Origin of the sequence: Azospirillum griseum, assembly GCF_003966125.1 — a bacterium.
Classification (GTDB): domain Bacteria; phylum Pseudomonadota; class Alphaproteobacteria; order Azospirillales; family Azospirillaceae; genus Azospirillum; species Azospirillum griseum.
The window spans coordinates 167,935-225,605 of the sequence record NZ_RXMA01000006.1 but is presented as its reverse complement, the minus strand read 5'-3'; the positions used below and the strand labels follow the sequence as shown (position 1 = coordinate 225,605).

Genomic DNA, 57,671 nt, shown 5'->3' with positions numbered 1-57,671 from the left:
TGTCAACGGCACCACTGGCCAACAGCCTGATGCTGCTGCGTCATGTCCTGTCCACCACCGAACTGGACGCGCCGTGCTTCCTGTTCACCAAGCACGGAGTCTTAGCGTTCGAGGCGTTCGGCCCCTTCTGGAACAGCAGCCGCGACGCCTCCCCTGCCCTGTGCGAACCGCCGCTGTCGGTGTTCGATCTGCCGGAATGGAAAAAGATCGAGGCGCGCATGTCCACCACCGCAGCGCCTGGGCAGGAGTTCATCGGCGGGTTGGTGCGGCAAAACGGCGGGCGGCAATCGGAAATCGACGCGCTGCAAGGATCGCTGTTGCCCGCCAGCCTGTTGGAGGCCCCGCAATCGGACGACGCCAAACAGGCGGTCGAACAGCGCAAATCGGCGGTGGCGGCCTTCCGCGCGTGGCGTGACTTTGATCTGTGGCCGGAGGCCGATCACAAGGCGACCGTCGCCGCGCTGCCCGCCGCCATCGCCGCCACCGCCAAGCTCTACCGGGAGACATTCAAACTGACCCCGGCGGTGGCCGACCAGGCCGCCCACGCGCTGGCCGACCGCTTCATCGCGTCCCACATCTCCGCACTGATGCCGGAGTGAACCCACCACCCTGCCCCGCCCGCGCGTTCTGCGTTGCGGGGCAAGGGGTGCATCATCGGGTCAGTATCAAGCCGCCTGCGCGCGGGTGAGTTGGACATCGCCCTTGCGGGACAACGCCTTGGCCAGCGCATCGACGCGGCGTTGCACCGCCTCGCCCGACGGAACGCTGCCATCCTCCGGCAGGGTTAGGACCAGACGTTCACCGTTGATTTTCAGCGATGTCCGTTTCAGCAAGCCGGTGGCCCCGCCGGACAGGGTGTGGGCCAGCCGCAACGCCAGGCCGAGAACCAGGGCGCGTTGGCCCTGCCCGTCCGTCACCAGCGACCGCGCGCCCAGCGTCACCGGGGCGTCGATGGTTCCAGCGTAGCGGGCGTAGGCCGACAGGGCCAGAAAGGCCCGCTCGTCATGGTCCAGCGCCGGGAACGGGAAGCGCAGGATGCGCAGAAAGGCGTGTTCGGCCCGGTAATCCGGGTGTTCGGCCCATCCGATGTCGCTCAACAGACAGGCGGCGTGGCGCAGGCGGATGGCGTTGTCGTCCTCACCGGCGAACAGACCGGCGGTCCAATCGGTCAACAGCGCCGAATCGCCCATGCGGGTGAAGCGGTGCGCCCAATCGGCGGCCGACGCCAACAGCGGATCCTCGCGTTGCCCCTCCGGCGTCAGCAGCGAGAAGAGATGACCTTCGCGCAGGCCATAGGCGGAAAACACCACCTTGGACGGCTGGGCCACCTTCAGCAACCGCTCGAACACCAGGGCCGCAAAGGGCAGCGTGTCGAGACGGCGGCGCGAGCCGGACATTTTTTCCAGCGACGACCGCCCCTGCCGGGCGACCAGCCCGGTGAACTCCCGCGCTTCGGCGGCGGGCAAGGTGTAGTGGTGGATGATGTGCAGCGGCGCGTTGGTCTGCTCCATGTGCAGCTTGGCAATCGCGCGCCAGCTTCCGCCCACCGGATAGAAGGGCCGTCCCTTGGCCTTCGGCAGCCAGGGCAAGGATTCCAGATGCTGGTCGATCAGGCGGATCAGGCCGGTCTGACGGGTCACGCCGGTTTCCATCAGGCGCAGCGGACCCAGCGGCAGCGTCACCTGCTCCCCGATCACGCCGCGATCCAGCCCGACCAACTCCAGGCTGCCGCCGCCGAGATCGCCGACCAGCCCATCGGCCTCCGGCGTGCCGGACAGAACGCCCATGGCGGACAGGCGGGCTTCCTCCTCCCCGCTGATGACGCGGACCTGCAGGCCGGTGCGCTGCTCGATCGCCGCGACGAAGGCCGCACCGTCCTGCGCGTCGCGCACCGCCGCCGTGGCGATCACGTCCAGCCGCTTGATCTCCATGCCGGCCGTCAGGCTGGCGAAGCGGGCCAGCGCCTCCAACGCCTGGGCGACGCCGTCGGGATTCAGCAGCCCCGATTTCTCGACGCCACGGCCCAGACCGCAGAGCACCTTCTCGTTGAACAGGGCCATCGGCGAGCGCGTCAGCCCATCATAGACCACCAAGCGGATCGAGTTCGATCCGATGTCGATCACCGCGATCCGTTCGGATCCATGGCCCGGCCCATGACCGGACGCGGGGGAAAATGCGATCGCGCCCATCATGGGGGTTTGGTCCGTCACCATTGTCAACTCCGTCACCCTGGCGTCACGACACCGTGCGGAGCATCAAGCGCGGCGGCGTGCGTTTGCTGCTCAAGGCGCTGCCCCGGCCCGACAGGCTGGGGTTGGTCATGAAATAATTGTGGGCGCTGAACGCGTCCTGGCCTGCCTTCAGGCGATGATACACGCCATCGGTGGCCAATTTCCAGGTGCTGGCCTCGTCCTTCAGGTTGGCGACCATGATCTGGTCGAGAACCTGTTCGTGCACGGTCGGGTTTTCGATGGGAACCAGGGTTTCGATGCGGCGATCCAGATTGCGGGTCATCCAGTCGGCGGAGGAGATGAACAGCTTGGCCTGCGCGCTGGGCAGACCATGGCCGTTGCCAAAGGCGATGACGCGGCCATGCTCCAGGAAGCGGCCGACGACGCTGCGCACGCGGATGTTGTCCGACAGACCCTTCACCCCCGGACGCAGACAGCAGATGCCGCGGATGACCATGTCGATCTGCACACCGGCCTGCGACGCCTTGTAAAGCTGGTCGATGATGGTCGGATCGACCAGCGAGTTCAGCTTTACCCAGATCGCCGCCGGACGTCCGGCGTTGGCGTGGGCGATTTCCGCCTCGATCAGGTCGGTCAGGCGTTGGCGCAGCGTGATCGGGGCGATGGCGATCTTTTCCAGCACCTTCGGTGTGGCGTAGCCGGTCATGAAATTGAACATCACCGCCGCGTCGTGGCAGAGCGCCGGGTCGCAGGTGAAAAAGGACAGATCGGTGTAAATCTTGGCGGTGATCGGGTGATAGTTGCCGGTCCCGAAATGGACGTAGCTGCGCAGCGCCTTGTTTTCGCGCCGGACCACCATCGACACCTTGGCGTGCGTCTTCAGATCGACGAAGCCATAGACGACCTGCGCGCCCGCGCGTTCCAGATCGCGCGCCCAGCGGATGTTGGCCTCTTCATCAAAGCGGGCCTTCAACTCGACCAGCGCCGTCACCGACTTGCCCGCCTCCGCCGCCTCGATCAGCGCGGCGACGATGGGGCTGTCCTTGCTGGTGCGGTAGAGCGTCTGCTTGATGGCGACGACCTGCGGGTCGCGCGCCGCCTGCCGGATGAACTGCACCACCACATCGAAGCTCTCATAGGGGTGGTGGACGACGATGTCCTTGTGCCGGATCGCGGCGAAGCAATCCCCGCCAAAATCGCGGATCCGTTCCGGGAAGCGGGCGTTGAAGGGGCGGAAGACCAGATCCGGGCGCTCGTCAACGATCAGTTGCTTGGTGTCGACCAGACCGATCAAGCCATCAAGCTCGAACATATCATCGGGATGCACATTCAGTTCGCTGCGCAGAAAATCGCGCAGATCAACAGCCATGTGGTTGTCGGTCGCCAGACGGATGACGCTGCCCCGGCGGCGGCGTTTCAACGCCGATTCGAAGGTGCTGACCAGATCCTCAGCCTCTTCCTCGATTTCGATTTCGCTGTCGCGCAGCACCCGGAACACACCGTGCGCCTTGACCTGGAACGGCGGGAACAGGCGGTCGATGAACAGCAGCACCGTCTTTTCCAGTTGGATGAACCGGATCTCCGATCCGGGCAGCCGGATGAAGCGATCCAATTGGGACGGCAGCGGAACCAGCGCGTCGATGTGGCGCAGCTTGACCGGATCGTGCAGTTGCAGCGCGATGGAAAAGCCCAGATTGGGCAGGAAGGGGAAGGGGTGGGCCGGGTCGACGGCGATCGGCGTCAGGATCGGGAAGATGTCGTCGAGGAACTTGGCCTCCAGCCAATCCTTTTCGGAGTCGGTCAACTCCTCCGGATCGACGACGGAGATTCCGGCCTCGCGCAATTCGCCCTTCAGCGTGCGCCACATTGCCTGTTGGCTGGCCATCAACTCGACGATGCGGGCCTTGACGGCGGCCAATTGCTGGGCGGGAGAGAGATTTTCCGGGCTGGGGGTCTTCACCCCGGCGGCCACCTGCCCTTTCAGGCCGGCGACGCGCACCATGTAAAACTCATCCAGGTTGCTGGCCGAAATCGAGAGGAAGCGCAGCCGCTCCAGAAGCGGATGGCTGGGGTTTTCCGCCTCGTCCAGGACGCGCTGGTTGAACGCCAGCCACGACAGCTCACGGTTGATGAAGCGGTCGGGAGACGTCGCTTCAATGCACACCGCATCGAGATCCTGGAGATTGGTCACGGCAGCCTCTGATGTTCGTTCGGGTGCGCCCCCTTCGGGCGCGGGCAAAGCTCAGGGGGACAACTCTACCCGATTTGCGTTACGATTTCAGGACTCCCGTTGCTTTCCCTCTTCCCTCCCCGCGCCTTTTCCTGGAATCGCCCGGTCATGAAGACATTGTTCCTGCTGCGACATGCCAAATCCTCCTGGGATGCCCCCGCCACCGGCGACCATGACCGCCCGCTTGCCCCGCGTGGGGAAAAGGCGGCGACTCTGGTTGGCGGCTATCTGCGGCAGCATCACGCGCGGGTCGATCTGGTGCTGTGCTCCACAGCGCTGCGGGCGGTGGAAACACGCAAGCGCGTGATGGCGGCGATGGGGTCGCCCTTTCCCCCGGTGGAGCATGAACGCGGCCTGTATCTCTGCGGCGCGCGGACTCTGCTGGAACGGCTGCGCGACGCGCCCGAGTCCGCCACCGGCCTGATGCTGATCGCCCACAACCCCGACCTGCACGAGTTGGCGCAGGAGTTGACCGGGTCGGGCGACCAGGATCATTGCCGCGATCTGGCCGAAAAATACCCCACCGGGGCCTGCGCGGTGCTGGTGTTCGAAACGCTGCGGTGGCGGGACCTGGATTTGGGAGCCGGGCGGCTGGCTGATTTTGTGCAGCCGCGCAAACTCTCTTAACGCGGCGCGGCATCTTGGGGTATCCACGACACCGGATGCCGACCGGAAGGAACCGCCCGTTTGCCCCAGCCCAACGCCGCCAAACCGATCAGCCAGTCCTCCACCCCGGCCCCGGTCTCCAAGGCGACCGCCGCGCGCGAGGTGGAGTTGAAGCTTCACGTCGCCCCGGCGGATCTGGCGCGGATCGTGGCGTTGCCCGTCGTGACCGGGTTGGCGGATGGCGCGGCCAGGGTGCGACGCCTGCGCACCGTCTATTACGACACGCCGGATCTGTGGTTGTACGCCCATGGCGTCGCGCTGCGGGTGCGGCGGGAAGCCGGACCGGAGGGCGACCGGTTCATCCAAACCCTGAAGACGGTCAACAGCGCCACCGCCAGCGATTCGGCGGGGGTGGCGGTGCGGCGGGAATGGGATTGGCCGGTGGCGGGCGAGGTGCTGGAACTGTCCATCCTGTCGTCCGAGGCCATCGCCGGGCTGGTGCCGAGCGACATTCGCGGCGCGCTGGTCCCGCTGTTCGTCACCGACATGCGCCGCACCACCCTGATCTTGCGCCCCGATCCGCTGACCGCCATCGAACTGGCGGCGGATGACGGGGTGGTCGAGGCGGCAGGCCGCACCCAACCGATCAGCGAGATCGAGTTGGAGCTGAAGGCGGGCCGGGTGGCGCGCCTGTTCGATGTGGGGATGCTCCTGCAACAGGCGGTACCGATGCGGATCGGCACCGAAAGCAAGGCGGAGATCGGCTTGCGCATGGTCACGGGACGCCCGCCCGCACCGGCGGATTCACCACCGCTGTCCCTGTCGCCCCTGACCACGGTGGCCGAAGCCTACCGCCACATCCAGCGCCACGCGCTGCGCCAGTTCCTGGCCAACGAAGCCTGCGCGCTGGCCGGCGGCGATGTCGAGGGGTTGCACCGGATGCGGGTGGCGCTGCGCCGTCTGCGCACGGCCCACCGTCTGTTCACCCCGCTCATCGCGTCCGCCCAGGCTGACCGGCTGGTGGCGGACAGCCGGGCTTTGGCCAAGCGGCTGGGACCGGCGCGCGGCTGGGACGTGACGTTGACCGATGTGATCGCGCCACTGTCGGCCAGCGCCAAGGCCCCGCCGGGCCTGCCCGCCCTGGCCGCCGCCGCCCGCAGCGCCGGGTCCGGCCCGGCCCGCGACGCGGTGGCCGCCATCCTGGCCCCCTCCTGCACCGCCATGGTTCTGGCCTTGGCCGCGTGGTTGGAGGATGGGGCGTGGCTGACCAACCCCGACGGCAGCCGCCGCGCCGCGCTCGACGCCCCGATCACCAGCGTGGCCGCCGGGTGGTTGACCGCCCGTCACGGCAAGATCGGCAAAGCGCCCAAGCTGCCGGAAGACGCGCCAGGGTGGGACAAGCTGCGGCGGCGGCTCCGCGCCCTGCGCTACACGGTGGAGTTTTTTCGCGGCCTCTACCCGGATGGGGCGACCCAGCCCTTTGTCCAGGCGCTGGAGGATCTGCTGCTGGCGTTCGACACCGACCACGACGCGGCGACCAGCCGGAAGATGCTGTCCGCCCTGCCCGGCGTGGACCGCAAGACCCTGGCGGCGACGGTGGCCTGGATCGACCGGCGCGCGGAGAAGCGACGCCGCGCCCTGCCCGATCTGTGGACGCGCTTTCTGGCAACGCCGCCCTTTTGGGGCTGACGGCGCTTTGCGGGTGCCGTCGACGAAACGACAAATGCGTACGGAACGCGGTGGCAATCGCCCGATACGCCCCTATATCGTCGCGTCGGCACCTTGATCGGCTCCGATGGCGCGGGCAGGTTGCCTCTTTGCAACCCAGCCGGTTTCAGGTAAGAACGCAGCATGAACAAATTCATCAGCGTCCGTGGTGCGCGCGAGCACAATCTGAAGAACGTCGATGTGGATCTGCCGCGCGACGAGTTGATTGTCATCACCGGCCTGTCGGGTTCCGGCAAATCGTCGTTGGCCTTCGACACGATCTACGCCGAGGGGCAGCGCCGCTACGTCGAAAGCCTGTCGGCCTACGCGCGCCAGTTCCTGGAGCTGATGCAAAAGCCGGACGTCGATTCGATTGAAGGGCTGTCGCCCGCCATCTCCATCGAACAGAAGACGACCTCGCGCAACCCCCGCTCCACCGTCGGCACGGTGACGGAGATCTACGATTACATGCGCCTGTTGTGGGCGCGGGTCGGCGTTCCCTATTCCCCCGCCACTGGCTTGCCGATTGAAAGCCAGACGGTCAGCCAGATGGTGGACCGGGTGATGGCGATGCCGGAGGGCACGCGCCTGCTGCTGCTCGCCCCCTTCGTCCGGGGCCGCAAGGGAGAGTACAAGAAGGAAATCCAGGACCTGCGCAAGCGCGGCTTCCAGCGCGTGCGCGTCGATGGAACCATGTACGAGATCGACGAGGTTCCCGCCCTCAACAAAAAGCTGAAGCACGACATCGAGGTCGTGGTGGACCGCATCGTGGTGCGCGACGGGCTGGGCAACCGGCTGGCCGATTCGCTGGAAACCGCGTTGGGGCTGGCCGAGGGGATCGTCTGGGTGGAAAACGCCGACAGCGGCGAACAGACGGTGTTCTCGCAGAAATTCGCCTGCCCGGTGTCCGGCTTCACCATCCCGGAAATCGAACCCCGGCTGTTCTCCTTCAACAACCCGTTCGGGGCCTGCCCGGCCTGCGACGGGTTGGGCAGCAAGATCTATTTCGACCCGATGCTGGTGGTCCCGGACGAGCGGTTGCCGCTGTCCAAGGGGGCCATCGCGCCCTGGGCCGGATCGACCTCCAAATATTACGACCAGACGCTGGAGAGCATCGCCCGTCACTTCGACGTGTCGATGACCACACCCTGGCAGGACCTGCCCGATCTGGTCCGCCACACCATCCTGTATGGCTCGGGTGGCGAGCCGATCACCATGACCTACGAAGACGGCCTGCGCAGCTACCAGACCGCCAAGCCCTTCGAAGGGATCATCAACAACATGGAACGCCGGTACCGCGAGACGGACAGCGCGTGGTCGCGCGACGAAATGGCGAAGTTCCAATCCTCCCAACCCTGCGAGGTCTGCAAGGGCGCGCGGTTGAAGCCGGAGGCGCTGGCGGTCAAGGTGCGCGGGCGGCACATCTCCGAAGCGACCGAGCTGTCGATCGCCGAAGCGGCGGCGTGGTTTGGCGAGTTGAACGCCCATCTGCGCCCCAAGGATCAGGAGATCGCGTACCGCATCCTGAAGGAGATCAACGAGCGGTTGGGCTTCCTCAACGCCGTGGGGCTGGAGTATCTGACCCTGGCGCGCGGCTCCGGAACCCTCTCGGGTGGGGAAAGCCAGCGCATCCGTTTGGCCTCGCAAATCGGGTCGGGGCTGACCGGCGTGCTCTATGTGCTGGACGAACCGTCCATCGGCCTGCACCAGCGCGACAACGACCGCCTGCTCGAAACCCTGAAGCGGTTGCGTGACATCGGCAACACGGTGATCGTCGTCGAGCATGACGAGGACGCGATCCGCAGCGCCGATTATCTGGTCGATATGGGGCCGGGGGCCGGGCAGCATGGCGGGACCGTCATCGCCCAGGGCCGACCGGAGGAGGTTTGTCGGCATCCGGACAGCGTCACCGCGCAATTCCTCAACGGAACCCGCTTCGTTCCGGTTCCCGAATCGCGCCGCCCCGGCCATCCCGGCCAGTTTCTGGAGGTGACGGGCGCGCGGGCCAACAATCTGAAAAACGTCTCGGCCAAGATCCCGCTGGGAACCTTCACCTGCGTCACCGGCGTGTCGGGTGGGGGCAAATCCACCCTCATCATCGAAACGCTCTACAAGGCGGTGGCGCGCAAGCTGATGGGTGCCCGCGAGCATCCGGCGGAGCATGACTCGGTTCTGGGGCTGGAGCATCTCGACAAGGTCATCGACATCGACCAGTCGCCCATCGGGCGCACCCCGCGTTCCAACCCGGCGACCTACACCGGGGCCTTCACGCCGATCCGCGACTGGTTCGCCGGTTTGCCGGAGGCCAAGGCGCGCGGCTATGGCCCCGGCCGCTTCTCCTTCAACGTCAAGGGCGGGCGCTGCGAAGCCTGCCAGGGCGACGGCGTCATCAAGATCGAGATGCATTTCCTGCCCGACGTCTACGTGACCTGCGACGTCTGCCACGGCAAACGCTACAACCGCGAGACGCTCGACGTCACCTACCGCGACAAGACCATCGCCGACGTGCTCGACATGACGGTCGAGGAGGGCAAGGAGTTCTTCAAAGCGGTGCCGGGCATCCGCGACAAGCTGGAAACGCTGGAGCGGGTGGGCCTCGGCTACATCCACATCGGGCAGGCGGCCACCACCCTGTCCGGCGGCGAGGCGCAGCGGGTCAAGCTGTCGAAGGAGTTGAGCCGCCGCGCCACCGGGCGCACCCTCTACATCCTCGACGAACCGACCACCGGCCTGCATTTCGCCGATGTGGAAAAGCTGATGGAGGTGCTGCACGCGCTGGTCGATCAGGGGAACACGGTTCTGGTGATCGAACACAATCTGGAGGTCATCAAGACCGCCGACTGGATCATCGACCTTGGTCCCGAAGGCGGAACCGGCGGCGGGGAGGTCGTGGCGCAGGGCACGCCGGAACAGGTGGCCAAGGTCGCCCGCAGCTACACCGGCCGTTACCTGGCCCCCTATCTGGCCAAGGCGAAGACTAGGGCGAAATCGGTGGCAAAAGGCAAGGCGCGGGAAACCGCGTGATGCTACGCTGACCCTATGATGAACGAGGTTCGGCTGCGCGCGCTCGACACCGTCCGGCGGATCGTGATGGACCGGCTGGCGGGGCGCGAGGCGCGCGTGTTTCTCTTCGGCTCCTGCGCGCGCGGCACCCCCCGGCATTGGAGCGACATCGACGTCGCCATCGACCCGGCGGAACCGATCCCCGCCGGGGTGATGGCTGACATCGTCGAGGATCTGGACGAAAGCACCGTCCCGTACTTCGTCGACGTCGTCGATCTGACTCAGGCCCGCTCCGAGTTTCGCGAGGCCGTGATGCGCGAGGGCGTCGAATGGACCCGGTAGAACGCAAGCTGGACAACGCCGGGCAGGCGCTGCTGCGGCTCCAGGAGGTTCTCGACCGTCCCAAAGACGATGTGATCCGGGATTCGGCCATCCTGCGCTTCACCTTGGCGGTTGAAACCGCGTGGAAGGCGGCGCGTGCGGTGATCGCCGATCAAGCCGGCCCCGAACGTTTGACGTCCGCCAGCCCAAAGGCGGTGGCGCGCGAGTGCCAGATCGCGGGTGTGTTGGATGAAACCCAGGCGGAAGCGGTCATCGCCATGATGAACGACCGCAATCTGACCGTTCACACCTATGACGCGGATCGGGCCGATGCGCTGTTCGAACGGCTGCCGGGACACGCGCGTCTCATCGAACACTGGCTTCTGGCGCTCCGCGCGGCTATGACGCGGCGGTGAGCGTGAAACATCCGTATTGTTGGAACCATCCATGACCGACACCCTTCGCCCCGTCCATGTCATCGGCGGCGGTCTCGCCGGGTCCGAGGCCGCGTGGCAGATCGCCGAACGCGGCGTGCCCGTTGTGCTGCACGAAATGCGGCCCGTCCGCAAAACCGACGCGCACGACACCGACAAGCTGGCGGAGCTGGTCTGTTCCAACTCCTTCCGCTCCGACGACGCCGAATACAACGCCGTCGGTCTGCTGCACGAGGAGATGCGGCGTTGCGGCTCGCTGATCCTGCGCTGCGCCGATGCGCACAAGGTTCCGGCGGGCGGCGCGCTGGCCATGGACCGTGACCATTTCGCCGACGCGGTGACGGCGGCCATCACCGGCCATCCGCTCATCACGCTGGAGCGCGGCGAGATCGCCGGTCTGCCGCCGGAGGAGTGGGACAGCGTGGTGATCGCCACCGGCCCCCTCACCTCCCCGGCGCTGGCCGAGGCCATCCGCGCCTTCACCGGCGAAGAGTCGCTGGCCTTCTTCGACGCCATCGCCCCGATCGTCTATCTGGAGAGCGTCGATCTGTCCAAGGCGTGGTTCCAGTCGCGCTACGACAAGCCCGGCCCCGGCGGGACCGGCAAGGATTACATCAACTGCGCCTTTGAAAAGGACGAATACCGCGCCTTCATCGCCGCCCTGATCGAAGGTGAGAAGGTCGATTTCAAGGAGTGGGAAAAGAACACCCCCTATTTCGAAGGCTGCCTGCCCATCGAGGTGATGGCCGAACGCGGTGTGGACACCCTGCGCTATGGCCCGATGAAGCCGGTCGGCCTGACCAACCCGCACAAGCCGGAGCGTCGCCCCTACGCCGTGGTGCAGTTGCGCCAGGACAACGCGCTGGGGACCCTCTACAACCTCGTCGGCTTCCAAACCAAGCTGCGCCACGCCGAACAAATCCGCATCTTCCGCATGATTCCCGGCCTGGAAAAGGCCGAGTTCGCGCGGCTGGGCGGGCTGCACCGCAACACCTTCCTGAACAGCCCGCGTTTGCTCGACGGCGCTTTGCGGCTGAAGGCGCAACCGCGCCTGCGCTTTGCCGGGCAGGTCACGGGCTGTGAGGGCTATGTGGAAAGCGCGGCGGTCGGCCTGCTGGCCGGGCGCTTCGCCGCCGCCGACCGGCTGGGCGGGGATTGCGTCGCCCCGCCGCCGACCACGGCCCTGGGCGCCATCCTCAGCCACATCACCGGCGGGGCGGAGGCGGAGACCTTCCAGCCGATGAACGTCAATTTCGGCCTGTTCCCGCCGGTGGATGAGAAAATCCGGGGACGCGACCGCAAGCTGGCCTACACACGCCGCGCGCTCGCCGATCTGGCGGCCTGGATCTGATCGGTCAGTCGAACAGCACCATGCCCGGCGGCGGGTTGGTCCGGTAGGCCGCCAAACGGCTTTCCAACCCGCCGACGTGCAGATTGGTTCGGTTTGAGGACGCTTTTTCCTCAATAGCGTCCGCGCAGCGCCGCCCATCCCAAACGAAGCTGGCGGAACGGGTGCGGCAGCAACACGCGCGGGCTGAACACGTCGTGGTCGGCCCGGGCGATGACGCCGAGGTGCAGATCGGCCAGCGTGGCGGGCAGCAGAGCCGGAAACGCCGCCTTGGGAAGCGAACGCCGCAGCGCGCGCGCCTGCTCCAAATGCTCCAGCGCCACGCGGGCGATATCGGCGATCACCGGGCGCAACTCGCTCTTGGACCGTCCGGCAAACAGATCCTCCGACCGCGCGCCGTGGGCGTCCATGCGGTCGGCGGGCAGCAATTGGCGGTGCTGGCGGGCCAGAAACGGGACCGCGCGCAGTATCCCTGCGAGCGCAAAGGCGATGCCGACATGCCGCCCGGCGGTCATCGCCGCCTCGTCGCGCACCCCGACACTCTCCAACGCCAACTGCACCAGCGGCGCGCCGGTGACGTCGGCGTAATTGACCAGACAGGTGAGATCGGCGGGCGGGGTGTCGTCCAGATCGGCTTCGCGCGCGTCGATCAGCCGGTCGAACAGCGCGCGGCTCAAGCCCAGCGATCGGATGGCGTCGGCCAACGGGTCCATCACGGCGTGGCGCGGTACGGGTCCGTCCTCATAGACAGCCTCGACACCGTCGCGCCAGAATTGGAGCCGCATTTGACCAAGGATCGGTTCGCTGACAACTTCACGGGTCTTGGCAATCTCCAAGTTGAACGCGTGCAGCGCAAACAGCGCCTCGCGTTTTTCCGGTGGAGCGAACAGCGCCGTCAAGAAATGATCGTTGTCGTGTTTACGGACCTCCCGCCCGCAATAGGACAGATCGGTCGTGGGCGTCGCCATGGGAATCCTGGGTGAAAAAGAAAGGTGGTGCGGTTTGGAACGTAAGACAAAGCCCCAACCGAAGCCCATAGTAAACAGCGATGGCCACACCGCCAGCCCTGTGATGCCTTCGGCACGGATATCCATGAGCGATCTGATCAAACTGGCCCCGGACCGCCCGCGCAAGCCCAACCCGGAGGCGCGCAAGGACGAAAGCGGCGAGAATTTTCCCGTCGCCTCCCGCCTGCTGCCCAAGCATCTCCGCCCGCACGTCATCGCCTTTTACCGGTTTGTCCGCCTGGCCGACGACATCGCCGACGATCCCGATCTGGAACCGGAAACCAAGCTGTCCTATCTGGAGGCGCTGGAACGCACGCTGACGTCGGGTGAGGCCAAACACGCCTATCTGAAACCGGCGCTGGAGTTGCGCGACAGCCTGAAGGCCACCGGAGTGAGCGACCGTCACGCCCGGCAAATCCTCCGCGCCTTCCGCCGCGACGCCGTCGGCACCCGCTGCCACAGTTGGAGCGACCTGCTGGATTATTGCCGGTACTCGGCCAACCCGGTTGGCCGTTTCCTGCTGGAACTGCATGGCGAGGGGGTGGCCGCCGGTTTGGCCTCCGATTCGCTGTGTGCGGCCTTGCAGGTGCTGAACCATCTTCAGGACGCGCGCGAGGATTGGACCCTGCTCGGCCGCTGCTACATCCCGCTGGATTGGATCAAGGAGGCGGGGATCAGCGTGGAAAAGCTGGTGGAGCCGGAAAGCGATCCCAGATTGCGGGCGATCTTCCTCCAAATTCTCGACCGGACCGATGATTTGCTGGCCGACGCCTCGGCCCTGCCCGGATTGATCCAGAATCGTGGCCTGCGGCTGGAGGCGTCCGTCATCATCAGCTTGGCCGAATCCCTGTCGCAGCGGCTGCGCAGCCATGATCCGCTGAAAGCGCGGGTGGCGCTCGGCCCCCATCACAAGCTGTTTGCGGTGGTGCGGGGGCTGGCGCGAAGCATCACCGCCGCCTAAACTCCTGGGCCGCGTTCGCCCGAACGTTCGGCTTTGCCCGTCGGCCCAGGATTTTGCGCATGTCCCTTCCCCTGTCTCATGCGACGGAGGCGTCGACCGCCGACAGCCCGTCGGCGGTGGCCAAGCGGTCGGGCAGCAGTTTCTATTGGCCGATGCGGTTGTTGCCGAAGCCCAGGCGCAACGCGATGTTTGCCATTTACGCCTTTTGCCGCTGCATCGACGACATCGCCGACGAACCGGGCGCTGTGGCGGACAAGCGGGCGGCCCTGGCCGCGTGGCGACGCGACATCAAGGACTTGTACAGCGGCGGGATCGCCACCAGCCCGATCACCCGCGCCTTGCAGGAGGCCATCGAGCGCTACGGCCTGCCGCGCGCCGAGCTGGACGCGCTGATCGACGGCATGGCGATGGATGTTGGCACCGGCCTGCGCGGGCCGGATCTGGACACCCTGCGCCGCTATTGCCGCCGGGTGGCGGGGGCGGTGGGCCTGCTGGCGATCCGGGTGTTCGACCGCGCCGATCCCGACACGGAGGCGTTCGCCGTCGCCTTGGGCGAAGCGCTGCAACTGACCAACATCCTGCGCGACCTGACGGAGGACGCAGCACTCGGTCGGCTCTATCTGCCGCGTGAGGCGCTGGAGTTGGCGGGCATCGACAGCCAAGACCCCGACACGGTGCTGGCCCATCCCAACCTGGCCCGCGCCTGCGAGGCGGTGGCGGATCTGGCCGAGGCCGATTTCGCCGACGCCCGAGACGCCATCGCGGGCAAAATGGGCGGATCGCTGTGGGCGGCGGTGGCGATGATGGTGCTGTACCACCGGGTGCTGCGGCGGCTGCGCGCGCGCGGTTGGCGCGACGTGGCCCAGCGTGTGCGCGTCGGTCGGCGGGAAAGCGCCTGGGTGGCGCTGCGCTGCCTGCTCGGCGCGCCACCCGCGACCTGAGCGGGTCCGCGCGCGTGGGGGTGTGTCACGTTATTGGCGCTGGGTTGGCCGGGCTGTCCGCCGCCCTGCGGCTGGCCGAATCCGGTCGGCCTGTGCGGCTGTACGAGCAAGCTCCGCAGGCGGGCGGGCGGTGCCGCAGCTTTTACGACGCCACGCTCGACCGGACCATCGACAACGGCAGCCATCTGGCGCTGAGCGGAAACCACGCCCTGGTCGATTACGCCCGCCGCATCGGCGCAGGCGCGGCCCTGGTGGAACAGACCCCGGCGGCCTTTCCGTTCCTGGATGTGCGCAATGGCGACGCTTGGACACTCCGGCCCGGCGGGCTGTGGCTGTTCGACCCGCAACGCCGGGTCCCGCACAGCCGCCCTTGGCAATACCTCGCCGCGCTGCGGGCCGTGTTGGCCACGGCGGGGCAGAGCGTGGACGACGCGTTGCCACCCGATGGGGCGCTGCACGAACGGCTGTGGCGGCCGTTGGCGGTGTCGGCGCTGAACGCCCCCACCGCGCGGGCGTCGGCCCGGCTGTTCGGCTCGGTGATGCGCGAGACGCTGTTGCGTGGCGAATCGGCCTGTCGCCCATTGTTGGCCCCGCAGGGGTTGGGGGCCGCCTTTGTCGATCCGGCGCTGCGGCGGTTGGCGGAGTTGGGGGTGGTCTTGCGCTTGGGCGCGCGGGTGGACACCCTGCGGTTCGAGGGGACGCGGGCAATGGGCCTGAGCGTCGATGGGGCGATGATCGATGTTGCAGCGGGGGACTCGGTCATTTTGGCGGCCCCGGCCTGGGTGGCGGAGCGGCTGATCCCGGGCCTCACCGTGCCACCGCCGGGACCGGCCATCGTCAACGCCCATTTCCGTTTGGACCAGCTGGTCCGCCTGCCCGGCGGCCTGCCCTTCCTCGGGCTGGTTGGCGGGACGGCGGAATGGCTGTTCGCGCGCGGGGATGTCGTTGCCGTGACCGTCAGCGCCGCCGACGCCCTGGCGCAGGAGACCGCCGAGAGCATCGCCGCCTCGCTGTGGCGCGACGTGGCCGCCGCCCTGCGCCTGGACGGCCCGAGTCGGCCCTGCCGGGTGGTGAAGGAACGACGGGCCACGCCCGACCAAGCGCCCGACTCGGTTTTGCGCCGCCCACCCGCGCGAACCCGTTGGGACAACCTCTGTCTGGCCGGGGATTGGACCGACACCGGCCTTCCGGCCAGCCTGGAAGCGGCCGTGCGCTCCGGCGACCGGGCGGCCCGCTGCGTCCTTTCGGCCTGTTGATTGCGCTTTCCGACACTCTAGAGCGTTTCCAGACTTCACATTGCCGCGCGGTCGGCCTATTTGGTCGGGTGGAGGTGCCGCGCTCCAACGCACGGCCCGGAAGGATAATGTTCACAGAGAGGGTTTCGACATGGCGTTTGAACTTCCGCCGCTTCCCTACGCGTATGACGCTCTGGCTCCGTACATCTCGGAACAGACCCTGCGCCTGCACCACGGCAAGCATCACCAGACCTACGTCACCAACCTGAACAATCTGACCAAGGACAGCCCCTTGGCCGATGCCAGCCTGGAAGACGTCATCAAGCAGACGGTCGGCGACGCCAGCAAGGTCGGCATTTTCAACAACGCCGCCCAGATCTGGAACCACACCTTCTTCTGGCAGAGCCTGAAGAAGGATGGTGGCGTCATCCCCGCCGCCCTGGAAGCCCGCATCGTCGCCGATTTCGGCAGCGTCGAGAAGTTCAAGGAAGAGCTGACCCAGGCCGCCCTGACCCAGTTCGGTTCGGGCTGGGCGTGGCTGTACGAGGACAACGGCACGCTGAAGATCGGCAAGACCAGCAACGCCGACACGCCGCTGGCCCACGGCAAGAAGCCGCTGTTCACCATCGACGTGTGGGAACACGCCTATTACGTCGATTTCCAGAACCGCCGCGCCGATTTCGTGAAGGCGGTCATCGACCACCTCGCGAACTGGGATTTCGCCGCCGAACAGCTCGGCGTCTGATCTCCTCGGTCGGACCGTTTCGGTCGGACCACTGAATGCGGCAAAGGCGTCCCGGTTGGGACGCCTTTGTCGTTTCTGGGCGATGCGGTCGGGGAAAGACGCGTCAGATCGGCAGCATGGCCACGCCGACGCGGCGCTCCTCCGCCAGCAGAACGTTGTAGGTGCGACACACCGCCCGGCTGTCCATGAACTCCACCACCACGCCCGCCGCCCGCAGCTCCTGCCGCAGGGCCTTGGGCACGAACAGCATGGTCGGGCCGGTTCCCAGCAACAGAAGCTCCACCTTCGGTTCCGCCGCCAGGATGTCGGCGAAATCGGCAATGGTCAGGGCGTTGACGTCCGTCCCCACGTTCCAGGGCAGGGTGCGGTCGGGCAGCACGATCAACGGCCCGGCGCGCCACTGCCCGGAGACGCAGAATTGCCCCTCGCCAAAGCCGTCGATGACCTGACGGTCGGACGGGATCATCGGGGTGATGTCGGCCATGGTCTGGTCCTTGGGGGCGATTCAGGCGGCGGTTGCGGGTGGGAACAACGGATCAGGGCGTGGCGGCCGGGGTGGCCGCCGTGTCCGGCGCGCCACGGCGCAGGCGGTTTTCGCCCAGGAACAGCAGGATCGGCGCGGCGATGAAGATCGACGAGGTGGTGGCGATGAACACGCCCAGCAGCAGCACGATGCCGAAATCCTGCAAGGCTTCGCCGCCGAACAGCGCCAGCGGGATGACCGACAGGAAGGTGCACATCGAGGTGCCGACGGTGCGGTTCAGCGTTTCGTTGATCGACAAATCGATCAGATCGCGCAAGGGCATCTTCTTGTAGACGCGCAGATTCTCGCGCATCCGGTCATAGACGACGACCTTGTCGTTGATCGAGTAGCCCATGATGGTCAGGATCGCCGCCACCGCCACCAGATTGAACTGCAAGCCGGTGATGGCGTAGAAGCCGACGATCTTGGTGATGTCGAGCAGCAGCGTGACGACCGCACCAAGCCCGAACTGCCATTCAAAGCGGAACCAGATGTAGAACAGCATCGCCACCATGGCGAGGCCGAGCGCCAACATGCCGTTGGTGAACAGCTCGCCGCTGACCGACGCGCCGACCGCTTCCACCCGGCGGACCTGGGTGCCGGGGATGGCGGCGGCCAGGGTGGCGCGCACCTTGTCGGCGGCGGCCTGCTGGGCGGCGTCGTCGCCGGGCTGGCGTTCCAGGCGGATCAGCACATCCTGGTTGGAGCCGAACTCCTGCAACGCCACCTGCCCCATGCCCAAGCCGGTGAGCGTGTGGCGGAGCGAGGCGAAATCGGTGGCCTGCGGGGTGCGCGCCTCGATGACGATGCCGCCCCGGAAGTCGATGCCGTAATTCAGCCCCGGGTGGAAGAACAGGATGATCGAGGCGATGGACAGGAACGCCGACATGATGAGGCCGGCGAAGCGGCCGTTCATGAACGGGATCTTGGTGTTGTCAGGAACCAGACGAAGCCGGAACATGGAATGACCTCCTCAAACCGGCAGCGCGGCGGGCCGCGTCTGGCGCAGCCACGTCACCATCATCAACCGAACCAGGACGGTGGCGGTGAACATGGAAATCAGAATGCCGAGCGTGATGGTGACGGCGAACCCCTTGATGGTCCCGGTGCCGAAGATGAACAGCAACGCCATCTTGATCGCCGTCGTCAGGTTGGAGTCGACGATGGTGCTGTAGGCGCGGCTGAACCCGGCCTCCATCGAGGCGTAGACGCCCCGGCCCTTCTTCGTCTCCTCGCGGATGCGCTCGTTGATCAGGATGTTGGCGTCCACCGCCAGACCCAGCGTCAGCAGCACACCGGCGATGCCCGGCAGGGTCAGGGTGGCTTGCAGCATCGACAGGGTGGCCAGCGTCAGCACGATGTTGATGAGCAGCGCGAAGCAGGCGAAGGCCCCGAACAGCCCATAGGACGCGATCATGTAGACGCAGACCAGGGCGAAGCCGACGGCGACCGCCGTCAGACCGGCGCGGATCGAGTCAGCACCCAGATCGGGGCCGACCGTCCGCTCCTCGATCACCTTCAACGGAGCGGGCAAGGCGCCAGCGCGCAGCAGCACCGCCAGATCGTTGGCGGTGGCGGCGGAGAAATTGCCGCTGATCTGGCCACGCCCGCCGGTGATCGGCTCGCGGATGACCGGCGCGCTGATGACCTTGTTGTCCAGCACGATGGCGAAGGGACGGCCGACATTCACCTTGGTGATTTCGGCGAAGCGGTTCGCCCCGGCGCTGTTGAATTCGAAATTCACCACCCACTCGCCGGATTGGGAGTTGGTGGAGGCCGTCGCGTTCTTCAGCGTGGCCCCATCGACCTCGACCTTCTTGCGGATGACGTAGGCGGTCTGCCCACGGCCCCCCTCGGTGGAGGGCAGGATTTCCGATCCAGGAGGGGCGCGGCCGGTGGACGGATCGGCGTTGGTGTCAACCAGGCGGAAGGTCATTTTGGCGGTGGTGCCGAGCAGACGCTTGACCCGGTCGGGGTCCTCCACGCCGGGCAGCTGGACCAGGATGCGGTCGGCCCCCTGGCGCGCGATCGTCGGCTCGTTCACGCCGGTCTCGTCGATGCGGCGGCGGACGATTTCGATGGATTGTTCGATGGCCTGGGTGGCGCGGTCGCGCAGGGCGACTTCGCTGAGCGTCACGGTCAGGGTGTTGCCGTTGGCCGACACGGTGATGTCGGACTGACCGCCGCCCATCGCCACGCCGCCCACCGGGTTGGCCAGACCGCGCAGCGCCTTCACGGCGTCGTCGGTCTGGGCGGTGTCGCGCAACTGGACGGTCAGGCCGCGATCACCGGCGGTGATGGCGGTGTAACCGACGTTGGCGGTGCGCAACTGCTGCCGCGCCCCGTCCACCAGCCCTTCGACCCGGTCACGGATGACCGTGGCCATATCGACTTCGAGCAACAGATGCGATCCGCCGCGCAGGTCGAGACCCAGGGCTACCCGGCTGTTGGCGTACCAGCCGGGCAAACTGGCCAGCGTCTCGCGGCCCAGGAAGTTCGGCAGCATCACAATGAACCCGGCGACGCAGGTCGCCACGATCATATAAATCTTCCAGCGCGAAAAATAGAGCATGCGTCACTCGAATCCGATTTGACGTCCGGCGAGGCCGGATTACTTGCGACCCAGCAGCTTGCCAAGAACACCGCCAGCGGCGGGCGCATCCTCGGTCTTGGCCTCTTCAGGGGCGGCGGTGTCGCCGGGCTTGCCGTTGGCCGGTTCGGTCTTGGCAAGCACGAGGTTGATGGTGGAGCGCAGGCAACGCACGCGGACGTTTTCGGCGATTTCGACGGAGACTTCGTCGTCCGCACCGACCTTCGTCACAACGCCGATGATGCCGCCGCCGGTCACGACGCGGTCGCCGCGACGGATGGCCGACAGCATGGCCTTGTGCTCCTTCATCTTCTTTTGCTGCGGACGGATCAGCAGGAAGTAGAAGACGACGAAGATCAGAATCAGCGGCAGAAACTGCACAATCATGTCACCACCGGCTGCGGGCGCGGCGGTCTGTGCGTAAGCCGTCGAAACGAACATCTGGGAGCTCCTTTTGGGTTGGTCTCGCGCGGGATCGGCGTTCCGCCGGGACGCCCGCGACTATAGCCGCCCATGCTTGGGATGCAACGGTGATGCGCCGTCATCCGGGGTTTGGCGGCGGCTTGTGCGCCCGCACCGCTGTGATACCGTGCGGGCGCGTCGCAAAGATGGCGACGCCGCCGCCCGGTTTCCATGAAAAATTCGCGCAAAGGTGCCTGGAAAACGATGTCCGCCGACGATTTGATCCCGCTTCTGACCCGTATCGCCGACGCGCTCGACCGTCTGGCCCCGCCGCCGCCCGCCCGGCTCGACATCAGCGCCGCCGACGCCTTCGTCTGGCACGCCGATCCCGACCGTCTCGATCCGGTTCCGGCGGTCAACCGGGTGGACATCGCCCTGTTGCAGGGGGTGGAGCGGCAGCGCGACATCCTGCTCGACAACACCCGGCGGTTTGCCGATGGACTGCCCGCCAACAACGCCCTGCTGTGGGGCGCGCGCGGTGCCGGCAAAAGCTCGCTCGTCAAATCGGTGCACGCGGCGGTGTGCCAGGAACGTCCGGGCGGGTTGGCCCTGGTGGAAATCCATCGGGAGGACATCCCCACCCTGCCCCGCCTGCTGGCCCGTCTGAAGGGCGAGGACCGCCGCTTCATCCTGTTCTGCGACGACCTGTCCTTCGATCACGACGACGCGCATTACAAATCGCTGAAGGCGGTGCTTGATGGCGGGATCGAAGGGCGGCCGGACAATGTGGTGTTCTACGCCACCTCCAACCGCCGCCATCTGATGCCGCGCGACATGATCGAGAACGAACGCTCCACCGCCATCAACCCGGCGGAAGCGGTCGAGGAAAAGGTGTCGCTGTCCGACCGTTTCGGTCTGTGGCTGGGCTTCCACAACTGCGACCAGAGCACCTATTTCGCCATGATCGAGGGCTACGCCCGGCATTTCGGCCTGGAGGTGCCCGACGAGCAACTGCACGCCGAGGCGGTCGAATGGTCGGTCACGCGCGGCAGCCGGTCGGGCCGCGTCGCGTGGCAGTTCATCCAGGACCTGGCGGGCCGTCTCGGAAAGCCCCTTCGCTGACCGGCGGCTTGCGGTCCATCTGGCCGCTGGGGTCCACCGCCTGGCTGCCCTTGCGCAGTTCGAAATGGAGCTGCGGGCTGGTCACGGAGCCGGTCTGACCGACCCGCCCGATGGTCTGCCCGCGCTTCACCGTCGCCCCGCGCTCCACCTCGATCCGGTCGAGGTGGGCGTAGGCGGTGATCCAGCCGTCGGCGTGCTTGACGAGCAGCAGATTGCCGAAACCGCGCAGCTCGTTGCCCGCATAGGCGACGATCCCGTTGTCGGCGGCGACCACCGGGGTGCCCTTGGCCGCCGCGATGTTCAGGCCGTCGTTGTGCAGCCCGTCCGGCTTGGGGCCGTAGTTGGAGATCAAGCGCCCCTTGACCGGCCAGAGGAAGCGGGTGCCGCCGCGCGGCGGGGGGGCGGCGTCGGGATTCGCCTCCGCCGTTTTCGTCTCGGATCCCTTGCCGCTGTCCGTTGGTTTCACCGACGGGGTGGGAGCGGCGTTGGTCGGTGGAGCCGTTGCCGGGGTCGGCCCGGCGGGTGTGGGCGCAACCGGGGCCTTGCCAAAATCCGGTTTTGCCCCTGGGATCGGGACACTGGCCACGTCCGCGCTCGCGCTGTCGGCGACGCTGCTGCGACCACTCGGCAGGCTTGGCGGCGTGGGCGCAGCGGGCACGGACGGTGTTGGTACCGCTGCAGCGGCGTCGGCGGACGCGTCCGGCTTGTGAGCGGTCGGACGCAACGTCACCGGGCTTTGTCCCGGCTGAAAGACGGGTTCAGCGTCGACGGCGGGGGTGGAGGCCGGGGTGGTTCCGGGCTTGGTCAAGGGGATTGGCGCGCTTGAAACGGTGACGGTGCTCGCGCCGCCGCTCACCGGTGCCGACGGTTCCGTGGGTGCGGCTGGAGCAGCAAGCGGCGGTGCGGTGGTGGACGATGGGCTTCCTCCCGGCGGGGCCAGTTCCGCCGCCTGGATGGAGGAACGCGCTCCCCGTCCGGCGTTGGCAGCCGGGGCAGCGGCGCTGGTTGGTGCCTCCGACAGGGTGGTCACGGTGGGGGGGGCGGATTCCGGTGCGCTGGCCACAATGGTCGAGGTTGCAGCGCCTGGCCCCGGACCCGGCAGGCGCAGCGTCTGGCCCGGCTGCACCGCGTAGGGAGGTGTCAGATTGTTCAGGCGGGTCAACTCGCTGACATCCACATTGTGCATGCGCGAAATGCCATAGAGCGTATCGCCGCGCTGAACCACGTAACTGCGGGCGGACGGCAGCACCAGCTTTTGCCCGGCTTCCAACTTGTAGGGAGGCGAGAGGCGATTCGCATCAATCAGGTCGCGCAGCGGCACGTTGTACCGGCGGGCGACGATGTAGGCGCTGTCGCCCTTCTGGACAAGGATGGTGTCGGTGACGGCGGCATCCGCCGGAGACAGTCCGCTCTTGTTGATGACCGGGGCAAGGTCCCCCACACGCTCGCACGCCGCCAGACTCAAGACCAGCAGCGATGCAGCGACGAAAGGACGGGTGCGGGCGGGCATCAGGTGGAACGAACCTGTTGCGGCGGGTCCGACAGTGGCGGAGCGATGCAAACGGGTCACAGAACCTCCTGAAGAAAACCGCGTTCAACGCACCGGAGCGAGCAGCGCGGGAGAGCTTTCCCCTCCCCTGCCCGTCGTCTCCGGTGGATCACCCGTGACACCACCAACGGCGGGTTGATCCGTCAAGTCTTTTGCGCTGCGTGCCCACGCCGCCGCGCGCGGTCACACAAAGGCCTGCTTCAGGGTGTGCAATGTTGGCGTGTGGGTCAGATCGAGATCAATCGGCGTGATCGAAATGCCGCCGTGGAACACCGTATGGATGTCGGTGTCTTCGGTCACATCCGCCTCGCCGCGCAAGGTGCCGATCCAGATGTAGGGCTTGCCGCGCGGATCGACCCGTTCGACCAGTTCGTCGCCGATCTTGCGCTTGCCGTGACGGACCACCTTGACGCCCGTCACCGCGTCCGCTGGGCAGGCCGGGAAATTGACGTTCAGCAAAACATTTTTCGGCCACGCAATCGTCAGCGCCTTGCGCACCACGTCCGCGCCATGGGCGATCGCCGCCGACCAATCGATGGGGTGGCCGGGTTCGTAATGCTGGCTCAAGGCGATGGAGGGGACGCCGAGCAGCGTTCCTTCCATCGCGGCGGCGATGGTCCCGGAATAGGTCACATCCTCGCCGATGTTGGACCCCTGGTTGACACCGGACAGGACCAGCGTCGGACGGGCGTCCTTCATCACATGGTTGATCGCCAGCAGCACGCAATCGGTCGGCGTGCCGTCCACGGTGAAGCGCCGCTCGTCCAGCTTGCGCAGGCGCAGGGGGCGGTTGATGGTCAGCGAATGGCTGGCCGCCGACTGCTCCATCTCCGGGGCGACCACCCACACATCCTCGGTCAGGGACCGGGCGATGCCTTCCAGCACCTTCAGCCCCTGGGCGTGGATTCCGTCGTCGTTGGTGACGAGGATGCGGGCGTTCGTCAGGTCGAGCGGTGCGTCGAACATCAGGCGGTGATCCTCTCAAGCCCGCGCATGTACGGGCGCAGGGCCTCCGGCACCAGGATGGAGCCGTCGGGCTGCTGGTAATTTTCCAGAACCGCGATCAGGCAGCGGCCCACGGCCACGCCCGACCCGTTCAGGGTGTGCAGGAATTGCGTTTGCTTCTCGCCCTTGGCGCGGCATCGGGCCTTCATGCGGCGGGCCTGGAAATCGCCGCAGTTCGACACGCTGGAGATCTCGCGATAGGCGTTCTGCCCCGGCAACCACACTTCGATGTCGTAGGTCTTGCGCGAGGAAAAGCCCATGTCGCCGGTGCATAGCACGATGGTGCGGTAGGGCAGCCCCAACCGCTCCAGCACCGTTTCGGCGCAGCGGACCATCCGCTGATGCTCCTCCTCCGACTGGTCGGGGGTGGCGATGCCGACCATCTCGACCTTCCAGAACTGGTGCTGGCGGATCATGCCGCGCGTGTCACGCCCGGCCGACCCGGCTTCGGCGCGGAAGCAGGGGGTCAGCGCGGTGTAGCGCAGCGGCAGCTCTTCGCTGGCGACAATCTGGTCGTTGACCAGATTGGTCAGCGGCACTTCGGAGGTCGGGATCAGGTAGTGATCCGACCCGGTGGTCTTGAACAGATCCTCTTCGAACTTCGGCAACTGGCCGGTGCCGAACAGGGCGTTGTCGCGCACCATCAAGGGCGGGGCGATTTCGGTGTAGCCGTTCTCGCTGGTGTGGATGTCCAGCATGAAATCGGCCAGCGCGCGTTCCAGACGGGCCAAGCCGCCCTTCAGCACGGTGAAGCGCGCGCCCGACATGCGGGCCGCCGCCTCGAAATCCATCAGGCCGAGCGCCTCGCCCAATTCATAATGCTGCTTGGGGTTGGCGATCTCCGGCGGGGTCCCCCAGCGGCGGATCTCGACGTTGGCGCTTTCGTCCGGCCCCTCGGGCACATCGTCGGCGGGAATGTTGGGCAGGCTGGCCAGCAGGGCGTCCAGCTCCGCGCCAAGGCGGCGTTCCTCCTCCTCCACCTGTGGCAGGCGCTCCTTCAGCGCGGCCATTTCGTCCAGAATGGGTTGGGCGTCGCGGCCTTCGCGCTTGGCCACACCGATCTCCTTGGCCGCTTCGTTCCGGCGGGCCTGCATGTCCTGCATCTGGGTCTGCGCGGCGCGGCGGCGGCTGTCCAGCTCGATCACGGACGACGACAGCGCCGCCAATCCCCGGCGGCCAAGGCCACGGTCGAAGGCTTCGGGATTTTCTCGGATGGCGCGAAGGTCGTGCATGGCTCGAACATCGAAAAAGACAGTGGGTGGATGGTTATACGGCGCGCATCGGGGAAGATCCAGCGCCAGGGGCAACAGATCGTCGGGTTGCTTTGGCTCTGCGTGGAGGGCATGGCCGTCCCGCCCATGCGGCTTTGGACAGCGGCGGATCGTCGCGCCACTGTGTCGCTCGTGATGCGGTGCGGCAGCGCCCGGGACACAACCCACGACACCATCACAGCCAGGGGGATGACGGGCGTGCCAGAGGACGACGCTTCAGCCTATTTGCAGGCGGGAACCGCCGCCTATCGGTCGGCCAGCCGCATCCTGTTTGTGGCCGGGTTTTCCACCTTCGCCTCGCTGTACTGCGTGCAACCGCTGATGCCGGACTTCGCGCGGGATTTCGGTGTCACCCCGGCGGAATCCAGCCTGGCCCTGTCGCTCAGCACCGGGTGTCTGGCGGTGGCCCTGCTGGTGGCCGGGGCCTTGTCGGATGGAATCGGGCGCAAGCCGGTGATGGTGGCGGCCCTGCTGGTGTCCGGGCTTTTGGGAATCGTCGGCGCGGTGATGCCCGATTGGCAGGGTCTGCTTGCCCTGCGGGCGCTGGAAGGCATCGCGCTCAGCGGCCTGCCCGCCGTGGCGATGGCCTATGTCTCCGAAGAGGTCGATCCGAAAACCGCCGGTGTTGCGATGGGGCTGTACATCGGCGGGACGGCGATGGGGGGGATGTCGGGCCGCGTCCTGACCGCGCTGATCGCCGATCTGGGCAATTGGCGGATCGCGGTCGGTCTGGTCGGTGTGCTGGGCGTCGCGGCGGCGTTGACGGTGTGGAAGGGGCTGCCGCCGTCGCGCCACTTCGTCCGTCGTCCGTCGGGGTTGTCGGCGCTTGCGGCGTCCTGGCGCGGGCTGTTGGCCGACCGGGCAATCCTGGCGCTGTTCAGCTTGGGGTTCCTGCTGATGGGCGGCTTTGTCACCGCCTTCAACTACATCGCCTTCCGCTTGACCGACCCGCCGTTCGATCTGCGCCCGGCGTTGGTGGGGGCGGTGTCCGTCGTCTATTGCTTCGGCATGGTCAGTTCACCGCTGTTCGGTTGGCTGGCCGGACGATTCGGCAACAGCCGGACCCTGATGGCGGCGATTCTTCTGATGATCGCCGGACTGGGCGCGATGGAGCCGGAATCCCTATGGTTCATCATGGGCGGAATCGGCCTGTTCACCTTCTCCTTTTTCGGCGCTCATTCCATCGTGTCGGCCTGGATCGGCCAGCGGGCGCAGCGCAGCCGGGGGCAGGCCTCCTCCATCTATCTGTTTTGCTATTACATGGGATCGACGGTGGCCGGGACCTCGGGCGGGCTGTTCTGGCACGTGTTTGGTTGGACCGGGGTGGCGCTGTTCATCGCTGGCTTGCTGTCTCTGGCCGCGCTGGCGGGAGCGTTTCTGCTGCGTCTGCGCTGACACGCCCGTCCATTCCCAGCGCCTCGCCTGCGACACCGCTCCCTGTGACGCTGTGACGCGGTGGGCGTTGGATCTTTCTTAAACGATGCCGCGCCAGGATGGCGTCCGGCGCGGTTCCTGCCACAGGGGGGCAGCATGACCCATCTGACCGTGTATCACGAGGATGACCCCGGTCTGCCGGAACTGGCGACCGGCGATCCCGTCGTGCTGGTCGGCCATCTCGCGATGACCGGCATCCTGTTCGAACGCTGGTCGGCCACCCACCCGGTTTCGCAGGACGCGGACAGCGCCGCGATCCTCAGCGCCTATGCACCGGATGTGGAGCGGTTGTGCGCCAACCGTGGCTATCGGTCGGTGGATGTCGCGCGTGTGGTCTCGGGCAGCGACAACATCGGCACCCTGCGGGCCATGTTCCTGGATGAACACACCCACGGGGAGGACGAAGCCCGCTTTTTCGTTGAGGGAAGCGGAGCCTTTTACCTGCATCTCGATCAACGCGTGTTCCGCATCGTCTGTGAAGCCGGCGATCTTCTGAGCATCCCCGGCGGAACCCGTCACTGGTTTGACATGGGGCCGACCCCCCATTTCACCGCGATCCGCTTCTTCACCCACCCGGACGGATGGCGGGCGGTTCCGACCGGCAGCGGCATCGCCGCCCGCTTTCCCGGTTATGACGGGTCCATCGACCGGACGCGTTGACAGGTTGGTGGCGCTGTTCAGACACGATTTGCACAAAAAATTCACTTGAATTGCGGTGCAAAACCGGTATTCCAAGCGTTGAACGACGCACCCGCACGTGCCTGTGGCCCTTTGTGGTTACGCTACGACGCACCGCGTCCTTTTTGGAAGAACCGGCCAAACCCGTGGGCCGGTCCCGAGAGGGAGGTTAGAATGCGCCATGCCCACGTTGGGGCCTTGAAACGGTAACGCATCAGCCGGACCTTGACGCGCCTGAGCCTGGAGCTGCTTTGCCCAGGGCCGCGCGTCGTCCGGCTGTTCCCGTTGTTCCCCGTCCCGCCCGCAAAACCGCTGCTCCATCGCCTTGAGTCCCGTTCCATACGGAACCGGGGCATCCTGGGTTGGGCGTGCGCGGTGCTCTCAAAGCGCTACGCGCAAGCGAAGCGTGGGAAACGGTGGAAAAAATCGAAGAAATTCCGTAACATTCATCGGATTGACAACCGATCCTTCGATTGTGATCGAAGAGGGAGGCGGTGTCGGTCTGTGTCGTTGGTTAAACTACCTCGGGGGAGACAAGCAATCATGGCCCTGGACACGAAGCTCTGCACGTTCACAGGCCGGATGGTCATCGTTGGTTTTGGATCGATTGGCCAAGGTGTTCTGCCGCTGCTTCTGCGTCACCTTGATGGTTTGACGTCGGACCGAATCACCATCGTGACCGCCGAAGAGCGTGGGCGCGAGGAGGCGGAGGACTACGGGGTCGCGTTCCACAACAACCCGTTGAACAACGACAATTTTTTCCAGATTCTGAAACCCCTGCTCGACAAAGGGGATTTTCTGGTCAACCTGTCGGTCGATGTCTCGTCGATCGCGCTGGTGGAGTTCTGCCAGCGCGTCGGTGCGCACTACATCGACACCTGCATCGAACCCTGGGCCGGTGGCTACACCGACCCCGATCTGACGCCCTCGCTGCGTTCCAACTACGCGCTGCGCGAAGCCGCCTTGTCCCGGCGCGCGGAGTTCGCCGGTGGCCCGACGGCGCTGCTGACCCACGGGGCGAATCCCGGTCTGGTGTCGCACTTCGTCAAACAGGCCCTGCTGAACATCGCCGCCGACACCGGGTTGACGGTGGAGGTGCCGACCACCCGCGACGGCTGGGGGGCGCTGGCCGCCACGCTGGGGGTCAAGACGATCCACATCGCCGAACGCGACACACAGGTGTCGAACCAGCCCAAGCAGGTCGGGGAGTTCGTCAACACCTGGTCGATTGATGGTTTTGTCGGCGAAGGCTGCCAGCCCGCCGAACTGGGATGGGGCACGCACGAAAAGCATTTCCCCGCCGATGGCCGCCGCCATGAATTCGGCTGCGACGCCGCCATCTACCTGATGCGTCCCGGCGCGTCGACCAAGGTGCGGACCTGGACGCCGCTGGAAGGCCCCTTCCACGGCTTCCTCATCACCCACAGCGAAGCGATCTCCATCGCCGATTACTTCACCGTCCGCGACGGCGACGCCGTGCGGTACCGTCCGACCGTCCATTACGCCTATCACCCCTGCGACGACGCCGTGACCTCCGTTCACGAGCTGGCGGGCAAGAATTGGGCGAGTCAGGCGACCCAACGCCTGATGATGCATGAAATCGTCGGCGGCATGGACGAGCTGGGCGTGCTGCTGATGGGGCACGAAAAGGGAGCCTATTGGTACGGCTCGCGCCTGACCATTGAAGAGGCGCGTGCGTTGGCCCCCTACAACAACGCCACCTCGCTGCAGGTGACGTCCACCGTGCTGGGCGGCATCATCTGGGCGCTGGAAAACCCGAATCGGGGCATCGTCGAACCCGACGAGGTCGATTTCCGCCGCGTGCTGGAGATCGCCGCCCCCTATCTGGGCGAGGTGGTCGGGGCCTATGGCGACTGGACGCCGCTTCAGGATCGCGGCCTGCTGTTCCCGGAGGACATCGACGAGAGCGATCCCTGGCAGTTCAAGAACTTCCGGGTCGTTTGACCCGGTTCCATGACCGGATTGAGGGGCGGTGCGGATCATCCCCGCACCGCCCCTTTTCGTTTGGCGTGTGATGGCGAACACGGTCTGTGTTTTCCCCGCATCATGCCGTTGCGAAACCGTTGACTTGGCCGGGCGCTTCCCCCAATCGTTCCTACCATGGTCACGCATGTCCCCCGGCGCGCCCGCGCCACCCCTCCCCGACGCCCCAGCGTCACCGGCAAAGCCGCTTTGTCGCCGATCCTTCGCTCCGGCATCCTCGGGCTGATGGTGGCGTGCGGCGTGGTGTCGGCCGATCTGGCGGGAGCGCAATCGCCCGCGCGGGAGCCGCAGCAACCGACCCTGTTGACCGCCGATCAGGTGACGTTCGACGAGACCAACAACACGGTCACGGCGACTGGCAACGTCGAATTGGCGCAGGGCAAGCGGACGGTTCGGGCCGACAAGATCACCTACAATCAAAAGACCAAGGTGGTCACGGCAACCGGGGCGATCCGGCTTGTGGAACCGACGGGCGAAATCACCTTCGCCGACTACGCTGAGCTGACGGACGATCTGAAGGATGTGTTTGTCGAGAACGTTCGCGTTCTGATGACCGACAACGGTCGCATGGCCGGAAACGAAGGGCAACGGCGCGACGGGCGGATCACCAAGGTCAGCCGTGGCGTCTACAGCCCTTGCGACCTGTGCAAGACCGATCCGAACAAGGCACCCTTGTGGCAGATCCGTGCCGTCCGCGTCGTTCATGACAACGAGGAGCATGAGGTCCGTTACCAGGACGCGACCATGGAGCTTTTCGGCGTTCCATTCTTCTACACCCCCTATCTGTCGCACGCGGATCCGTCGGTGGATCGCAAGAGCGGTTTTCTCACGCCGTCCTTTGGCAACAGCTCGGACCTTGGGGCCATTCTCAAGACGCGCTACTACTGGGACATCGGGAACAACCAGGACGCCACGATCGAGGTCAGCGGCTTCTCCAAACAGGGGTTGCTGTTGGGCGGCAATTACCGCAAGCGCTTCGAAAAAGGGCGTTTGGAACTGGACGGCGCGATCACCCAGGGCGAGATCCCCAACGGATCGGCCACCGGGGCACCCAAGGACAAGCGCATCCGTGGCTACGCCGCCGCCAAGGGGCTTTTCGAGATCGATGAGGTGTGGCGCGTCGGCTTCGATGTGAAGAAGGCCAGTGACCAGACCTTTTTGCGCCGTTACTACGACGTGCGCGATGATTACCTCACCAGCAAGGTGTTCCTGGAAGGTTTCCGTGGGCGCAACTACGCGTCCATCGCGGCTTACGGCTTCCAGGATCTGCGGTACGGCAACACCACACCGGAACCCATCGCGCTTCCGACCGCCCGTTACAACGCGTTGGGCGAGCCGGGAAGCTTGTTTGGCGGGCGTTGGTCGTTGGACACCAGCTTGCTGGCGGTCACGCGCCCGAACAACGCAGGCCCGAATTCGCGCAGGGTGATGGTTCAACCGGGCTGGCAACGCGACATCGTTTCGAACGTCGGCTTCATCACCACCTTGTCAGGCAGCGTGCTGGCCGCCGGCTATTCCGCGGATCGCTTCAACACGACCGATCCGACGACGCGCGGCACAAACGACATCAACCGCTTCCGCTTCTTCCCGCAAGGCCAGCTGACGGTCCGTTATCCGTTTGTGCGTTACGGCCAATCGTCCCAGCAGGTGGTGGAACCCATCGTCCAGGCGACGGTTGCGCCCAAGCTGCCCAACGGAAAAATCTTTCCGAACGAAGACAGCCTGGATGTCGAGTTCGACGAGGTCAACCTGCTGACGCCGAATCGGTTCACCGGGATCGACCGGTTGGACGACGGCATGCGGATCACCTACGGCCTGCGCACCGCGTATTATGGCTACCAGCAAGGATCGGCCAGTCTGTTCCTGGGGCAAAGCCGCCGTCTGAACAACAGCACCGGCTTCAGCGTCGGATCCGGTCTGGAAGATCGCGTCTCCGATTATGTCGGCCGTTTGGATCTTCAACCCGCTGATTGGCTGGACGTGAATTATGGTTTCCGCATCGATCACGACACCTTGAAGCCTCGCCGTCATTCGCTGAACGCGTCTGCCGGTGTTCCGCTGTTGCGGGTGGCGACCGCCTACACCTTTGTTGACCAAACACAGTCGCGGACCGCGACGACGCGGAATCGGGTGGAACAAGCCACTTTCAGCCTGACCTCGAACTTCGATCCGAATTGGAGTGTCTCGCTGTCGCATTCGCAAGCGATGGAACCGCAGCCCGGCCCGCGCGCGTCGCTTGGCACGCTGACCTACGCCGACGAATGCCTGATTTTCCAAACCATCCTGCGCCGCGATTACACCGTGAGCACCGGCGGGGTGAAGGACGGCAACACCCTGTTCTTCCGCTTCGTCTTCAAGAATGTCGGGGAGTTCAAGACGCCGGGCATCAGCCTTGGCGGAACTTCGTCAACGACCAGCCAATGAACGCACGGGCATGATCCAAGCCAAACGGCCAACCGCATGGTTGGCCGTTTTTTGTTTCAGGAAGCAGGCCGGTGGAAGCGCGTCCTATTCCGAGCAATGAAAAACATTGCCCCTGCCCTTCGCTCAAGGGGTTGCATCGCACGCCCGTTGCCGTTAGCCATAGGCGCTTTCCAATTTCGACACCTGCGACCCGCATCATGACCCTGGGACGTTACGATTACGAACGCCGTTACCGCCGCCGTGTCTGGACGGGGGTGGCCAAATTCGGGGCACTGGCTGGTGTGGTGTTGGGCGTCGGCCTGTTCGCCTACCAGATGGGCATCGAACAGCTGAAGGGCCGCGATGTCACCTTGCGGGAGGAGATCGCCACGCTGTCCCGGCAGAAGGCGGAGTTCGAATTGCTGGCCTCCCAGATGCAGCAGGCCGCCCGCACGGCCGAAAGCCGCACCGCCGAGTTGGAAGGCCGCATCCAGCGCGAGGTCCCCACCGGCGACCTCGCCCGCCTCAGCCAACTGGTGGCTGAACGGCTGAAAAGCGGGCTGACCGCCGAACGCCTGTCCTTCATCATCGGTCAGGCCCAGATGCAGCGGAACTGCCAGCCTGCTGAGAACAAGCGCTTTGTCCTGGCGACACCGTTGCTCAAGAGTGGTGCACGCGGAACGACGTTCGCGAATGGAGCGGTCACGGTGTCCGGAGACGGGCAATCGGCTCACAACACCCAGGGCGATCCCGAAAGCTGGTACGATCCAGGCCAACCTGTGACCATCAAGATCACCGCCATCGGCGGCAAGACGGTGACGGCCAGCGGAACCCTGCCCCTGCATCAGTCCCTGGTGGTCGACAGCACCGAATACCGCTTCACCTTCGCCCCCGGCCAGCGCTCCTTCGTCGACGTCGCCGCCGACCGTTGCGCTTATCCCTGATCCGGCCCCGCCTCCGCCCACATCCGGGCGTAGGCGGCTTCCAGCGCGCAGGCAAAGCGGTCGGTGTCGAACAGGGGGGCTTGTGACAAGGCGTCGGCCAACCGGGTTTTCAGCGCAACCAGCGCCTCAGGCTTGCGGGTGAGGCTCAGGATCCTGTCCTCGTAAGCGTCCCAATCCGGCATCACCAGATCGGGCAGGCCCACAGCGCGCAACAGACTGGCCCCCACCCGACCGGCAAAGGCATTTCCCATCACCGTGACCATCGGCAGACCGGCCCACAGGGCATCGCTGGCCGTGGTGTGCGCACCCACCGGGCCGGTGTCAAGAAACAGGTCGGCCAGCCGATAACGGGCCAGATACTCCGGCCCCGGCAACCGGGGGGAAAAGACCAGACGGTCCGCCGACACCCCGCGCGCCACCGCCTCCCGCCGCAGGTTCGGTGCAACCTCCGGGTGGCTGTCGAGCAGCCAGAGCACAGTGTTGGGTCGGGCCGCCAGCACGCGGCACCAGCGATCAAACAGGTCCGGCGTGATTTTGTAGGCGGCGTTGAAACAGCACAGAACCACGCCGTTGTCGGGCAGGCCGCAAGCCGCACGGCTGGGCGTGTCGCCGATGCGCCGGGTCCGGTCGTTGGGCTGGTAGCTGTCGGGCAGACGGATCACCCGCTCGGAAAATTCATCCTCCCGCCCGGGTGGGGCAACGGTTGCATCGGCAATCACCCAATCGATGAAGGGCGCGCCCATGGTTCCGGGATAGCCCAACCATTGGGCCTGAACCGAGGCCGGGCGGTGGGCGGCGATGCCCGGGCGGGCGGCGCTGGTGTGCCCCTTCAGATCGACCAGAATGTCGATGCCCGCATCGCGCAACCGCCGGGCGGCGTCGGTGTCGGACAGGCCGGACAGTTCCAGCCAGTGATCGAACCCCTGGCGCAGCCGCGCCCGCAGCGGCCCGCCATCGTCGGGACCATAGGACGCGCCGACGATGACGAAGCGCGTGCGGTCGTGGCGCTCGATCAGTTCGGCGATCAACACCGCCGTGGCGTGTTCGTGGAAATCGGCGGACAGATAGGCAACGCGCAAGCGGCCGTCCGTGCGGTGTCTGACTTGCGGAGCGCCCGGTGGCTCCAGCGGTGTGATCCCGATCCCCCGCGTGCGCCACGCGCTGTACCGCTCGGCACAGCGGCGCTCCAGACGCGGCCCGGCCCCTTCGCCCAGGAAAATCCACGGGTGGATCTGCTGGCTGGTCCCGTCACGCACCATCGCCACCAGACGGGCGGACAGCGTGTCCAGCCCATCCCACCGGCACAGGTGACGGCGCTGCTGGATCAATTGGGCGAGCGCCCCGCCCGCGTCGGCCAGCCCCAGACGCAAGGCACGCTCGAAGCCCGTCACGCTGTCGGCCTGCCGCCCCGACTCCTTCAGCACCAAGGCGAGGTTGGCGTGTGCCTCGGCCAGATCCGGGCGCAGGATCAGAACGGCGCGGAACCCCTGCGCGGCGCGCTCCGACTGCCCGCTGTCGCGCCAAACCGCCGCAAGGTTGAGCCATCCGGCGGCAAGCCCGGCGTCCAGCGCCAGCGCCCGCCGCAACTCCGCCTCGGCCTCATCCCAGCGCCCCAACTCGCGGAGCATGGCCCCGTGGTTGCAGGCGGCCCCGGCAAAGGTCGGCATCAGCCGGGCGGCGTCGCCATAGGCTTCCGCCGCCTCCGCGATCCGGCCCAGGGCCTGCAAGGTCACGCCCAAATTGAAGTGATTGCCACCAAAGCCGGGCAACCACGCCACAGCACGGCGGTGATGGGCCTCCGCCTCCACCGCTCGCCCCTGTCGACGCAGATGCTCGGCAAAGTTGGAGCGGGCGACCGCCTCCTCCGGTGTGCCGGGTTGGTTCAACCGGTCGAGCGTGGCGAACAGATCGGTCAGGGCAGCGACGTTGCCGGGTTGGGCCGCGACGCGGCGGCGCTGGTCGGCCAAGGCGGTGTGCAGAGAGGCGGTCACGTCACTTCCGTTGCCACGCGCCCGACGGGGTCATGATGAATTGCCCGGTGGGGGTGCGGGCGATCAGTTGCTCCCCCGCCACCGCCTGGACCTTGTCCAGCGCCGTGCCGTTGCCGCGCGCGATCTCCAGATAGCGGGCCAGGCGCTGGGCGTTGATCTCAGCCGCCAAGGTGGTGACGGCACCAGGTGCACCGGGAACCACCCCGACAAGACCGTCGGGGCGCTCGCCCATCTGCCCCGCCGCCTTGGCGGCGCTCAGGGCGTCCTGCGCCAGGGACGGCCCGCTTGCCAGCAGCACCAGCGCCGCGCAAACGACCCGGCAGGGCGTAAGCCATCGCGTGAACCAGCGGCAGATCATGGAATTTGTCCTTTCACCGGGGCGGGAGGCAGGCCGAACAGGGCCGGATCCTTGCGGATGACACTGTCCACGTCGCGCTCCACCTTGACCCGCACCTCCTGCTCAATGCGGATGTTCAGGTTGATTTCAATAGGCTTGTCGGGGGCCTCGATGCGCACGGTGGGCGCGCAGGCGCTGGCGAGGACAAGCAGCGCCAGAACCGCACAAGGCACGACCAGCGGAGCAGGGATGGGGCGGTTTGGCGTCACGGTGGTCATGGGTCCTTCGGCTGGTCAAATCCGATCATGCGGTCGCGAACCACATAGGGAATGCGGTAAGCGTCCAGGCTCTGCCGCAGGATCCGGTCGAGCGCACCCGACAGAGTAAGGGTCAACGCCACCGGATGACCATCATAGAATGCCGGGTTGGTCCCGCGCACCGACAATCCCGCGCGCAGTTCCCCACCGGCTTCGCCGTCCAGGGTCAGGCGCAGGCTGTCGTAACGGAAATCGCTCAAAGCCCCCAACAGCAGTTGGGTCGGGCTTCCCTCCGGCCCCGACAGGCCGGGGGGTGGTTCGGCGGGGGCGTAGCGCAGGGTTCCCGGTTGGGTCCCATCAAAGACCGCCCCCTCCAACCGCACCCCTCCCTCCCCGATCCGCACCGGCAGGCTGCCGGACAAGCGCCCGCTGGCCGACACGCCATCGACGCGGATCAGACCGAGCAACTCGCCAAGGTCAACGCCGTCGGCGTGCAGGGTGACAAGTCCCTTGGGAGCCGTGGGCGACAGCTCGAACGGGTCGGCCTTCAGCGTGCCGCCGCCCCATCGCCACCGCGCTTCATCCACATCAACGCGGCGGTCACGACCGTAGCCGAACCGGATCACCCCATCGGTCAAGGGGACCCCCACATCCAGCAACGCCACCGCCAGACGCTGCCCATCGGGGACCACCGGCGGCCACAGGCTGGACAAGGCCACCACCCCATTCACCCCCGCCACCCGCACCGGCCCCAGAGTTGCCCCGCCGGCTTCGATCCGAAGCGCGCCGGTCGAGCGCACCACCCCCGCCTGCCAAGCCAGACCGGCGCGCCCGGTGAGACGACCGGAGACGGCGCGCAGCACCGTGTCCAGGCGCGGGGACAGCGCCGCCACCGCAACACCCGCCTCGCCGATGCGCAGCGGATCGCTGCGGAGGTCCAGCCGACCGACGCCGCTGCGCGGGTCATGGGTTCCATTCGCGCGAATCACCAAACCACCGCCAGCCCCGCTCACCGTGGCGGACAGGCTCCACGGAACCGCTCCCCCTTCACGCATGGCGCGCGCCGCCAGCGACAGCGGGGCCAGCCCAGGGCTGGGAACCGTGTGCCGCACCGCCATCGCCGTCGCGTCGATGGTCAGGGACTGGGCCGCGTCGCCCTGAAGCGACACGGTGACGGCATCGGCCCGGAGCGCCATGGCTGGGGCTGCCACCATGGGAAGCGCCAAGCGGGCGGCAAACTCCAGGCCGTTTGCGGTCCAACGCATCAACGGGTGCCCATCGAACGCGCACAGCGTTCCACCCGGATCGACGGTCAGCGGGCTGCGGTTCAGCGCCAACGTCTCCGCCCGCAGCGTCAGGCAACCGGGCGGGGACAGGGTCACGCCGTCCCAACCGAGGCGCAGCGCCAACACGCCCGACAGCGCAATCCGTCCGCTCACCCCGTCATCGGCAGTACGGGCGAGAGTCAGGGTTCCGCTGACCTCCGGCGGCAACAGCGACAGGCGCACCTCGTCCAACCGGGCCACGGTTCCAGCGCCCAGCGCCGACTCCAGCGCCGTTGCGGTCAAACGGTCGAGCGTTGCCCGCAGGCCAACCGCCGCAGCCGCGCTGGTGGCCAGCGCCACCAGCCCAACCGCCGCCGCCCATCGCCCGCGCGCGCCCATCCGCCCCCTCCTGTGGTGACAACCGCAGAAACACCCGCGCACGACCCTATCGTCCGTGACATCGGAAGGATAGAGTTCCGCGCGTCGGGCGGCTTTGCACGGGGCGTGTTTTCCCCTATGGTCCCCGGCGCGGAATTCGGCTCATCGGAGTGTTTCCCATGTTGCGGTGGACCCGCGTTTTGTTGGCGGCCCTGTTCGCCACGTTTCTTTTCTCTCAGGGGGAGGCCAAGGCCTTGGATCCGGAAAACACCCTTTATCTTGACCTGAAGGACGGTCGCGTCGTGATCGAGATGCGCCCGGACCTGGCGCCGAACCACGTCGCCCGCATCAAGGAACTGACCCGCCAAGGCTTCTACAACGGCGTCGTCTTCCACCGCGTGATCGACGGCTTCATGGCCCAGACCGGCGACCCGACCGGCACCGGTTCGGGCGGTTCGGGCAAGAAGCTGAAGGCCGAGTTCTCCAGCGCCCCGCACATCCGTGGCACCCTGTCGATGGCCCGCACGCCCGATCCCGACAGCGCCGACAGCCAGTTCTTCATCTGCTTCGCCCCGTCGTCCTTCCTGGATCGTCAATACACGGTCTGGGGCCGGGTGGTCGAAGGCATGGAATTCGTGGACAAGATCAAGAAGGGCAGCCAGTCCCGCAACGGTCAAGTCTCCGACCCGGACAAGATCGTCAAGATGCAGGTTGCGGCGGACGTCAAGTAATCCGTCCACGCCAAACACAAAAAGGGACTGGCAAGCCAGTCCCTTTTTTGTTGCCTGAAGGGCAAGAGATCATCCGCCCAGCGCGTTGTTCATCAGTCGCAGCAGATCGCGCATGCTTTGGGGCCGTTCCTGCCAGCGCATGGACAAACCGGCCATCAGCACCTTTTCAAAGCCGACGGGCAAGCCAACGCCCATTTCAGCGGGTTTGGGGACCTTGTCGTTCATGAAACGCGCGGTGGCGTCGGGGGGTGTCCTGCCGGTCAGCGCGAGGTAGATGGTGGCGCAGATGGCGTACACGTCCGACCAGGGGCCTTGCTTGCCCTCGTTCGAATATTGCTCCGGCGGAGCGAATCCAGGCTTGAGAATGACGGTCAAGCCGCCGCCCTGCCCGCCGCCCGCCTGACGCGCGGCACCGAAATCCAACAGCTTGCGTTCGCCGCTGTTGGTCAGAAAGATGTTGTCGGGGCTGATGTCGCGGTGGATCAGGCCCTGTTCATGGATCGTCTGCAACGCCTTCATGATCGGCCCGAGCACCGACAGGGTGCGCCGCACGTCCAGCCGCCCGCCGCTGTCGGAGAGGTATTTCTTCATGGTGCGGCCCTCCAGCAGCTCCATGACGAGGTAGGCGGTGGCGTTTTCCTCAAAGAAATCCTGAACGCCGACGATTTCCTTGATGTCGCGCAGGCGGGCCAGCATCCGGGCCTCATCCAGGAACTTTGTCAGTCCTGACGAGAAGCTCTCGGCGTGTTCATCGGAAAAGGGAATGACGTTGCTGGAACCCTGAGCGCGGGAAATCAGGCTGGAGGGGTAGTATTCCTTGATCGCCACCTTCACCTGCAGCCGATCATCCCAGCCCAGATAGGTGGCACCGAAGCCGCCCTGCCCCAGAATGCGGCCCGTCTTGTAACGGCTCAGCAGCAGGGTTCCCGGTTGCAGATGCACACCCGGCCGGTTGTCGGACTTGGTCGGATAACCGCACTCCCGGCACGCCTCCGGTCCGATCTTTTGCGCAAAGCAGCTTGGACACAACCCCACCTGCCCCACCGCCGGAGCCACTGCGGCAACCCCGCGCGGGGCCATCACCGTCACCGCCGCATCCGCCGCCCCGCCCGCCGAGGCGCGTCGTGGTGGCGCCGCCACGATGGTTTCCACCGCCCGTCCCGCAGCCACCGGAACCGCCACGGTGGCCGCCATCGGGCTGAGCGCCACCGGCACAGCCGGGTTCGAGGCCACCACCTGGGCTGGTGCGGGGGAAGCGGAGAATTGCCGCAACCGCTCCAACAGCTCAAACAGGCGACGGACCTCGGCCTGGGCGATGTCGTTGTTTTGCTGCGAGGCCAGATCGGCCTGGAACTGCGGTTGCCGGATGATGTCCAGAATGTGCTGACGCATCTGCGGACGCGCACCGTCATCCCGCAGAAGGCTGGAACAGGCGATCTCCGCCAACCGGATGGTCCGCCGACGCAACACCGGCTCGATCTGGCGAAGCCGTGCGGCAAGCCGCCCGGACTGCACGAATTCGTCCACAGCCCGTTCCGCCCGCGTCGTGATGCGCGCGCGGGCGTCGTCCGGCAGGGAAGAGTTGCGAATCGCGGCGATCGCGGCGGCGAATCCTTGCTCCAGCAGCGTGGTGTCCGGCGTCTGCACCAGCATGTTTTCGATCAGGACCTCGTTGCCGACCGCCGCTTCCAGCGACGCCACAACCTCGTCCATGTGCCGTTCCGCCGCTGGGGTGCCGGCAACCGCCGCCAGATAATGAATCCGGCAGATCAGGTCCGCTTGACCTTCGCTGACCCCGACGATGGATTTGCGGTAGGCGCTGGCCCCCCCCTGCTCCAAGCGACGGGAATAGCGGACGGTCAACCCATCGGCCATCGCCGAGCCACCGACCAGGCCGTTACGCGTCAACAGATGACCGGACAGCGTCTTCAGAAGCTCGCTTTCCTGGTCCAGCGCACCACGCCCCAAAGGCTGAGGCGCTTTCAATTGGCGCCGAATCCGGTCCAACACCGCCGCGCGGGCTTGCGGAAGTTTTCCCTGACGGAACAGTGCGTTGAGTGTACCCAGGCGACCGGGGCCCGCCGCATCGACGGTCATGCGTCCGAAGAGAAGCTCGCACAGCGTGACCAGCAACGTGCCGGGCAGCAACGTGTTGCCGAACAGCTCGAACCCGGCGGCGACGGATGCGAGAATGTCACCGATCACGCCGTCGATCGCTTCGTTCAGCCGGTCATCCTTGTCCCATTGGAACAGGTCGAGCAAACGATCCAGCTTCGTCGACCAACCGCGCAGCTCCGACAGCTCAAGGCTCAACGCCACCCGCAGGTCATACCCGATGTCGCCGGTCGGTGATTTTCCCGGTGCCGCCGCCAGAACCGAATCGATCCAGCGCCCTTTGGGAAAGCCGCCGAAGGACACTTGGGCGATGCGCGCACGACCCCAGGTTTCATCGATGGCGGTCTGAATCGCCATGCGCCGTGCCCGTTGCTCCTGCCCCGGCGCGCGCGCCTGGACGGTCGCGATCTTCGCAGCGGCGGCCTCGACCAGTTGCCCCGTTTCCAGCAACGCCTTCAACGCCTTGGCGTTGTGGATGATTTCAGTCGGGGTCAGCACGAGCGGATCAAGATAGGAGCGCAGAGCGACACCAATCACGATGCGCGATTGCCACGCGTGGAAATCGCTCAAAGTCGCGCACAGCTCCGCCTCTTCGACGGACCCGATGGTGGTGGTGGACGGGGGCGCAACCGGGCGGTTTGGCAGCGGGCTGGACACTCGAACCTTTCAGGGAGGGCAATCGGTCGGCGACGCAAGGCTGAAGCAGTGTGCCGGTGCGATGGTAAAGGACGCGTATACGATAACGACATTTTTCGACAAAAGCATAGGGTTTCTCCCCGGCTTTGGGAAGCGTTTGCAACGCAACAGCACCGGTTTCCTTCCATCTTCGCATGTGCGATAAAATCAGGAGCAGCCGATGCGGAGAGTCTTATGATCCCTATGGATAATGTTGTTGCGTTGCAGCACAACGATCAGACCTGCCGCCTCGCTCCTGGCTGCGGCGGTTCCCTGTTGTCCTGGTCGCGAATCGGTGCGCAAGGCCCGGTTGACCTGCTCCGCCCGGCCGATCCGACGCGCGCCGTGTCACCCACCGACTGCGGTTGCTTTCCGCTGGTTCCCTTTTCCAACCGCATCGCCGCCGGTCGTTTCACCTTCCAAGGGCGTGCGGTGACGCTTCCACATGATCCGGGTTTTTTACACGCCATACACGGCCATGGCTGGACCCGTGGCTGGACGGTGGAAGACCGCAGCACCCGGGCCTTGCGGTTGGCTCTGCATCACAGCGCCGATGCGTGGCCATGGCGGTACAGCGCCCACCAGACCATCGCGCTGGAGGATGACGGCTTGTCGATCCGGCTGGAACTGCTCAATGAGTCCGATGAGACCATGCCCGCCGGCTTCGGTCTGCACCCCTATTTCCCCAAACCACCCGGAACCCGGATCACGATGAGGGTGGGCGGTGTGTGGGACAACGACAGCGCAATGCTCCCTCACGCCCATCACCCTCTGCCACCGTCCCTCTCTTTTCCCGATGGTCTGATCCTGGAGGATTCGGTGGTTCTGGATCATGGGTTCACCGGCTGGGATGGACACGCCGCGATCCAGTGGACCAGCGGACCGACAGCGGGGACCACCGTCACTCTGCTGGCCGATGGCCCCTTCGGGCATGTGATCGTCTACGCTCCGGCGGGCGAGAACTATCTGTGTCTGGAACCGGTCAGTCACATGACCAACGCGCTCAACCGCCCCGATGTGGACGATGCCGGGGTGATCGCGCTTGCTCCCGGCGAGCGGGTGAGCGGCACCTTGCGGTTCCGCCTGTCGTCCTTCTGACCGGACGGGTGCCGATCACCGGCACCGGACAAAGGTCGCGGCAAAACTGGACGGCGGGTCGAGGCGAATCGTCAAACGATCCAGGCGCGGTGTCTCCGCCGCGTCCAAGCGCAGAAAGGCCTTGGTCTGACCGTTGGAACCCACCATTTGCACGCCTTGGCTGAACTCCGTGGTTGCCGCCAAACGACCTTCGATGGGAAGGCCCGGAACGCGCGGGTCAATAAGAGCGACCGCCTGTTCCCGCGTGACTTCGAAATAGGAGTTGCGGCAATCATCGATGGGCGTGCGGTTGATCGGATCGGCCTTGGCCCAGCGCCCGACCAGAACATTCACCGACACCGGGCGGGTCAAGGCGACGGGGCGTTGGGACGCAGCCACAATGCGCGGGGCGGTCGCGTCGGTGATGGTCAGCGGGGTGCCCGTCACCGGTCTCGCGCGCGCCGCCCGTTGCGCCTCGATCTCGGCGGCGCGCTCGACAAGGCTGTGCAGCACGCATTCCGCCTTGGCCTTCGCCGCCACAGGGTCGTCGAGATCAGCCGCCGACACCGGACAGATGTCGTTGCGGCGGGATTGCCAAAGCGTCTGCTGCGCCTCGATGGCCAGGCGACCGTGGGCGTCGGTGGTTTCACCCAGCGCGGCCAGCGCGCCATCCACCGCCGCCGCCGCCTGGGACAGCGCGTCGTCCCGGCAGATCAACTGCGACGCTGGGCTGTCCGCAGACGCGCAGGTCGTGGACGCAGCGGCAGACCCGGACACCCAACCAATCCCCAGAACCACCCCAACCGCGCCAAACCAAATGGGCCGCATCGGCAAGTCCCCCTTACGACGCCGGAAACGCTTCCAGCACCGCTTTGACCTGGCGCTGAAAATCCTGATCGCTGCGATAGCGCGCCACGACCGACTTGTCACGTTCAACGAAGAACATCATGGTTTCCCGATTGGGCATTGAACGCGGGCTGGGTTTGTCCAGAAGTTCACCGTTCCAGTCGATGCGCGCCATGAAATAGACCGCTCGGGCAAACAGCATGAACAACTTGCTGTCCGGATCCAATTTCTCACGGCGTATCAGCGCGAACAGATAATAATTCCGTCCATGAAAATAACTGGTGTAGATGGCTTGGAGTGCTGCAAATTTTTCGTCCGGCGTGTTGAGCTTCTTGATGGCCTTTTCCATTTTGAAGCCTGCAAAAAAATACTCTCGCGCCTCATGTTCAAAGGAAAAGGGGCTGCCTTTGACCAAACCCATTTGTTCGGCGTAGCGCTTCAGCGCCTTGTTCATCAACAGTTCCAGATAACGCTGTTCAATCTTCAGCGTGTCGGGAATTTGCGGCAGCATGTCAAACACATGGCGCAGGTGATAAGGGTGACGGACAACGATGATCGGAATCGACAGGTTTTTGCGCTTGGCGGGCGCACGCTTGTCCGCCGCAATTGTCGCTGAAGGCGACAGAGAGGCCATCGTCGCCTGGATCATGTCGTAGAGCTTCCAGCGCAACCGGGTGTCCGCCGATTGGCTGCCAAGGCTGAAGCGGGCCAGAAACCGCTTCATCCGGCTGCCGAACGTCTCCTTGGGCAGTTTGTTGGTGGGCAGATCGGGAACCACCAAGGGGTTTCCCAGAATGTCGTTGGTCGGTGGCAAGGGTTTGAAATTGAAATATTTCCCTGTGACGACGCCACGACCCGGCCCGCCCATCCCGCCAGCGGATGGGGACCCGCCATCGAAGGAGGAGGCCGCCAACGACACCATCGCCCAAGTCACCCCGTCATCAACAGTTTGCCCGCTCACCCTTCTATATACTGATGATCGCGAACGGATGAAAGGCGCAGCCCTGTGGTCGCGCAAGATCGTGACTTTTTCGCAACTGCGGTAAGGTCCGTCCGCGCGCCCCCTGTTGGCGTGGAAAGTTCAATGATACCGTGATGAACGAAGCGCTGGATGAACCAACGCACAAGACATTTGAACAGGCATGAGGTGGGGTACACATGGCGATCCACGTCGCGTTGAACCACAAGACCATTTACCGTTACGACCGGCTGGTCTCTCTCGGTCCACAGATCGTTCGCCTCCGCCCCGCGCCGCATTGTCGGACGCCCATTCTCAGCTACTCGTTGCGGGTCACGCCCAAACAGCATTTCCTGAACTGGCAGCAGGATCCGCAATCCAACTATCAGGCCCGCTTCGTCTTCCCGGAAAAGACCCGCGAATTCATCGTCGAGGTTGATCTGGTCGCGGAAATCGCCTCGATCAACCCGTTCGATTTCTTTTTGGAGGAAAAGGCGACCTTCTTCCCCTTCGAATACGAAGATTGGTTGAAGAAGGAGTTGCGCCCCTATCTGGAAACCGAACCGGTCGAACCGGCGCTGGCGGCCTACATCGCCAGCATCCCGCGCGAAAAGGCCGCGACGATTGATTTCATCATCGCGGTCAACCAACGGCTTCAGCAGGACATCGGTTACGTCATCCGGATGGAACCGGGGATTCAGACCTGCGAGGAAACGCTGACCAAGCGCACCGGCTCCTGTCGCGATTCGGCGTGGCTGCTGGTCCAGATTCTCCGCCATATGGGCTTGGCCGCGCGGTTTGTCTCCGGCTACCTCATCCAGCTCACCGCCGACCAGAAGGCGTTGGACGGGCCATCGGGAACCGAAACCGACTTCACCGACCTGCACGCCTGGACCGAAGTCTTCCTGCCCGGTGCCGGTTGGGTCGGGCTGGATCCCACCTCCGGCCTGCTGGCGGGCGAAGGCCACATCCCGCTTGCCTGCACGCCCGACGCGTCATCCGCCGCCCCCATCTCCGGCCTTGTCGATGAGGCGGAGGTGGAATTCGATCACGAAATGTCGGTGACGCGGATTTACGAAGCGCCGCGCGTCACCAAACCCTACACCCCGCAACAATGGTCAACCATCGAAGCCCTCGGCCACCGTGTGGACGAGGATTTGAAGGCGGGCGACGTCCGCCTGACCATGGGCGGCGAACCGACCTTCGTGTCGATCGACGACATGGAGGGGGCGGAGTGGAACACCGCAGCCGTCGGCCCGAACAAGCGCCGTCTGGCCGCCGATCTGGTCCACCGCATGATGAACCGCTTTGCCCCCGGCGGCCTGCTGCATTTCGGCCAGGGCAAATGGTATCCGGGCGAATCGCTGCCGCGCTGGGCGATGACCGTCTATTGGCGGCGCGACGGCGAAGCGCTGTGGGCCAACACCGACCTGCTGGCGCGCGAGAACGTCGATTACGGTCACACCGCGCAGGACGCGGGCGTGTTCCTGGTGACGCTGGCCAAGCGGTTGGGCGTCGATCCCACGGTCGTGCTCGCCGCCTATGAGGATTCCTGGTACTACCTGAGCAAGGAAGCCAAGCTGCCGGTCAACGTCGATCCGCTGGAAAGCAAGCTGGACGACAAGGAGGAGCGGGCGCGTCTGGCCCGTGTCTTCACCAAGGGCCTGAACGAGCCGGTCGGCTTCGCCATGCCGATCAACCGTCGCATGACCCAGAAAGGGCCGGTGTGGCTGTCCAGCACCTGGCCGCTGCGTCAGGAAAAGCTGGTGCTGATCCCCGGCGACAGCCCGGTCGGCTACCGTCTGCCGCTGGGGTCCCTGCCCTGGGTGTCGAAGAGCGATTATCCCTATGCCTGGGAAACCGACCCGTTCGAGGCGCGGGATCCCCTGCCCCCGCACCCGCTCCAGCGCAGCCAGGACAGCCGCCGCGCCCCGCGCGACTCCAACCGGGGTGTGCACGGCGAAGCCCGCGAGGCGCAGCGCCAGCGCGTGATGGCCGAGGTCCGCGCCGACATTCCGGAAGAAGGGAAATCGGCTTGGTGGGTTGTCCGCACCGCGCTGACTTGCGAGGCGCGCAACGGCCGCCTGCACCTGTTCATGCCGCCGATGAGCACGCTGGAAGACTACATCGCCATGCTGGCGGAGATCGAGGCGACCGCCGTCGAACTCGATATGCCGGTGGTGATCGAAGGCTACCAGCCGCCGAAGGATCCGCGTCTCAACTCGCTGGCCGTCACCCCCGATCCGGGCGTGATCGAGGTGAACATCCACCCGGCCCACAGCTGGGATGAGCTGGTCCGCAACACCATCGATCTGTACGAAGACGCTCGGCAATCGCGCCTGTGTGCCGAAAAATTCATGATCGACGGCCGCCATTCCGGGACCGGCGGCGGCAACCATGTGGTGATGGGCGGGGCAACGGCGGCGGACAGCCCCTTCCTGCGCCGCCCGGATCTGCTGCGCAGCCTCATCACCTATTGGCAGAACCACCCGGCGCTGTCCTATGTCTTCTCGGGCATGTTCATCGGCCCGACCAGCCAAGCCCCGCGCGTGGACGAGGCGCGCGACGACCAGCTTTACGAGCTGGAGATCGCCTTCAACCAGATCGACCAGCAGCTTGGCACCTACGGCCAATGCCCGCCCTGGATGATCGACCGCATCCTGCGCAACCTGTTGGTGGACGTGCAGGGCAACACCCACCGCGCCGAATTCTGCATCGACAAGCTCTATTCGCCCGACAGCTCCACCGGGCGTCTGGGCCTGGTGGAGTTCCGCGCCTTTGAAATGCCGCCGCACGCGGAAATGAGCCTGACGCAACAGCTTCTGATGCGGGCGCTGGTCGCGCGTTTCTGGAAGACGCCCTACAAGGGGCGGCTGGTGCGCTGGGGCAATGAACTGCACGACCGTTTCATGCTGCCCCATTTCGTGCAGCAGGATTTGGCCGACGTGTTGCAGGATTTGCGCGACCATGGCTATCCGTTCCAGGATTCCTGGTTCGCCCCGCATCTCAACTTCCGCTTCCCGGTCTATGGGCAGGTCAACCAGCGCGGGATCAGCCTGGAACTGCGCATGGCGCTGGAACCCTGGCACGTCCTGGGCGAGGAGCCGGGCGGCGGCGGGACCGTCCGCTATGTCGACAGTTCGGTGGAGCGGGTGCAGGTGCGCGTCAGCGGCCTGATCGACGCCCGTTACGCCATCACCTGCAACGGCCGCCGCGTGCCCCTGATCCCGACCGGGACCGAGGGCGAGTTCGTCGGCGGTGTCCGTTACCGGGCCTGGCAACCGCCGTCCTGCCTGCACCCGACCATTCCGGTTCACACCCCGCTTGTCTTTGACATCGTCGACAGTTGGGCGGGCCGGTCGATCGGCGGCTGCACCTATCACGTCATGCATCCGGGCGGGCGCAATTACGAAACCTTCCCGGTCAACGCCAACGAGGCGGAAGGGCGGCGTCTGGCCCGCTTCTTCCCCTTTGGCCACACGCCGGGACCGATGGACACGCCGCAGGAGGAGCGCAACCCGCAATTCCCGATGACCCTGGATCTGCGCCGGGGCTGAGGAACGTCACGGGGGTGAGTCGCGCGTGGGTGGCCTTGCTGGCCCCTACGCGTGCCAACAACCATCCACCGAGGCGGGAGAAAGCAAGCCGGAAGGTCATGCCTATCCCCTGCCCTTGTATGAAAACGCGTCTTTTTGCGATCAAATCCACATTAGAACTACGCGCATCGCGATTATCAATCCTACCCTCAAGCCTGGAAGGCGACACGCCATCAACCTGCTTGGGGGAAACAACAGGGATGAAAGCCAAACTTCTCGCCGCCGCCGCGCTGGGCAGCCTGCTGGTCAGCGCCTGCGCGGAGCAGCCGCAACCGCCGCGCCCGGTCCCGGTGAAGCCGCCGACGCAAATCGATGGCGTCTGGTATCTGGACCAGAATTGGACGCAGGACGCGCGCCAGTGGTATTACAACACCACGCAAGGCTCGCAGATCATGCGCTATGACTGGTTCATGGCCTTGCAGGATCCGCAGACCAAGGAACCCTTCGTCAAAAGCGTTCCGCGTTACGGCTACACGGCGGGCAGCCCCAGCAAGTGGAACCCGGACCTGCTGCCGCTCGGCTTCGTCAAGGACACCGATCCGGACAAGACCGAATGGATCGGCATGACCTGCGCGGCCTGCCACACCGGCGATGTGCGGGTGAACGGCAAGACCCTGCGGGTGGATGGTGCCGTCACCACCGGCGACCTCTATGGCTTCATCAGCGGTCTGAGCGTGGCGGTGCACACCACCGTCACCGACAACGCCGCGTTCGAGGCGTTCGCCGCCAAGGTGCTTGGCCCCACCGCCATCGACACCAAGAAGATCGCCCTCTACAACCAGTTGAAGGCGTTCGACAAATCCTTTGCGACCTTTGTGGCGCAAAGCACGCCCGACACCCCGTGGGGGCCGATGCGCACCGACGCGTTCGGCATGATCTTCAACCGCGTGTCGGTGATCGACCTCAACATCCCCAAGAACAACCGCGCGCCCAACGCCCCGGTCAGCTACCCCTATCTGTGGGACGCGCCGCACCAACCCAAGGTTCAGTGGAACGGCCTGCTCGACAACAAGAATTCGTTCGAAGCGCTGGGCCGCAACGCGGGCGAGGTGCTGGGCGTGTTCGGCAAGATCGCGCTGAAGCCGCCCAAGGACAGCGGCCATTACTATTACGATTCGACGGTGCGCGGTCAGAATCTGGTGGCGATGGAAAACCAGCTTCGCAAGCTGCGCTCGCCGGTGTGGCCGGACAGCATCGCGGGCAACATCGACATCGTGAAGGCGGCGGCCGGCCAGGATCTCTACAAGCAGAATTGCGAGAGCTGCCACGCGGTGCTGCCGCGCGACATGACCTACACCACCGCGCCGATCACCATGGTCCCGCTGTTCAATTGGGCCAAGCCGGATGACCCCAGCGCGGTCCTCGCCGCCTTTGGCATGATCTGCGCCAAGGGCGTGGACGCGGCGGTCGCGGCCAAGATGATCACGGTGAATTACGCCGCCGATCCCAAGATGGCGGTGGACGCGCTGTGCCGCCAATCCGACACCGGGGCCATCGCCGGAGTCGCAATGCCGCCGAAGCTGCTGGGCGGGACCCCGCTGAAGAACCCCGATCTGGCCGCGACCCTGCTGTCGAACGCGGTCATCGGTGCCGTACTCGGCGACATCGCCAAGAACCCCGAACTGATCGGCGACCTGCTGCTGGGCGACGACGCTCCGGCCCCCTGGGCGTCGAACACATGGTCGGACAAGAAGGCCGCCAGCGGCAGCAAGAAGACACTGAGCACCAAGCCGCTGGTCACGGCCGGTGCCCCGGCCACCGAGGATCACAAGAAGCTCGCCACCATCCTGAGCGGGGCCGCCAAGACGGTGGCCACCGCCAAGGAGGCCGACACCACCTCGACCAGCAAGGCCGAGGCGACGGCGAAGGCGGCGGAGAGCCTCGCCACCACCATCAAGACGCTGCTGGCCTACAAGGCCCGTCCGCTCGATGGCGTGTGGGCGACCGCGCCCTACATGCACAACGGTTCGGTGCCGAATCTCTATGAACTGATGCTGCCGGTGGCCGAACGGTCGCCGACCTTCAAGATGGGGACCATCGGCATCGATCCGGTCAAGGTGGGCGTGGACACCCGCGCGGCGGACAACAACTTTGTGTTCGACACCAGCAAGCCGGGCAACCGCAACACCGGTCACGAGTATGGGGCCACGCTGACCGACAGCCAGCGTTGGCAGCTTCTGGAATATCTGAAGACCTTGTAACCGGTCTTTTTCCGTGGGGTGAAACAGGGGGTGCGCCGATGCCGGGCGCACCCCCTGTTTGTTTGCGGCACGATCATTTTTGGTCGGAGATCACGTGCGCATTCGCAGCTTTTGGTGTCGCCAACCTTGCATCGCGGGGCGGGGACGTTCACAGTGTTGCTCTGTTCCTAGGCAACACACCTCATAAGACCTTGTCCCAGCCCGATCAGCCCCCCGCCGCATCGACCCAGTCCCCCTTGATGGGGACGCAACCGGTGCCGTTCGCTCAGGGATCCCTGTTCGGTGAGGCCGACGCCATCGGCTATGGCTCCGGTCATGTCTATGACGAGATGGTGACGGGCCAGGGCCGCTTGCGCCCGCACTGGCAAAATTTCATGAGCACGCTGGGCCCGCTGGACGCCGAACAGATGGCGGTGCGGTGGGAAGAGGCGCGGCGGCTGCTGCACCAGAACGGCGTCACCTACAACATTTACGGCGACCCGAACGGGATGGAGCGGCCCTGGCCGCTCGACATGATGCCCCTGCTGCTGCCCGCCCACGAATGGAAGGCCATCGAATCCGGGCTGATACAGCGCGCGTCCCTGCTCAACGCCATTCTGACCGACCTCTACGGGCCGCAAACGCTGACCCGCTACGGCCGTTTGCCGCCCGCCGTGATCCACGCCGATCCGGGATTCCGGCGCGCCGTCCACGGCATCCGCGTGCCGAACGACGTGCATCTGCATTACTACGCCGCCGATCTGGCCCGCGCGCCCGATGGCCGGTGGTGGGTGCTGTCGGACCGGACGCAGGCCCCCAGCGGCAGCGGCTACGCGCTGGAAAACCGCGCGGTGATGGCGAAAGTGCTGCCAGACAGCTTCCGTCATTGCCAGGTGGAGCGGCTGGCCCCCTTCTTTGACACCTTCAAGGAAACCCTGCTGTCGCTCAGCCCGCGTCAGGAACGCCCGCGCGTGGTGCTGCTGACGCCCGGCCCCTACAACGAAACCTATTTCGAACATGTCTACATCGCCCGCTACCTTGGCATCACGCTGGTGGAGGGGGCGGATCTGACGGTGCGCGACCGTCAGGTGTTCCTGAAGACCCTGTCGGGGTTGGAGCGGGTCGATGTGATCCTGCGGCGGCTCGACGCCGATTTCGCCGATCCGCTGGAGTTGCGCTCCGACAGCTCGCTCGGTGTGGCCGGTTTGATCGAGGCGGTGCGCGCGGGCAATGTGGTGATGGCCAACGCGATGGGTTCCGGCCTGATGGAATCCATGGCGATGAAATCGTCGCTCCCCACCTTGTGCCGCCATCTGCTGGGCGAGGAGCTGCGCCTGCCCAGCGTGGCAAGCTGGTGGTGCGGCAACGACGCCGAGCGGGCCTATGTCATCGACCATCTGCCCGGTCTGGTCATCAAGCCCGCCTTCCCGGCCTTGGGGTTCGAGCCGATTTTCGGCGCGTCGCTGTCCTCGGCGGAACGCACGACGCTGGTCGAAAAGATCAAGCGCCGCCCCTGGTATTATGTGGCGCAGGAACAGATGGCGCTGTCCACCGCCCCGGTCTGGCAGGATGGCAAGCTGCAACCGCGCCCCCTGGTGCTGCGCGTTTTCCTGTGCGCCACGCCCAGCGGCGGTTACACCGTGCTGCCCGGCGGCCTGACCCGCGTGTCCAGCGAACCGGGCCGTCTGGTGGTGTCGATGCAGCGCGGCGGCGGCAGCAAGGACACCTGGGTGTTGTCGGCCCGCCGGTCGGAGGTCGCCCCCTCCCAACCGCGCGCGGCGTTGGCGACCGAACCGACACCGGTGGTGGCCCGCCCGGCCGCCAACGATCTGCCAAGCCGGGTGGCCGACGGGCTGTTCTGGCTGGGCCGCTACGCCGAACGCTCGGAAGGAGCGGTGCGGTTGCTGCGTGCCACCCAGAGCCGACTGACCGACGGCAACACGCCGGGGGCCTCGGCACAGTTGCGCTGCCTGCTCCATTTGCTGGCCGCTGCGGGGATGATCCCGCAGGACATGGCGCGGGTCGACGCGAACGGTGGGCGCGGTCTGCGGGACGCTCTCTATTCCGCCGTGGTCGATCCCGACCATCCCAACAGCCTGCGGTCCCAGGTGGTCCGTCTGCACCGCAGCGCCTATTCGGTGCGCGACCGCCTGTCGATGGACATGTGGCGTGTGGTGTCCACCATCGACCGCCAGAGCCTGCCGCCCAAGCAACGGCTGGACGCCGCCGCCCTGCTGCTGCGCATGGATGATCTGATGACCAGCCTTGCGGCCATTGCCGGGTTGGAACAGGAAAGCATGACGCGCGGGCCGGGCTGGCGCTTCCTGGACGTCGGCCGCCGGATCGAACGGGCGCTGCACATCGTCTGGATCATGCGCGGTGTCCGCATCGCCGAACTGGACCGGCAGGACGAGTCGGTTCAATCCGCCACGCTGTCGGTTCTGCTGGAGCTGGGGGAGAGCGTCATGACCTACCGGTCGCGTTATCTCACCAGCGTCCAGCGCACCCCGGTGTTGGAACTGCTGTTGGCGGACGAGACCAACCCGCGCGCGCTGGCCTTCCAATTGGCCGCGCTGGAGCGCCACATCTCCGCCCTGCCCAATCTGGGTGCCGGCAGCACCAGCGACCCGACCGGCGGCGCGCTCGCCATTGTTGCCGCCGGGCGCAGCGTTCTGCGCAAGAGCGCGTCCCTGCGCACCAGCGAGGCGCTGCACACCACGCTCGACACCCTGGCGATGACCCTGCCCGACGTGTCCAATTTCCTCGCACACGCGTATTTCAGCCATGCCTTTGCCCGATCAGCCTGACACCAACGCCGACTCGCCGACTCCGTTGGCCTCCGCCACGCCGGAGTCGCTGCGCTACCGCGTGCGCCACGCCACGGCCTATGATTACGGCGAGGATGTGCCGGTGTCCCACCACCTGCTGCATCTGACCGCGCGCCCGCACCCGCGCCAGCATGTCCGCCGCAGCCAATTGACGGTGGAGCCGGTGCCCGCCGTGCGCAGCGACCGCGTGGATTATTTCGGCAACACCGTCACCTATGTGGCGGTGCAGGAGCCGCATCGCAGCTTCACCGTCATTGCCGAAAGCGAGGTGGAGGTGTTCGACAGACCGCCTCTGGATCCGACGGCCACCGCGCCGTGGGAACTGGTGCGCGACGGCCTGCGCGCTCTGTCCGGGCCGGATGATGGGGCGGAGATCACGCAATATTGCTTCGACAGCGCACTGATCGCATCCAGCCCAACGCTGTTGGACTATGCCCGCGTCTCCTTCACGCCGGGCCGTCCGGTGGCTGTTGCCGCCATCGACCTGATGACCCGGATCAACCGCGAATTCGCCTTTGATCCCACCGCCACCACGGTCGCCACCCCGATTGCCGAGGTGATGCGCAACCGGCGCGGCGTGTGCCAGGACTTTGCCCACGTCATCATCGGCTGTTTCCGCGCCGTTGGCCTGCCCGCCCGCTACGTCTCCGGCTATCTGCGCACCCTCCCCCCGCCGGGGCGTGAGCGGCTGGTCGGAGCGGATGTCAGCCACGCCTGGGCCTCGGTCTGGTGCGGGGCGGCGGGGTGGTTGGATGTGTGCCCGACCAACGCCTGCGTGGCCAACCGCGATTTCATCACCATAGCCTGGGGTCGCGATTACGACGACGTCAGCCCGGCGCGTGGCATCCTGGTCGGCGGGGCCGGTCACGGCCTGAGCGTCAGCGTGGATGTGGAGCCTGTTGAAGACTGATCGAATGTTGCCCTGGAGCCATGGTAAGCCGCTTGCTCTCGGACTGATCCAGGGCAACCCGACGGTGTTGAACCCCGCAAATGGATCGCTCGCATCCTGTAACGCATAAAGACAACCCCCAGCGGATTCGCTGGAGGTTCTAATTGTGCGAAAGATGATTTATCAGAATGCATATTTATATAGGACACAGCGCCACAAAGCCTGTGTATTCCTATGAACGCTCAGAGCGTGTTTCTGTTTGAAACGACGGCTATTGCTGAGCAACGTGGCGGAGGGGATGGGATTCGAACCCACGATACGGTTTAACCCGTATGACGGTTTAGCAAACCGTTGCCTTCAGCCACTCGGCCACCCCTCCGTCCAAACCGGCATCTTGCGGTGCCGCTGGCGTGGGCGTGTTTCTAACGATCCGCGCCCCCCTTGTCAACGCTTTGAACGCAGAAACTTGCACGATCGCACCAAATAAGAAAGCGTGATAAATTTGCATAAAATTTTAATTACCTTTTAACGGAATGGCTGTAGGATCACCTCATGAGCAGCAAACCATCCGGGTGAAGCCCTCACCCCCTGCGGAGGACGCCATCATGACCCTGTCTCGCCGTTGCGCCGAAACGCTGATCGATCTGGTGGAAATCAAACTCAGTTGCCTGGAAATCACCGATCGCGAGGATCTGCGCGAAAAAGAGCTGCTGATGCGCTGCGTTCAGGAGTTGACGGCGGAATTGCGTGGCGAGAACGGCAGCATGACCGCCTTCGCCGCCCCCAAACGTCGGGGCCGTCGCCCCAAGCACCTGCAACTGCACGAGTTGCACGCGGCTTGATCATTGGCTCGACGGACGCCTTTCGCAGAACCGCTCATCCCATCGCCGCGTCGGACACGAGAGCCGAAGCGGCGACGGGCGCTTCGCGCGGCAGGCGAATGACAAAGCAGGTGCCCTGCCCTGGTTGGGACTGAACCGATACCGTTCCGCCCAACAACCCCGTGACTGTGTTGAACACGATGTGCAGCCCAAGCCCGGAACCGCCTTGCCCGCGCTTGGTCGTGAAAAACGGCTCGAACACCTTGGGCAGATGCTCTGGCGCGATGCCGACACCGTCGTCCGCGAAATCCAAGCGCACCCGATCCGCAGGCTCCAGACAAGCCGTGATGCGAATGGTCCCGGTTCCTCCATCGCCATACGCGTGGATGATGGCGTTGATGACCAGATTGGTCAGGACCTGACTGAGCGCGCCGGGATAGCTGTCCAGCATGATCCCCTCGGCGCAGTCGATCTCGACCGTCAGGTGGGTGCGCTTCAGCCGGGGGCGCAGAGAAAACAGCACTTCCGACACATAGCCGCCCAACTCGAACACACGCCGCTCACCCGACGATTGATCGACCGCAACCTGCTTGAAGCTCTGCACCAACGCCGCCGCGCGGTCGATGTTGCTCACCAACAGCCGTGCGCTCTCTGACAATTCACCCAGAAACTCGACAAACTCCGATTTGCGCAACTGTCCCTGCCCGAACAGATCGCGCAAACGGTCGGCCTGCTCGCCGATGTGACTGGCGGCGGTCAGGCCGATGCCGATGGGGGTGTTGATCTCGTGGGCGACCCCGGCGACCAACTGCCCCAGGGACGCCATGGTTTCCGCCTGGATCAAGCTTTCCTGCGCTTCGCGCAGATCGGCGAGCGCCTGTTCAGCCTCCTCGCGGGCGCGGATCAACGCCGATTCGGCGGCCTTGCGGTCGGTGATGTCGTACAGCCAGGTCAGCAGCGCCAGCACACCATCAAATTCAATGACGCTCCAGGAGGACAAGGCCCAGACGACGGTTCCATCGGGTTTGCGGAACCGGATCTCGGCGTCGCGGAACGGCCCCTCCTGCGCAAGACGCTCCAGCAAGGCCAACCGATCGGCGGGATCGGCGTAGAGGTCGGGCACATGGGTGTTCATCAACTCCCCACGCGGACGCCCCATCAGCCGACTCGACTGCGCGTTGCAGAACAACCACCGGCCATCGCGGGTGGTGACGTTCAGGGCGATGGGTGCCGTTTCCATGATCTTCAGAAGGCGTTCTTCACTGGCGCGAAGACGCTCCTCCTGTCGGCGCGCTTCGGTGATGTCGGTCATGATTCCGGCGTAGCGCACCGGACGTCCGGTCGAATCGCAGGTGGCCCGTCCCCGCGCCGCGATCCACACCCAGCCACCATGCTCGTGGCGCAGCCGGTATTCATAGACGTAGCTGGTGCTTTCACCGGCCAGATGCGACGCGATCTGCGCCAGAACGCGGTCTCGATCCTCAGGGTGAAGGCGGGTTTCCCAAAAATCGGGGGGCATCGCCGGAATGTCCTGAAATCCCAACATGCGTGGGAAGGTGTCGGACCACCAGCAACTGTTGTTCACAAGATCAGCGTCCCAGGCAGCGGCCCCGGTGGCGTCCAGCGCCATTTCCAACCGCTCACCCACATCATGGTGATCGGTGGCCATGGTGGCATCCGTTTTCCCGGCTTCGATCGCGCGACGCCAGCCCAACCGCAAACCGACCAGCAACCCAGTGGCAGCGGCCAGCCCGACCAGCAACGCAACGATGACGGTTTCGCTCACCATGGACCCTCCATGGTTTTGATAGTGGCCGCACCCACACCGAGATTCCAAGTCCGGTGTCACCGCAGGTGGGCACACACGGCACAAAAAAAGCCTCCCTCTTGGCGAGGGAGGCTTCCTGGTTCATCAACCTCTGATGATCGCCCTATGGCGCATCAGCCTTTGAGCTTGGCGGTCAGAATGTCGTTGACCATGGCCGGGTTGGCCTTGCCCTGCGTCGCCTTCATCACCTGCCCAACGAAGAATCCGAACAGCTTGTCCTTGCCGCCCCGGAACTCCGCCACCTTGTCGGCGTTGGCGGTCATCACCGCGTCGATCGCCGATTCGATGGCGCTGGTGTCGGTGACTTGGCGCAGCCCCTTCTTTTCCACAATGGCGGCGGCCTTTTCGCCGGTTTCGAACATCGTGTCGAACACCTCCTTGGCGATTCGGCCGGAGATGGTGTTGTCGGCGATCAGGTCGATCAGGCCACCGAGATTCTCGGCGCTGACCGGGCTGTCCTCAATCTCCTTGCCCGCCTTGTTCAGATAGCCAAACAGCTCGCCCGTGACCCAGTTGGAGGCCAGCTTGGGATCGCGGCCCTTGGCCACCGTCTCGAAATAATCGGCCTTGGCCCGCTCGGACACCAGCACACCGGCGTCATAGACCGACAGCTTGTAATCCTCGATGAAGCGGGCCTTCTTGTCGTCGGGCAGTTCCGGCAGGGTCTGCTTGATCGCCTCGACCCAATCGGCGTCCAGTTCCAGCGGCAGCAGATCGGGATCGGGGAAATAGCGGTAGTCGTGCGCCTCTTCCTTGGAGCGCATGGAGCGGGTGACGAACTTCGTCGTGTCCCACAGGCGGGTTTCCTGCTTGATCGTCCCGCCTTCCTCGATCACCTCGATCTGACGGCGCGCCTCATACTCGATGGCGGCCATGACGAAGCGGATGGAGTTGACGTTCTTGATCTCGCAGCGTGTGCCAAAGGCATCGCCCGGCTTGCGCACCGACACGTTGACGTCGCAGCGCATGGAGCCTTCCTCCATGTTGCCGTCGCAGGTGCCGAGATAGCGCAGGATGGAGCGCAGCTTGCGCAAGTAAGCCCCGGCCTCTTCCGAGGTCCGCATGTCGGGTTCCGACACGATTTCCATCAACGCCACGCCGGAGCGGTTGAGGTCGATGTAGGTCTTGGCCGGGTGCTGGTCGTGCAGCGACTTGCCCGCGTCCTGTTCCAGATGCAGGCGGGTGATGCCGACGGTGCGGCTGGTCCCGTCCGGCAGATCCAGAACGATCTCGCCCTTGCCGACGATAGGCTGGAGGAATTGGCTGATCTGGTAGCCCTGCGGCAGGTCGGCGTAGAAATAATTCTTCCGGTCAAACACCGAATGCAGGTTGATCTGCGCCTTCAGCCCCAGGCCGGTGCGCACCGCCTGTTCGATGCAGCGTTCGTTGATGACCGGCAGCATGCCGGGAAACGCGGCGTCGACGAAGCTGACCTGGCTGTTCGGGGCCGCACCGAAATCGGTGGCCGAACCGGAAAACAGCTTCGCGTTGGAAATCACCTGGGCATGAACCTCAAGCCCGATCACGATTTCCCATTCGCCCGTTTCACCCTGGATGTACGACATCGTTCCGCTCTTCGACGTTCACGCTGTGGATCGGCCGGACGGTCCGGCAGGTCCTTGGAATCCCGGTTTCTTCTAACGCCCTTTGCGCGGCGGCGCACGCTTTATCGCGTCAGCGCTTCCACTCGCGGCTCGACTTGATGAAGTCGGTCAGGGTGACGCCGATCTTATCGTCGATGATCGCCACCTCGCCACGGGCCACCAGCACCCCTTCCACATAAATGTCGGTCGGGTCCTTCAACTCGCGGTCCAACTCCACCACGGCACCACGGCCCAGCTTCAGCAAATCGCGCACGCGCAGCATGGCGGTGCCGATCACCACCTTGATCTCCACCGGCGCGTCGCCAATGGCGTAGGTGGAGGGATCACCGTCGCTGGGATCGGGTGCGCCCAGAAGATCGTCGATGTTCGCCATGCCGGTTGCTCCTTTGCCGCGTGGGTCGCGTGGTGGGTCGCGCGCGACGTTCGCCGTTGATTCTACACCCGATGCCGCGCGCGGGGCAACGCGCCATCGGTCTTGCGGCGGCGGGGCGCTTCCCACACACTGATGGGGTGATCGTGAGAAAACGGACTCTCAACGCCCGTCCCCGCTCCGTCACATCGGAATTCCAGTTTCGTTTCGATCAAGCAACAAATCTTTTCCAGCCACAGGACAATCAGGTTCACCGCGATGACCGACCCT

General features: G+C 65.6%; 45 protein-coding genes and 1 tRNA gene (2 of these 46 only partly in view). 25 read left to right on the top strand and 21 right to left on the bottom strand.

Annotation, left to right across the window (positions count from 1 at the left end; all coding sequences use genetic code 11):
* Positions 1-599, top strand: the end of a protein-coding gene (locus tag EJ903_RS26955) for a lysozyme inhibitor LprI family protein (RefSeq protein WP_158627908.1). It extends 634 nt beyond the left edge of the window; the window shows 599 of its 1,233 coding nt (coding positions 635-1,233); its start codon lies beyond the left edge, outside the window; it ends in the stop codon at positions 597-599.
* A gap of 66 nt (positions 600-665) precedes the next feature.
* Here EJ903_RS26955 and EJ903_RS09215 read toward each other — a convergent pair whose 3' ends face one another.
* A complete protein-coding gene (locus EJ903_RS09215; RefSeq protein ID WP_126614362.1) occupies positions 666-2,192 on the bottom strand; it encodes a Ppx/GppA family phosphatase in 1,527 nt (508 codons plus the stop codon).
* Between the two features lie 43 nt (positions 2,193-2,235).
* A complete protein-coding gene (locus EJ903_RS09210) occupies positions 2,236-4,383 on the bottom strand; it encodes an RNA degradosome polyphosphate kinase (protein ID WP_126614360.1) in 2,148 nt (715 codons plus the stop codon).
* Between the two features lie 147 nt (positions 4,384-4,530).
* Between EJ903_RS09210 and EJ903_RS09205 the strand changes: the two genes are divergently transcribed.
* From EJ903_RS09205 to trmFO, 6 genes are all read left to right on the top strand, one after another.
* Positions 4,531-5,049, top strand: coding sequence for a SixA phosphatase family protein (locus EJ903_RS09205; protein ID WP_126614358.1), 519 nt, complete (start codon positions 4,531-4,533; stop codon positions 5,047-5,049).
* A 60-nt stretch (positions 5,050-5,109) separates the two neighbouring features.
* Complete coding sequence (locus EJ903_RS09200; RefSeq protein WP_246015379.1) at positions 5,110-6,717, top strand: CYTH and CHAD domain-containing protein; 1,608 nt, start codon at positions 5,110-5,112, stop codon at positions 6,715-6,717.
* A gap of 162 nt (positions 6,718-6,879) precedes the next feature.
* Complete coding sequence (uvrA, locus tag EJ903_RS09195) at positions 6,880-9,759, top strand: excinuclease ABC subunit UvrA (RefSeq protein ID WP_126614356.1); 2,880 nt, start codon at positions 6,880-6,882, stop codon at positions 9,757-9,759.
* 15 nt (positions 9,760-9,774) lie between these two features.
* Positions 9,775-10,080: a nucleotidyltransferase family protein gene (locus tag EJ903_RS09190; protein WP_126614354.1), complete on the top strand. Its 306-nt coding sequence runs from the start codon at positions 9,775-9,777 to the stop codon at positions 10,078-10,080.
* Positions 10,068-10,475: a nucleotidyltransferase substrate binding protein gene (locus tag EJ903_RS09185; protein ID WP_126614352.1), complete on the top strand. Its 408-nt coding sequence runs from the start codon at positions 10,068-10,070 to the stop codon at positions 10,473-10,475. The genes EJ903_RS09190 and EJ903_RS09185 overlap by 13 nt, the downstream gene beginning before the upstream one ends.
* A gap of 31 nt (positions 10,476-10,506) precedes the next feature.
* Positions 10,507-11,844, top strand: coding sequence for a methylenetetrahydrofolate--tRNA-(uracil(54)-C(5))-methyltransferase (FADH(2)-oxidizing) TrmFO (trmFO, locus tag EJ903_RS09180; protein ID WP_126614350.1), 1,338 nt, complete (start codon positions 10,507-10,509; stop codon positions 11,842-11,844).
* A gap of 110 nt (positions 11,845-11,954) precedes the next feature.
* Here trmFO and EJ903_RS09175 read toward each other — a convergent pair whose 3' ends face one another.
* Complete coding sequence (locus EJ903_RS09175) at positions 11,955-12,809, bottom strand: phytoene/squalene synthase family protein (RefSeq protein WP_126614348.1); 855 nt, start codon at positions 12,807-12,809, stop codon at positions 11,955-11,957.
* A gap of 124 nt (positions 12,810-12,933) precedes the next feature.
* Here EJ903_RS09175 and hpnC point away from each other — a divergent pair, with 124 nt between their 5' ends.
* The 4 genes from hpnC (at position 12,934) to EJ903_RS09155 (ending at position 16,730) form a co-directional block, all read left to right on the top strand.
* Entirely contained in the window at positions 12,934-13,809 is an 876-nt protein-coding gene (gene hpnC, locus EJ903_RS09170; protein ID WP_126614346.1) for a squalene synthase HpnC, read from the top strand.
* Between the two features lie 59 nt (positions 13,810-13,868).
* On the top strand, positions 13,869-14,750 hold the full coding sequence (hpnD, locus tag EJ903_RS09165; RefSeq protein ID WP_126614344.1) for a presqualene diphosphate synthase HpnD: 882 nt from the start codon (positions 13,869-13,871) through the stop codon (positions 14,748-14,750).
* 44 nt (positions 14,751-14,794) lie between these two features.
* Complete coding sequence (hpnE, locus tag EJ903_RS09160) at positions 14,795-16,006, top strand: hydroxysqualene dehydroxylase HpnE (protein WP_246015377.1); 1,212 nt, start codon at positions 14,795-14,797, stop codon at positions 16,004-16,006.
* A gap of 130 nt (positions 16,007-16,136) precedes the next feature.
* Entirely contained in the window at positions 16,137-16,730 is a 594-nt protein-coding gene (locus EJ903_RS09155) for a superoxide dismutase (protein ID WP_126614342.1), read from the top strand.
* Between the two features lie 103 nt (positions 16,731-16,833).
* On the opposite strand, the gene EJ903_RS09150 is transcribed toward EJ903_RS09155, so the two are convergent.
* From EJ903_RS09150 to yajC, 4 genes are read right to left on the bottom strand one after another with little or no spacing between them, the layout of a single operon-like run.
* On the bottom strand, positions 16,834-17,214 hold the full coding sequence (locus EJ903_RS09150) for an Mth938-like domain-containing protein (protein WP_126614340.1): 381 nt from the start codon (positions 17,212-17,214) through the stop codon (positions 16,834-16,836).
* Positions 17,215-17,266: 52 nt separating this feature from the next.
* Positions 17,267-18,214 (bottom strand): protein translocase subunit SecF, encoded by a 948-nt coding sequence (secF, locus tag EJ903_RS09145; RefSeq protein WP_126614338.1) that lies wholly within the window; start codon positions 18,212-18,214, stop codon positions 17,267-17,269.
* Between the two features lie 12 nt (positions 18,215-18,226).
* Entirely contained in the window at positions 18,227-19,825 is a 1,599-nt protein-coding gene (secD, locus tag EJ903_RS09140; RefSeq protein WP_126614336.1) for a protein translocase subunit SecD, read from the bottom strand.
* A 39-nt stretch (positions 19,826-19,864) separates the two neighbouring features.
* Entirely contained in the window at positions 19,865-20,284 is a 420-nt protein-coding gene (yajC, locus tag EJ903_RS09135; protein ID WP_126614334.1) for a preprotein translocase subunit YajC, read from the bottom strand.
* Positions 20,285-20,509: 225 nt separating this feature from the next.
* Here yajC and EJ903_RS09130 point away from each other — a divergent pair, with 225 nt between their 5' ends.
* Entirely contained in the window at positions 20,510-21,367 is an 858-nt protein-coding gene (locus EJ903_RS09130) for an ATP-binding protein (RefSeq protein WP_126614332.1), read from the top strand.
* Here the strand turns inward: EJ903_RS09130 and EJ903_RS09125 are convergent.
* From EJ903_RS09125 to serS, 3 genes are all read right to left on the bottom strand, one after another.
* Complete coding sequence (locus EJ903_RS09125; protein WP_126614330.1) at positions 21,324-22,877, bottom strand: peptidoglycan DD-metalloendopeptidase family protein; 1,554 nt, start codon at positions 22,875-22,877, stop codon at positions 21,324-21,326. The two genes, EJ903_RS09130 and EJ903_RS09125, sit on opposite strands and share 44 nt — an antisense overlap.
* A 222-nt stretch (positions 22,878-23,099) precedes the next feature.
* A complete protein-coding gene (surE, locus tag EJ903_RS09120; protein WP_126614328.1) occupies positions 23,100-23,882 on the bottom strand; it encodes a 5'/3'-nucleotidase SurE in 783 nt (260 codons plus the stop codon).
* Positions 23,882-25,153: a serine--tRNA ligase gene (gene serS / locus EJ903_RS09115; RefSeq protein WP_126614326.1), complete on the bottom strand. Its 1,272-nt coding sequence runs from the start codon at positions 25,151-25,153 to the stop codon at positions 23,882-23,884. Before serS ends, surE begins: the two co-directional genes overlap by 1 nt.
* A 228-nt stretch (positions 25,154-25,381) precedes the next feature.
* On the opposite strand from serS, the gene EJ903_RS09110 reads away from it, so the two are divergent.
* The 5 genes from EJ903_RS09110 (at position 25,382) to EJ903_RS09090 (ending at position 32,655) form a co-directional block, all read left to right on the top strand.
* Positions 25,382-26,587 carry an MFS transporter gene (locus EJ903_RS09110; protein WP_126614324.1) on the top strand — a complete coding sequence of 402 codons (1,206 nt, stop codon included), beginning with the start codon at positions 25,382-25,384 and terminating at the stop codon, positions 26,585-26,587.
* Positions 26,588-26,722: 135 nt separating this feature from the next.
* Positions 26,723-27,286 (top strand): 1,2-dihydroxy-3-keto-5-methylthiopentene dioxygenase, encoded by a 564-nt coding sequence (locus EJ903_RS09105; protein WP_126614322.1) that lies wholly within the window; start codon positions 26,723-26,725, stop codon positions 27,284-27,286.
* Between the two features lie 561 nt (positions 27,287-27,847).
* Entirely contained in the window at positions 27,848-29,269 is a 1,422-nt protein-coding gene (locus EJ903_RS09100) for a homospermidine synthase (RefSeq protein ID WP_126614320.1), read from the top strand.
* Positions 29,270-29,425: 156 nt separating this feature from the next.
* Complete coding sequence (locus EJ903_RS09095; protein ID WP_126614318.1) at positions 29,426-31,732, top strand: LPS-assembly protein LptD; 2,307 nt, start codon at positions 29,426-29,428, stop codon at positions 31,730-31,732.
* Positions 31,733-31,929: 197 nt separating this feature from the next.
* Entirely contained in the window at positions 31,930-32,655 is a 726-nt protein-coding gene (locus tag EJ903_RS09090) for a hypothetical protein (RefSeq protein WP_126614316.1), read from the top strand.
* Here the strand turns inward: EJ903_RS09090 and EJ903_RS09085 are convergent.
* Genes EJ903_RS09085 through EJ903_RS27990 form a run of 4 tightly spaced genes read right to left on the bottom strand, consistent with a single transcriptional unit; the run spans position 32,646 to position 36,904 of the window.
* Positions 32,646-34,646 (bottom strand): O-linked N-acetylglucosamine transferase, SPINDLY family protein, encoded by a 2,001-nt coding sequence (locus tag EJ903_RS09085; protein WP_246015375.1) that lies wholly within the window; start codon positions 34,644-34,646, stop codon positions 32,646-32,648. The two genes, EJ903_RS09090 and EJ903_RS09085, sit on opposite strands and share 10 nt — an antisense overlap.
* 1 nt (position 34,647) lies before the next feature.
* Positions 34,648-35,004, bottom strand: coding sequence for a YdbL family probable chaperone protein (locus EJ903_RS09080; RefSeq protein WP_126614314.1), 357 nt, complete (start codon positions 35,002-35,004; stop codon positions 34,648-34,650).
* The gene (locus tag EJ903_RS09075) at positions 35,001-35,261 is read right to left on the bottom strand and encodes a YnbE family lipoprotein (protein ID WP_126614312.1); all 261 of its coding nucleotides are present in this window, start codon (positions 35,259-35,261) and stop codon (positions 35,001-35,003) included. The genes EJ903_RS09080 and EJ903_RS09075 overlap by 4 nt, the downstream gene beginning before the upstream one ends.
* Complete coding sequence (locus EJ903_RS27990) at positions 35,258-36,904, bottom strand: intermembrane phospholipid transport protein YdbH family protein (RefSeq protein WP_281274757.1); 1,647 nt, start codon at positions 36,902-36,904, stop codon at positions 35,258-35,260. The genes EJ903_RS09075 and EJ903_RS27990 overlap by 4 nt, the downstream gene beginning before the upstream one ends.
* A gap of 158 nt (positions 36,905-37,062) precedes the next feature.
* On the opposite strand from EJ903_RS27990, the gene EJ903_RS09065 reads away from it, so the two are divergent.
* On the top strand, positions 37,063-37,614 hold the full coding sequence (locus EJ903_RS09065) for a peptidylprolyl isomerase (RefSeq protein ID WP_126614310.1): 552 nt from the start codon (positions 37,063-37,065) through the stop codon (positions 37,612-37,614).
* Positions 37,615-37,683: 69 nt separating this feature from the next.
* Here EJ903_RS09065 and EJ903_RS27985 read toward each other — a convergent pair whose 3' ends face one another.
* The gene (locus EJ903_RS27985) at positions 37,684-40,386 is read right to left on the bottom strand and encodes a serine/threonine-protein kinase (protein WP_281274756.1); all 2,703 of its coding nucleotides are present in this window, start codon (positions 40,384-40,386) and stop codon (positions 37,684-37,686) included.
* Between the two features lie 222 nt (positions 40,387-40,608).
* Here EJ903_RS27985 and EJ903_RS09055 point away from each other — a divergent pair, with 222 nt between their 5' ends.
* Complete coding sequence (locus tag EJ903_RS09055; protein WP_246015373.1) at positions 40,609-41,502, top strand: aldose 1-epimerase; 894 nt, start codon at positions 40,609-40,611, stop codon at positions 41,500-41,502.
* 15 nt (positions 41,503-41,517) lie between these two features.
* Here EJ903_RS09055 and EJ903_RS09050 read toward each other — a convergent pair whose 3' ends face one another.
* Positions 41,518-42,309: a hypothetical protein gene (locus EJ903_RS09050; RefSeq protein WP_126614306.1), complete on the bottom strand. Its 792-nt coding sequence runs from the start codon at positions 42,307-42,309 to the stop codon at positions 41,518-41,520.
* Positions 42,310-42,322: 13 nt separating this feature from the next.
* On the bottom strand, positions 42,323-43,249 hold the full coding sequence (locus EJ903_RS09045; RefSeq protein WP_246015371.1) for a hypothetical protein: 927 nt from the start codon (positions 43,247-43,249) through the stop codon (positions 42,323-42,325).
* Positions 43,250-43,485: 236 nt separating this feature from the next.
* Between EJ903_RS09045 and EJ903_RS09040 the strand changes: the two genes are divergently transcribed.
* From EJ903_RS09040 to EJ903_RS09025, 4 genes are all read left to right on the top strand, one after another.
* On the top strand, positions 43,486-46,842 hold the full coding sequence (locus EJ903_RS09040; RefSeq protein ID WP_126614304.1) for a transglutaminase family protein: 3,357 nt from the start codon (positions 43,486-43,488) through the stop codon (positions 46,840-46,842).
* 239 nt (positions 46,843-47,081) lie between these two features.
* Positions 47,082-49,082 (top strand): di-heme-cytochrome C peroxidase, encoded by a 2,001-nt coding sequence (locus tag EJ903_RS09035; protein WP_126614302.1) that lies wholly within the window; start codon positions 47,082-47,084, stop codon positions 49,080-49,082.
* A 254-nt stretch (positions 49,083-49,336) separates the two neighbouring features.
* Entirely contained in the window at positions 49,337-51,868 is a 2,532-nt protein-coding gene (locus EJ903_RS09030; RefSeq protein WP_246015369.1) for a circularly permuted type 2 ATP-grasp protein, read from the top strand.
* Positions 51,846-52,799, top strand: a complete 954-nt coding sequence (locus tag EJ903_RS09025) for a transglutaminase family protein (protein ID WP_126614298.1) — start codon at positions 51,846-51,848, stop codon at positions 52,797-52,799. The genes EJ903_RS09030 and EJ903_RS09025 overlap by 23 nt, the downstream gene beginning before the upstream one ends.
* A 266-nt stretch (positions 52,800-53,065) precedes the next feature.
* Here EJ903_RS09025 and EJ903_RS09020 read toward each other — a convergent pair.
* Positions 53,066-53,157, bottom strand: a tRNA-Ser gene (locus EJ903_RS09020).
* 226 nt (positions 53,158-53,383) lie between these two features.
* Between EJ903_RS09020 and EJ903_RS09015 the strand changes: the two genes are divergently transcribed.
* Complete coding sequence (locus EJ903_RS09015; protein WP_126614296.1) at positions 53,384-53,620, top strand: hypothetical protein; 237 nt, start codon at positions 53,384-53,386, stop codon at positions 53,618-53,620.
* Positions 53,621-53,654: 34 nt separating this feature from the next.
* Here EJ903_RS09015 and EJ903_RS09010 read toward each other — a convergent pair whose 3' ends face one another.
* The 3 genes from EJ903_RS09010 to fliN all read right to left on the bottom strand — a co-directional run bounded on the left by EJ903_RS09010 (position 53,655) and on the right by fliN (position 57,404).
* A complete protein-coding gene (locus EJ903_RS09010; protein ID WP_126614294.1) occupies positions 53,655-55,388 on the bottom strand; it encodes a PAS domain-containing sensor histidine kinase in 1,734 nt (577 codons plus the stop codon).
* A gap of 152 nt (positions 55,389-55,540) precedes the next feature.
* Positions 55,541-56,992, bottom strand: coding sequence for an Asp-tRNA(Asn)/Glu-tRNA(Gln) amidotransferase subunit GatB (gatB, locus tag EJ903_RS09005; protein WP_126614292.1), 1,452 nt, complete (start codon positions 56,990-56,992; stop codon positions 55,541-55,543).
* 109 nt (positions 56,993-57,101) lie between these two features.
* Positions 57,102-57,404, bottom strand: a complete 303-nt coding sequence (fliN, locus tag EJ903_RS09000) for a flagellar motor switch protein FliN (RefSeq protein WP_126614290.1) — start codon at positions 57,402-57,404, stop codon at positions 57,102-57,104.
* A 255-nt stretch (positions 57,405-57,659) separates the two neighbouring features.
* Between fliN and EJ903_RS08995 the strand changes: the two genes are divergently transcribed.
* On the top strand, positions 57,660-57,671 hold the 5' end (the start) of the coding sequence (locus EJ903_RS08995; RefSeq protein ID WP_126614288.1) for a sulfurtransferase. 831 nt of this gene lie beyond the right edge of the window; 12 of the gene's 843 nt are visible here — the first part of the coding sequence; the start codon lies at positions 57,660-57,662; the stop codon falls past the right edge of the window.

Excerpts from the sequence above, each read along its gene's own strand:
- EJ903_RS09215 (WP_126614362.1), bottom strand. The coding sequence starts at position 2,192 with ATGATGGGCGCGATCGCATTTTCCCCCGCGTCCGGTCATGGGCCGGGC.
- EJ903_RS09205 (WP_126614358.1), top strand. The coding sequence starts at position 4,531 with ATGAAGACATTGTTCCTGCTGCGACATGCCAAATCCTCCTGGGATGCC.
- uvrA (WP_126614356.1), top strand. The coding sequence starts at position 6,880 with ATGAACAAATTCATCAGCGTCCGTGGTGCGCGCGAGCACAATCTGAAG.
- EJ903_RS09190 (WP_126614354.1), top strand. The coding sequence starts at position 9,775 with ATGATGAACGAGGTTCGGCTGCGCGCGCTCGACACCGTCCGGCGGATC.
- EJ903_RS09185 (WP_126614352.1), top strand. The coding sequence starts at position 10,068 with ATGGACCCGGTAGAACGCAAGCTGGACAACGCCGGGCAGGCGCTGCTG.
- trmFO (WP_126614350.1), top strand. The coding sequence starts at position 10,507 with ATGACCGACACCCTTCGCCCCGTCCATGTCATCGGCGGCGGTCTCGCC.
- EJ903_RS09175 (WP_126614348.1), bottom strand. The coding sequence starts at position 12,809 with ATGGCGACGCCCACGACCGATCTGTCCTATTGCGGGCGGGAGGTCCGT.
- hpnC (WP_126614346.1), top strand. The coding sequence starts at position 12,934 with ATGAGCGATCTGATCAAACTGGCCCCGGACCGCCCGCGCAAGCCCAAC.
- hpnD (WP_126614344.1), top strand. The coding sequence starts at position 13,869 with ATGTCCCTTCCCCTGTCTCATGCGACGGAGGCGTCGACCGCCGACAGC.
- EJ903_RS09155 (WP_126614342.1), top strand. The coding sequence starts at position 16,137 with ATGGCGTTTGAACTTCCGCCGCTTCCCTACGCGTATGACGCTCTGGCT.
- EJ903_RS09150 (WP_126614340.1), bottom strand. The coding sequence starts at position 17,214 with ATGGCCGACATCACCCCGATGATCCCGTCCGACCGTCAGGTCATCGAC.
- secF (WP_126614338.1), bottom strand. The coding sequence starts at position 18,214 with ATGTTCCGGCTTCGTCTGGTTCCTGACAACACCAAGATCCCGTTCATG.
- secD (WP_126614336.1), bottom strand. The coding sequence starts at position 19,825 with ATGCTCTATTTTTCGCGCTGGAAGATTTATATGATCGTGGCGACCTGC.
- yajC (WP_126614334.1), bottom strand. The coding sequence starts at position 20,284 with ATGTTCGTTTCGACGGCTTACGCACAGACCGCCGCGCCCGCAGCCGGT.
- EJ903_RS09130 (WP_126614332.1), top strand. The coding sequence starts at position 20,510 with ATGTCCGCCGACGATTTGATCCCGCTTCTGACCCGTATCGCCGACGCG.
- EJ903_RS09125 (WP_126614330.1), bottom strand. The coding sequence starts at position 22,877 with ATGCCCGCCCGCACCCGTCCTTTCGTCGCTGCATCGCTGCTGGTCTTG.
- surE (WP_126614328.1), bottom strand. The coding sequence starts at position 23,882 with ATGTTCGACGCACCGCTCGACCTGACGAACGCCCGCATCCTCGTCACC.
- serS (WP_126614326.1), bottom strand. The coding sequence starts at position 25,153 with ATGCACGACCTTCGCGCCATCCGAGAAAATCCCGAAGCCTTCGACCGT.
- EJ903_RS09110 (WP_126614324.1), top strand. The coding sequence starts at position 25,382 with ATGACGGGCGTGCCAGAGGACGACGCTTCAGCCTATTTGCAGGCGGGA.
- EJ903_RS09105 (WP_126614322.1), top strand. The coding sequence starts at position 26,723 with ATGACCCATCTGACCGTGTATCACGAGGATGACCCCGGTCTGCCGGAA.
- EJ903_RS09100 (WP_126614320.1), top strand. The coding sequence starts at position 27,848 with ATGGCCCTGGACACGAAGCTCTGCACGTTCACAGGCCGGATGGTCATC.
- EJ903_RS09095 (WP_126614318.1), top strand. The coding sequence starts at position 29,426 with ATGGTCACGCATGTCCCCCGGCGCGCCCGCGCCACCCCTCCCCGACGC.
- EJ903_RS09090 (WP_126614316.1), top strand. The coding sequence starts at position 31,930 with ATGACCCTGGGACGTTACGATTACGAACGCCGTTACCGCCGCCGTGTC.
- EJ903_RS09080 (WP_126614314.1), bottom strand. The coding sequence starts at position 35,004 with ATGATCTGCCGCTGGTTCACGCGATGGCTTACGCCCTGCCGGGTCGTT.
- EJ903_RS09075 (WP_126614312.1), bottom strand. The coding sequence starts at position 35,261 with ATGACCACCGTGACGCCAAACCGCCCCATCCCTGCTCCGCTGGTCGTG.
- EJ903_RS27990 (WP_281274757.1), bottom strand. The coding sequence starts at position 36,904 with ATGGGCGCGCGCGGGCGATGGGCGGCGGCGGTTGGGCTGGTGGCGCTG.
- EJ903_RS09065 (WP_126614310.1), top strand. The coding sequence starts at position 37,063 with ATGTTGCGGTGGACCCGCGTTTTGTTGGCGGCCCTGTTCGCCACGTTT.
- EJ903_RS09055 (WP_246015373.1), top strand. The coding sequence starts at position 40,609 with ATGGATAATGTTGTTGCGTTGCAGCACAACGATCAGACCTGCCGCCTC.
- EJ903_RS09050 (WP_126614306.1), bottom strand. The coding sequence starts at position 42,309 with ATGCGGCCCATTTGGTTTGGCGCGGTTGGGGTGGTTCTGGGGATTGGT.
- EJ903_RS09045 (WP_246015371.1), bottom strand. The coding sequence starts at position 43,249 with ATGGTGTCGTTGGCGGCCTCCTCCTTCGATGGCGGGTCCCCATCCGCT.
- EJ903_RS09040 (WP_126614304.1), top strand. The coding sequence starts at position 43,486 with ATGGCGATCCACGTCGCGTTGAACCACAAGACCATTTACCGTTACGAC.
- EJ903_RS09035 (WP_126614302.1), top strand. The coding sequence starts at position 47,082 with ATGAAAGCCAAACTTCTCGCCGCCGCCGCGCTGGGCAGCCTGCTGGTC.
- EJ903_RS09025 (WP_126614298.1), top strand. The coding sequence starts at position 51,846 with ATGCCTTTGCCCGATCAGCCTGACACCAACGCCGACTCGCCGACTCCG.
- EJ903_RS09015 (WP_126614296.1), top strand. The coding sequence starts at position 53,384 with ATGACCCTGTCTCGCCGTTGCGCCGAAACGCTGATCGATCTGGTGGAA.
- EJ903_RS09010 (WP_126614294.1), bottom strand. The coding sequence starts at position 55,388 with ATGGTGAGCGAAACCGTCATCGTTGCGTTGCTGGTCGGGCTGGCCGCT.
- gatB (WP_126614292.1), bottom strand. The coding sequence starts at position 56,992 with ATGTCGTACATCCAGGGTGAAACGGGCGAATGGGAAATCGTGATCGGG.
- fliN (WP_126614290.1), bottom strand. The coding sequence starts at position 57,404 with ATGGCGAACATCGACGATCTTCTGGGCGCACCCGATCCCAGCGACGGT.